The following is a 54,663-nucleotide window of genomic DNA, read 5'->3' on the forward strand; positions in this document are numbered from 1 at the left end:
ACCAGTACGGCGCCGATGTCCTCGTCGCGCATCATCCGGGCCACCGCCTGCACCGAGGCCTGCGGTTCAACGGTCATCAGGTCGGTCGTCATGACGTCGCGGACATGCTGAGTCATGGGAACGTGCCTCCGCGAAGTCGGGGCGGTGCCGTTCACCGCCGTGCAGCGACCGAGTACCCGCGGACGGCCCCGCCTCCCACGATCGTGCCGGCCCTCATCAGCCACCGCGGACGCGCCGCGTGCCCCGGCCTGTCAGGCTGCGTGCGGGCCGGTGCGGACAAAGAGGCAGAACGGGTGCCCCGCCGGGTCGCACAGGACGCGTACGTCGGCCTGGGGCTGGAAGTCCGCCAGGGTCGCCCCCAGCGCGACGGCGTGATCGACAGCGGACGCCAGGTCGGTCACCTCGAGGTCCAGATGCATCATCATCTGCTGGTCGGAGCGGGTGGCAGGCCACTGCGGTGCGGTGAAGAGCGGCTCTGTCTGAAACGACAGCCCGGCCCCGCCGTCGGGGGACGTGATCTCGACCCAGCCCTGTTCTTCCTTCCGCACCTGCCACCCGAGCAGGTCCTGGTAGAACTGCGCGAGTTCGCGAGCGTTGGGGGCATCAAGGGTGGTCGCGGCCAGCGTGAAACGCGGTTGAGGCTTCATCCGGTGCTCCTGCCCGTCTTCGCCGACGAGCTGCCGAACTGACGTGGGTTCGGTCCGGCGAAGGCACCCATCAGCGGTTCATGGCCCAGCGGATGGTCCGGGTCAGAACCTGGCCGGTGGGGCGTACGGCAAGGTCCTCCACGACCGGGACCCGGGGCAGCCACAACATGCCGCGGGCCCAGGGCGGAAGCAGGGCGACGGCGTTCGCGGCAAGTCCGCCGTAGAAGGGGCGTACGGCGAGGGGCAGCGGGGGCTGGAAGAGCAGGAAGCGAGCGGTTGCGCGCGCCTCGGGGCCGGCCCGAAGTTCGGGCCGGTAGGCGGACAGCCGCTCGGCGAGTTCGCGGCGGTCGCGCGGCGGCTCGATGACCCCCAGTGCCTCGGCGACTCGCGCGGTGTCGGCCACGTAGGCGTCGTAGGCGGCGGCGTCCAGCCGGTGTGCTCCGTAGCGTTCGTGGGCGCGCAGGAAGCTGTCCGCCTCGGCGGCATGCACCCAGCCGAGCAGATGCGGATCAGCCGCGTGGTACGGCACGCCCTCGGCCGTCGTCCCGCGGATGCGTTCGTGGATGCCGCGGACGTGGTCGACGGCCCGCTGGGCATCCTCGGCGGTGCCGTAGGTCGTCACCGCCAGGAAGGCGCTGGTGCGCTGCAGTCGGCCCCACGGGTCGCCGCGATATCCGGAGTGCCCCGCCACTGCCGCCATGGCGAGCGGATGCAGGGACTGCAGCAGCAGTGCGCTCAGTCCGCCGATGAACATCGAGGCGTCGCCGTGGACCGTGCGGATCGGGCGATCCGGGCCGAACCAGCGCGGGCCGGGGGTGTCGTGGATACGGGCACGCGTCGCCGGGCCGTCGGGGCCCGCGACCCGGCGGAACAGGGCCTGGCCCAGTTGGTCACGGACTGAGGTCAGCACGGTCGGCCTCCCCTCTTCTGCTACCCAGTGTCCGCGATGCCGACCCGAACCGGTCATGGCCGTGGGCGTCACCTGCCGGTGGGCACGTACCGGGGTTCACGGTCCGATGCCGGCCACACGTAGGGCAGATCGTCGGGGACGCCCGGAAACAGGCCGCCGTACACGTCGCGGTCCTTGCGGACCAGCGCCGAACGGTGACTCTCGTGGAACGCCTCCTCTCCGAGCCAGGGCGGCAGCTCACCGGCAGCCGCCAACTCCCCCTGGTCGCGCACTGCGGCGCCCGGCCGGTGCGCGGCCAGTCCGGCGACCAGGGAGGCTGCGCAGCTGTCCTGATGTCCCTGCTCCCGCCAGACCCGGCAGATCTCCAGGCCGTACCGGACGAGGGCTTCCTCGTACCCGGTCCACATCCGTACAGCCGGGTGCCGGCGCCACCCGTAGCCGGGGACGGTCAGACCGCGCAGGACCTGAAGTGCCTCGACCCGCTGCTTGCCCAGCCGACGCCGGTCCAGGAGCTGGGCGGTCTGCCGGAAGTCCGGGTGGGGCAGAAACGTCTGCATCAGTCACCGGTCCGCTTCCCGCGCAGTGCGGACGGCTTGCGCACCGCAGACCTGCCGGACCGGGCGCTGCGCACCTCGTTCTTGGTCATCGCAGTTCCTCGTGCAGCGGGGGTCGTCAGCGTACGGTTCCGGTGCGGTCGCGTCGGCTCAGGAGGCGTTGGGCGCGCGCGAGGCCGGGTGGCCGGTGGCGGTGCAGGGCGGCACGGGCGGCGTTGGCTCCTGGAGCGCCGTGCACACCGCCGCCCGGGTGGGCACCGGCGGAGGCCAGGAAGAGGCCTGGGACGGGGGTCTCGGGGCGTCCGGTGCCGGGCACGGGGCGGAAGACGAGCTGCTGGTGGATCGCGGTCGTGCCGCCGTTGATGGCTCCGCCGCACAGATTGGCGTCGAGTGCCTCCAGGGTCGGGGGTGCCAGGATGCGGCGGGCGCGGATCAGCGAGCGGAAGCCGGGCGCGAAGCGTTCCACCTGGCGTTCGACCCGGTCGGCCATGAGTTCCTGGTCCTTGGTGTCCCAGCGGCCGGTGATGCCCTCGTCGGCGGCGTCGGCGGCGATCTCGCGGGACACGTGGGTGTAGGCCCAGGCCGATTCGGTGCCCAGCGGGGAGCGGGTGGCGTCGGCGGTGGTCATCTGGCCGAACAGCACGAAGGGACGGTCCGGGACTTGCCGCATCGCGATCTGCGCGGTGAAGCGGGTGAGTTCGTCCAAGCCGTCGGCGAGGTGGACGGTGCCTGCCCGGGACGCCTGCTCCGCCTCCCAGGGCACCGGGCCGTCGAGCGCCCAGTCCACCTTGAAGGTGGCGAAGTCCCACTGGAAGCGACGCAGGTCGTCCAGGAGCTGCTCGGGCACATGCTCGGGTTCGAGGAGATCGCCGTACAGGGCGGGAACCGACACGTCGGCCAGTACCGCCCGGCGTGCCTGTACCGCGTCGCCGACCGCCGTACGCACGCCGACGGCCCGCCCGCCGCGCACGACGATCCGCTCGACCCGCTGCCCGCAGCGCACCCGCCCGCCCCGGGCCTTCAGGCGCATGGTCAGAGCCTGGGTCAGGGCGCCCGAGCCGCCGGCGGGGGTGGGGAAGCCGTACGTCTGTCCGAGCATGGCCATCAGCCAGCCGAAGCCGCCGCTGCCGGCCGACTCCGGGGCGAGGTCGGCATGCAGGGCGTTGCCGGCCAGCAGCAGCCGGCCTCCCTGACCGTCGAACTCCTCCTCCCCCAGGCGGCGCACCGGCAGTACCAGGGAGCGTGCCATGCGCAGCCCGCCCGCGGCCCGCAGCCGCAGCGCCAGCCGCGCCGCGGAGCGGACGGGCGGGAACGGGGTGAACAGGGAGTTCAGCAGCTCGGGGTTCAGACGCTGCCACACGCCGTGCAGCCGCTCCCACGCGGCTCCGTCGCCCGGTGCGAAGGCCTCGAGGGACGCGGCAGTGGTGTGGACGTCCCGGTCCAGTACGGCGCAGCTGCCGTCGGTGAGGGGATGTGCCAGCACACTGGGCGCGTGGCTCCACCGCAGCCCGTAGTCCTGCAGACGCAGGGCGGTCAGGACCGGCGAGGCGGCTGCCAGCGGGTAGAAGGAGCTGAAGATGTCGTTGACGAAGTCGGGGTCCACGCCGCGGTCGTGACGGACGGCGCCGCCCGGCTCCGGCTGCTCCTCCAGCACCTCGACGCTCCACCCGGCGTCCGCCAGCACGTTGGCGGCCACCAAACCGTTGGGTCCGGCGCCGATCACCACGGCGTCAGGCACGGCCGGCTCCGTCCGTGTCCGGCACCGCCGCCGCGGCCGGCGCCCTCTGCGGGGCGCGGCGGGCGTCTTGCGCCTCGCTCTCGCAGAGCCGGGCGAGGCGGGCGAGCATGGCCCGGTGGCGCAGTTGGATCAGCGCCTCGAAGCCCAGGTTGTGCAGTCGACCGCCCGCTCCCTGGAGGGGGTGCTCGTCCACCAGCACCAGGCACTTTTCGCCCCACGGCCGCAGCTCGATCGCGATACGTGCCGTGCCCAGCACACCGGCGTAAGCCTCCAGCTCCATGGCCACGCCTTGCTCGCAGCGGCGGACAATCGTCTCGTTGAACAGCCGGGCGGGGCCGAGCCGCACCTCGTAGCGGATCGCCGCGTCGGTGTCGGGCCACCGCCCGCGAAGCGGCTCGGACCGCGAGGTCCCCACCACCCACTCCGCATACCGGCTGCCGTCGGCGAGTACGGCCCATACGGCACTCGGCCCGGCGTGGATCAGACGATGGCGAACGGCCATGGAGACCTCCAGGGTGCCTCGACCGGATTGCCCGTCGGCCACGCCCGAGTGCCCGCGCATCACGGGTCGAACCGGTTCCATCGACCTCAATCAGGAGCAGTCGCCCTGCCGGGGCCGGCAGCGGGTTCTCGGCCGGCTCGCGCGCCGCCTGGACCAGGTTGGAGGCCATCGCCCGGCCGGTCGAGGCCGACCAGTCGCCCACTTCCCCCTTCCCCCGGGGCCCACTGCCACGCCGAACAGGCCGCGCATCCGTTCACTCCCCCGTACCAACCCCCAGTCATCCTCCGCCCGCGGTCGGCACGGTCAGGCAGCTCAGGGACTGCATGGCCTCGCGCTCGATGCACGAGAGATCGTGCAGGACGGTCCCTGCGTGGGCGAGGCACTGTGCGTCGCCGGACTCACCGGCCTTCGCAATCAGCGCCGCGGCCTCCGTCCACAGCGTGGCCGCCTCGGTGTACAGCCTGAGTCCGGCGCGCAGGTGACCGCTGTCGAGCAGGTCGGTGCATTCGGCGAGGAAGTCGCGGTAGAGGTTGCGGAAGAGTGCGCCGCCGGTGCCGGCCCGCTCCATCAAGAGGGCCGCTTGTGCCAGGTCCCGTCGCGGGGCGTCGGTGCGGTGGAGCCATGTGCGTACGAGCTTGCCGGCCTTCTCGATGCCACGGTGGCCCAGGTTGGCGATGGGCGGGTGGAGGAAGGCGTCGGCGCAGGCCGTGATGGCCGCTGTGATCCGGACCTGAGGAGAGGGCAGGTCCCTCGGGGCGGTGAGGGTGAAAGACCGGTGCTTGGCGGTCATCGGGCCGCGCGCGGCTCTTGCCTGCGCGAGGCTGGTCAGGCTCGTGGTCACCGCTCCGCCTTGCTGGTCGGTGTCCACCAGGTAGGCGTCGTGGTCGTCGTAGCCGTACATGGCGACGACATGCCCGCCGAAGTGCACCTTCGACCCGAAGTAGTCCAGATGGCAGCTGTCGAGCTGCAGTCCGACGGGGTGGCCGGCGTCAAGGGGGGCTGCCACGTTCTCCCATGCCCTGCGGGGGGAGGTGGTCTCCCGTACCACGAGCTCCAGACCGAGTCTCGCGGCGAGGTTCCTGGTGAGGTCGAAGGGCTTTACCCGTCCGCCCAGGAAAGGGAAGGTCATCTTCTTGCTGTCCCAGTAGACGAAGGACAGACCCGAGCCGAGGCCGAAGAGCATGGGCTCGGACAGAACGAGCCCTTGGTGGCGCAGCAGCACTCCCAGAGCTGTCGTCTCGCAGTGCTGCATACCGCGAGCATCGATGTCCAGCATTGTCATACCGCGCTCTCCTGGATCGGGATGACCAGACGGGTCAGCAGCTCTTCCGGCGGCGCCTCGGCCGGCCCGACGAGGTAGGCCTCGCGTACGGGTGCCTGCGGGCGCAGCCCGCGCTCGTGGATGGCGGCGAAGAGCGCGTTGTAGGCCAAGGGCAGCTGCGCGTACGGTCCGACGTGCACGGTCTCGGCCACGGGTCCGCCGGACAACACCTCGAAGTCCGCAACGACTGCCGTCACTTCCCCCGGCGGCATCTGCACTCCCACGGCGATCTCCATGGGCTCTTGCAGATCCAGCGGGTACAGGGCCCACAGCGGCGGCTCCCAGGCGATCCCGGCCCGGCCGATCCCGGGCAGCAGCCGAGCCACACACTCAGCGACCTTGTCCCCTATCTGCGCCGGGGTGCAGACCGCTCGCACGACTGCCAGGCGCCGCTCCGGTTCCTGCCTCATCGTCACCTCGTAGCCGGGCAGGCCCCGTTCCGCCAGCCGCTCCAGCATCTTCAGCCGTGCCTGGTCCTTGCTGATCCGTTCGGCCAGCCGGTCCCGTTCGGCGCGCAGGATCTGTGCCCTGGGCTCGGGTTCGGCGGCCAGGGCCCTGGCGATCACGGCCAGCGGGACATCCATGTCACGGAGCAGGGCGACGGTCAGGGCATCGCGTGCCTGTTCGGGCGCGTAATAGCGATAGCCGGAGCCGGCGTCCACGTGGACCGGGGCCAACAGCCCCGTCTCGTCGTAGTGGCGCAGCTGCTTGACACTGAGCCGGCACAGGCGGGCGAAGCGCCCGATGGTGAGAAGTTCGTCCCGCACGCCATCATGGTGGACCCTCCCACGGTGGGAGAGTCCACCCCTTCGGGCTACGGCCCGGGGCAGGGCGCCTTGGGGGGGCCGCCTTTCTCTGCGCGCGGTTGTCAGCCGGAGGCCTGATCGCTGTCCTTCATCGCGCCCCAGCCGTGCCAGCGGTCGATCTCGATCCAGGCGCTCACACGGGGCCGGACGCGGTCGGGATAGGGCTTGCCGATGTAGTGCGTGGCGATGCGGTCGATGTCCTTCAGGCCCTCGTCGTCGTGCGTCTCGACCACGCGGCCGATCAGGGTGACGTGCGTGTACCAGTCGTCGCCGTCGAGAACGGTGAGAGTCACGCGCGGGTCGCGGCGCAGGTGCCTCAGGCGGACACGGCCCGCGTCGAGGCTGATCAGGACGCGGCCGTCATCCCACACGTACCACGTGGGAGTGGACACCGGTGTGCCGTCCGAACGCAGGGTCGCCATCACGCACGGGTTGGCTCGGCGCAGCAACTCCACGGCCTCCGAGGGCAGCGGCGGCTTGGACATCTGGTGCTCCTTGGGTCGTTCGGGAGGGACCATCTCTTTGATCAATCGGGTGCCCTTTCCCGGCGATGCTCACGCCGGACCGGGGCCATCTGCAGCGAAGGCGCTGTGCCAGCGACCTTCGATGCGCATCGGTGCCCATCGGCGTGTGGAAGCGGGCCGGACCACTGCCGGACCCGCTCCTCCCGTGCCGGCGGTGGACGATTGAGGCAAGGCAGAAGGGGGCTCTGCTGTCGGGAGACGCCTGTGGTGGACACGGATGTACTGATCGTGGGTGCGGGACCGGTCGGTTTGACCGCGGCCGCGGAGCTGCGGCGGCAGGGTGTCGCCTGCCGGCTCATCGACAGGCTTCCGGCCCGGTTGCCGTACGCCAAGGCGGTGGGCGTCCAGCCTCGGACGCTGGAGATCTGGGACCGGATGGGCATGGTGCGCGCCGCTCTGGAAGTCGCCGTGCCGCTGCGGGGACAGCTGATGTACGCCGACGGGGTCGAGCAGGACCGCATCGAGCTGAGGCTGCCGCCCGAGGTCCCGTACGTCTTCGCGTCCCTGCCCCAGTACGAGACGGAGCGGATCCTCGAGGACATCTCGCCCGGTTCGCCTGTGCACGAGTGGACGTTCACCGAGGACGGCGACTGCGTCGTGGTCCGCACCCGCGAGTCCTGGGCCGGCGCTCCGATCGACGCCGACCGGGACAACCTCGCCGCGGCGCTGGACGACTCGCTCAGCGCCTGGCTCGACGCGCTGAAGAAGGCGGCGGAGGCGGCGACGCGGTAGGTCCTGCCGGACACCGGTTCCTGGGGCCTTACGCCGAGTGCTGGTACGCCGAGTACGTGAGATAGCCGTTGTCGCCGCCCTGGAAGTACGTCGCGTCGTCGTCGGGCGCGATCGGGAGACCGGTGCGCAGACGCTCCACCAGGTCGGGGTTGGCGATGAAGGCGCGGCCGAAACTGATGAGGTCTGCGCCCAGGCCCAGCCAGTGGTCGGCGTCGGCACGGCCGGTCTGCTTCCGGCCCATCGGCAGAACCGGATTCATGACGAGAGGGCCGGACCAGGTCCGGCGCAGACCGAGGAGCGTCTCCTCGTCAGTGGTGGCCTCGAGGTGGACGTAGGCCAGGCCGAGCCGGGACAGCTCGGTCAGGAGTGCGGTGTAGAGCTCGTGGACGTCGGTCTCCTCGATGCCCCAGAAGGCGCCTCCGGGGGAGAGTCGGATCCCGGTGCGGTCGGCGCCGATGGCGTCGGCGGTCGCGGCGGCCGTCTCGACGGCGAACCGGATCCGGTTGCTCACCGAGCCTCCGTATCCGTCCGTGCGCAGGTTGGCGTTGGAGGAGAGGAACTGCGAGATCAGATAGCCGTTGGCGCCGTGGAGTTCCACACCGTCGAAACCGGCGTCGACGGCACGGCGTGCGGCGTCCGCGTACGACTGGACATGCTCGGGCACCTCGGCCGTGTCCAGCGCGCGCGGAGTCGGAGCGGGCAGCGGTCCGTTGGGGGTGAACACCTCGCCGACGGCCGCGACGGCCGAAGGGCCGACTGGCTGCGTGCCGGTGGTGTCAGGGTGCGAGACACGTCCGCCGTGCATGATCTGGGCGAAGATCCTGCCGCCGTTGGTGTGCACCGCGTCGGTCACCGGGCGCCACGCGGCCACCTGCTCGTCGGTGTGCAGCCCCGGAGTGCCGGGGTTGGACTGCCCGATCAGGCTCGGCTGCACCCCCTCGGTGACGATCAGGCCGGCCGTGGCCCGCTGGGCGTAATAGCGCGCCATCGACGGCGTCGCCAGACCGCCGGCGGCGGCTCGGACGCGTGTCATCGGCGCCATCACCACGCGGTTGGGCAACGCCAGGGTGCCGAGCCGGTACCCGGAGAAGAGGGTCGTCACGTCAGTCTCCTTCGTGATCCGTCGTGCCCGGATCGGGGCACGTCGGCTACGCTAAAACCTGACACTGACGTCAGAGGCAAGGGTTGTGCTCCGGATCACAACCGGGAGGGGCGGCATGCGTATCGGTGAGCTCGCGGCACGGGCCGGAGTCAGCGTCAGGTCCCTGCGCTACTACGAGGAACAGGGCCTGCTCTCCAGCACCCGCAGCGCCAGTGGGCAGCGGCACTACACGGAGAGCCACGTCGAGCGGGTCACGTTCGTCCAGCGGATGTACGCCGCGGGCCTGTCCAGCCGGACCATCTCCGAACTGCTGCCCTGCGTCGACTCGCCCAGCGAGGAAACGTCAGACGCCGCGCTGGAACGGATGGCCGAGGAGCGCGACCGGCTCTCGGAACACATCGAGGACCTCATCCGCACCCGGGAAGCCCTCGACACGTTGATGGCCACGAACCGGGCCCACCGAAGGCGTCTGAAGTCGGCCGCGACAGGCTGAGCCCGGACTGGGAAGCCGCACTGAGTGTCGCGATCGAGCGGTGCAGACGGTCCCTAAGCGTCCAGGTCGGCGTACTGCGAGTGGTGGTCCGAGTTCGCGCCGGGATGCACACGGTGCTCGAGCGGGACGATGCCTCGCAGGAAGATGTAGTCGAACTTGCTGTGCCAGTCCGTGGTCGTCTCGCAGGTGCCGACGAGCGAGGCGGAGGGATGACACTGGGGGTCCGCGTCCGCGGCCAGGGCCCACATCCGGGCGAGTTCGGAAGCGTCCGGCACAGCGTTGAAGTCGCCGAGAACGATGGCGCGGTCGTGTCGCGCGACCTCCGCGGCCAGCACGCCGACCTGGGCCGCCCGGACCTCCTCCTGACGTCGATGGGCGAGGTGGGTGTTGAAGACCCGGGTAGGTTCGCCGCCCACCATGGTGGTGACCGCCATGTAGCCACGGTCCTCGGATCCTCCGTCGGGGTACTCCACGTTGACGCGGTCCGTCATCGGCGCCGCTGAGAGGACCGCCTGGCCGTAGGCCCCCGGACTCCACGGCACTCCCCCGCAACGGCCCCAACTCCGAAGAACCGTCCCGTACTCGACGTGGTAGACCAGCCCGTGAAGGCTCTCCAGATACTCCCGGATTCTCTCGACGTCCCGCACGCACGCTTCTTGCATGCCGATGACCTGGGGCGCGTACGCGGCGATCTCCGCAGCCCGGTCGACGTTGCTCACCTCGCAGGGGTTGCAGATGTTCCACGTCATGACCCGGTTCGGTGCGACGTCCTTGACGGCTTCGACGGGCAGCGACCTGGCGAAGAGGCCGCCGCTCGGTGCACTGGGGCCGACGAGCACCATGCAGGCGACGATCACGGCGCCCGCGAACAACCGCGTGCCCCTTCCGAACACCATCGCCTCCTCGATCCGGATGCCCACGGCATCTGATGTCTCCAACACGAGGTTATGGGACTGGGTTGGCAGCAGCACCTGCTTCCGCCTCTTCGCCTGGCGCTCGCGATGCCGAGCTTGAATCCGCCTTCACCGAGCCGACGTTGGCCGTACCTCAACCACCCGCCAATGCTTGATCCTGCTCGGAACTGCTCTCTATCGAGCACGTATTGACATGAACCGTCGAAGCCCGCAGAGTCATGCCCCGACAGTCCCCACAGTGCCCCGGCAGTGATGCAAGCCACCCCAGCGAGGAGTGTTGCCGTCATGTCCGAAACACCCGCTGTCTCACGCCGACTGCTCCTGGGCGGAGCCGTCGCCACCGGCGCGGCCGCGGTCGGGATGGCCGCCGCGGCTCCGGCCACGGCCGCCGCGACCGAGCAGGCGCCCCGCCGCCGTCCCGGACAGAAGTCGATGATCGGCGTGCCGTTCGAGGCCCACAGAACAGTCCGCGTCGGTGTCATCGGACTCGGCAACCGTGGCAGTGGCATGGTCGAGGGCTGGGCGGCCGTGCCCGGCTGCACCGTGACCGCCGTCTGCGACATCCGCGCCGACCGCGCGCGACGCGTCGCCGACCGACTCGTGAGCAAAGGCGAGCCCCGCCCCGCCGAGTACGGCGGATCAGCAGACTCCTACGCCCGGATGCTCCGGCGCGACGACATCGACCTGGTGTACGTCGCCACGCCGTGGGAGTTCCACTACGAGCACGGCAGAGCCGCCCTGCTGAGCGGCAGGCACGCCGTGGTGGAACTCCCCGTCGCGACCGAACTGCGCCAGCTGTGGGACCTGGTCGACACCTCCGAGCGGACCCGCAGGCACCTGCTCCTCGCCGAGAACTGCAGCTACGGCCGCAACGAACTGGCCATGCTGAGGATGGCGCACGCCGGCCTGTTCGGGGACATCACCAACGGCCACGGCGGCTACCTCCACGACCTGCGTGAACTGCTGTTCTCCGACACCTACTACACCGACTCCTGGCGGCGCCTGTGGCACACCCGCAGCACCGCGTCCCTCTACCCCATGCACGGGCTGGCCCCGATCGCGGCCGCGATGGACATCAACCGCGGCGACCGGATGACCACCCTCGCCGCCACCGCGACCGCCCCGAAGGGACTGGCCGACTACCGCGAACGCTTCGTCCCGCGCGACCACCCGTCCTGGAAAGAGACGTACATCAACGGTGACCTGGTCACCTGCCTCATCGAGACCGACAAGGGCAGGATCATCCGGGCCGAGCACGAGGTGAGTTCACCCCGGCCGTACAGCAGGATCAACAGCCTCGCCGGGAGCCGGGGGATCGTCGAGGACTACACCGGGCCCGCCCCGACCGGCGCGCGCGTCTATCTCGAACCGGACCACGGCGGCCACACCTGGCGCGACTTCGCCGACTACCGCAAGGAGTACGACCACTGGCTGTGGCAGAAGGTCGGTGACGACGCCGCGAACAACGGCGGCCACGGCGGCATGGACTACGTCCTGCAGTGGCGCACCGTCCAGTTGATGCGTGCGGGGCTGGTGCCCGACATCGACGTGTACGACTCGGCCGCCTGGTGCTCGACGGTCCCCCTGAGCGCGGCGTCCTTGGCGAGGAACGGCCGCCCTGTCGAGATCCCGGACTTCACCCGTGGCGCCTGGGCCGGCAAACGCCCCGGACTCGACTCCAGCCCCACGGACATGCCACCCGTCGGCTGACCCCACGCCGCGCCGCGCCGGACCCCCTTCGGTCGGCCCGGCCGGCGCGGCATGAGATCCCCTGGCCACGACGCCCTCGGCCGCAGTCAGGTCAGGACCGTCGATCAGACCGAGCCGTCAGACCCGGCTTCGCCGGACAGCGCCTGCTCGGCCCAGATCGTCTTCCCCCGCGTGCTGAAGCGGGTCCCCCATGCCTGGGCCAACTGCGCGATGATGAACAGGCCTCGCCCGCCCTCGTCGACCGTGCCGGCGTGGCGCAGGTGTGGGGCGGCCGAGCCGGCGTCACGCATCTCGCAGGTCAGGGTGCGGTCATGGATGAGTCGCAGTTCGATCGGTGGTCTGCCGTACCGGATCGCGTTGGTCACGAGTTCGCTGACGATGAGCTGGATGTGGTAGGCGGTCTCTTCATCGACGTGCCACGCGGCGAGTTGTCGGCGGGTACGCCGTCGGGCGTCGGCCACGGCCGTCGGCTCGGGGGCGAGTGACCATGCGGCGCACCGGTCGGCGGGGAACGTCCGGGTGCGCGCGACGATCACCGCGGCGTCGCTTACGCCCAGATCTGCCGGTAGAGCGTAGACGAGGGCATCTCCGAGTTCCTGGAGCGGGCGGTCGGCGTACTGGGACACCTCGGCCAACGGGCCCGGGAATTCGGCCAGATACGAAGTGAGGAGCGGGTCGCTGGCGAACACCAGGACGCTGCCGGCCGGTACGTCGATCTCGACGGCAGCGAAGGGCGCGCCCTCCGTACTCCCCAGCCTGGGCCCCGCCGGGGCGCCGGAGAGGGACACCGTCCCGTCCGGACGTACCACCAAGGGGGCCAGCCGGCCGGCCGCCGCCATCGTGCACGTGCCGGTCAAAGGGTCGTGGACCGCGTACACGCAGTCGGCGGTGAGCGCTTCATGGCGCAGCGGATCGCCGAGCGGGAGGTGAGCCTGTTCAGCGGCAAGGCGCCCCGCCGTGTCGTGCAAGCGGGCGAGGAGTTCGTCGGGCGTGAGGTCGAACACCGACAAGGAGCGCACGGCGGTGCGGAGCTGTCCCATGATCGCGGCTGCGTGCACACCGCGTCCCGACACCTCGCCGACCACGATCGCTGTGCGGGCGCTGGACAGGGTGGTGGTGTCGTACCAGGCACCGGGATAGGCACCCGTGACGGAGAGGTAGGCGGTCTCCAGCCATGCGTGGGCTTCGGGCCGGCGGGGCAGTAGTTGGCGCTGCACCGTGGCGGCGATCGTGTGTTCACGTGTGTAGCGCCGGGCGTTGTCGATGCACAGTGCAGTGTGCGTGGCCAACTCGACGGCGAACGCGCGGTCGTCCTCGTCGAATGCCGGCGAGTGGCCCGTGCGGTACAGGCTCACGATCCCGAGGGCGGCGTCGCGCAGCGTCAGGGGAACCACGAGGAGGGAGTGGGCGCCGGATGACCGGATCGCCTCCGCGAGTGCGGGATCGGCGTCCAGCCACGAAGTGTCCTGTTGCAGCTGGACCGCCCTCGGGCTCAGGTCGGTCAGGGCCTGGGTGAAGGGTGTCGGACCGGCGAGGCGGCGGACGTCGCCCACCGAACGGGCATGCGGTGGGCGGGTACCGGCGCCGTGAAATGCAGTGCGTATGACGAGCGTGCCGTTGGGCGGCGGGGCGAGAGGGGGATCATCGCCGCGCAGGACGGCGTCCACCACGTCCACGACGGCGACGTCGGCGAACGCGGGGACCACGGCCGCGGCGAGTTCCTCGCCGATCAAGGCCGGCTCCATCGTGCGTCCCACCCGCTCCCGCACCACGTCGAGCATCCTGGTGCGGGCCAGGCCCCTCTCCCGTTCGGTGACGTCGACCGCGGTGACCGCCACCCCGAGCACCGACCGCTGCGAGCCTTCCAGGCGCAACGCGCTGACCTCGAAGTTCCGCGCCTGCGTATCCCCCTCGACATGCGCCCGGACGATGCGTTGCCGCACAGGAACCCCGGTGTCGAGTACTTCTCTCAGCAGCGCCTCCACATCGTCATCCACGAGGCTGTAGACCTCACGGACCGGGCGCCCCCGGAGGTCGTCCATGGACAGGTTCCGCATGCCGGGAGTGGCGGTGTTGACGCGCAGCACCCGCAGGTCCGTGTCAAAGAGATGCAGCCCTACCGGGGACTGCGTGAACAGCGCCTCCAGCATCAGGGCGGCTGCCTCGTCGACGCGCCCGCCGGGATCCCTGTGCGCCACGGGACCCACCTCCGAGGTACTGCGATCACTCGGGGGTACGGCTGCCCCATGTCCCAGCGTGCTCCACGGTCGGCAGGACCGCACCCGCAGACGGCCCGCCGGAAGCCGGTCGGTTCTCGACCAGCTCTTCTCGTCGGTGCCTGAGCGGTCGGCGCCGCAGGTTCCCGCTCGCCTCGGGCGACACTCTCCCTCGCCGACGTCATGCGCTCTGCCGACCCACCGATCTTGGACCGCGCGACCGACGAGGTCGCGGAGCTTCAGTGGTCCGGGTCGGACAGCTTCGAGCCAGTGGTCGTCCGGGACAGGGACGTGGTGCGTCCCTAAGGCCTTTCTGCCTCAGGCTTCCATCCCCACGCGGTGAGCATGCCGGCCGACAGCGCGGCGCACTCCTGTGAGCCCAGGTACCTGATCGCCGTATCGATACCCGCGTCGTCGACCAGGCCGGTGGCGAGCATCGCCGCCCTGCTCCGCTCCCAAGTGTCCGCCCAGAAACGGCTGATGGGACTGCACGGCAGCAGCGGCGGCACATGGATCTCGGCGGCGGCAGGCACGAGCCCGGCCCCGCGCAACAGCTGTGGATACGACGGCACCCAGGAGACATCGGTCCCGATGGTGGCTTGCAGCCCCTGCCACATCGCCCGCATCACCGCGGTGTACGGCGTGCCGGGCGTCCGGTCACTCGTCAGGTCGACCGCGTCGCTGAGCACCAGCACACCGCCGGGCGCGACCAGTTCGGCGAGCGTGGTGATCAGCCGGTCGTGCTCGGCGAGGTGCATCAGCACGAACCGCGCGTGGACGAGCCGGAACGTGCCGCGGACGAAGTCCGGGGCCGTGAGGTCGGCCTCCAGCACATCCAGCCCGGGGGTGGGCCGCTCGGTGAGGAAACGTACGTCACGGTCCACGGCCAGCACGCTGTCCACCCCGGCCTCGCCCAACAGCCGACGGGAGACCGTGCCCGTTCCGGCACCGACGTCCAGGCAGCGCCAGCCGGGGCCGACGCCCAGCGCTCGCAGCCGCCCCATGGTGATGTCGTCGTAGGCGAGCGCACCGAAGTCGATACGCTCGCCCTCCCCCGCCTGTTCCGGACGGAAGACGTCCTCGCCGTAACGGCCACCGCGCGACGCGCCCCCTCCCGGAGCGGCCGTCACGCCGCCGCCCGCGCGTCACCGAGCGTACGACCGGGCTCGCAGGGCTCCGTGCCCCGCGCCCGAGCGGCGAGAACGGTGTCGTCCAACGGCTTCATGACCGACCTCTTCGCGCAGTCGAGCGATACCCGGGCGGTCCGTTCCGTGGCCGCCCGTCCCACCGATCCTCCACCTCACGCCGCCTGCGCAGCCAAGGCGCGCCGGGCCCCGAGCCGAACGGCCCAAGAAGGCCGCTGCTCGAAAACGGCCTCGGCGCGCGTACTCGGCGCGGTTGCTGCCGCGCGGCGAGTCAAGGCATCTGGCGCCCCGACCGCGTCGTCCACGCGAGCAGCACCGCCGCTCCCGCCGCCGCGCCCGCGGCCCCCAGCACTCCGGCGACCTTCCTGCCCTCGAAGGACAGGAAACTGCGGGAGGAACGCCAGGACAGCGCGGACCAGGTCGACTGGGCCGACAGCACCGACCCGGTGCTCAGCCAGGACCCGAAGGACAGCAGCGACAGGCTTGAACCGATCGAGCCGACCGACAGAGCGCTGCCGATCGAGCCGATGGAGAGAGCCGACCCGACGGAGCCGATGGACAGCACCGATCCAACCGAACCGATCGACAGTACGGAGTCCTGCGACCACAGGGACAGAACTGCATTGGTGGCGCCGGCGCAGGCGCCCGGACGGGCCGGGGCCTGGGCCTGGTACGGCTTGCGCATGGCAGCATCCTGCCCGCGAACCCCGGACCGTGCCAACCGGACCGAACCAGCCTCACCCTCGCGTCCTCCGGTTAGGCCGACGGTACGGAGAGGGCGCCCAGAGCAGACGTGCCCCCGTCACTCTCGCGATGGCCCGCAGGTGCGGTCCCGTGTTTCCGACGAACCAGACCGAACGATCGGCATGCGGCCACACATAGGCCGGCACGCCGTCATCGAGGAGGGAGGTCAGCCGCGGCTCCTCGAGTGCCTCGGCTGCGAACTCGTAGAGCGCGGGAAGACGCGGGGCGATCAGGCCGTAGTCGAGCATGCGGGCGAGGGCGTGCTCGGCGAGGACGACTTCGTGGAGGGAGCCGGCCACCGGGTGCTCCCTCGGGAACGACCGGCCGAGGTCGAGGAACATCTTGACGCTGCGGTGGCGCGGGTCCACCAGCCGGGGGCCGAGGAATGCCAGCCGCCACCCCAGTGCGAGGCGTGGATTCGCCAGCATGGCATGGGTATAAAGAACTCGAATCAGCGCGACATTCATCATGAATCGCTCTACCTTGAGTTCCTCGGACGCCAGGCCTTCATACTTCAGATATCCCGCGACAATGCTGGCGTTGTGCGCCCGGTACCACCGGGTCGGCGACGGTTCGGCAATGAAATCCATCCAGTACCGAACACTGCGACTGCCGGGATTTCCTGAATTACCAGCGGCCAAGAGACGTGCCTCGACCTTGTCCCGCAGCAGCATTTCATTGACTTTGCGCCACCAGGGGCTGCCGGCCGCAGCCGCGGTCTCGGGCTCCAGCACTCCGCGAGCGGCCGACCAGCGCATGAAGCTCAACTCGGCGTGTCCGTATTGGGAGAAGCCGCCCGGCGCCGCGTCATAGAACTCTCGCGCCAGCGCGAGACGTTCAGCCGTGTCGCTCTGTGCAAGTGCCACCCGCTGCCGTGCGCGAGCGGCGGCGTCAGCCACGGTGCCACATTTGGATCTGCATCATGCAGAAACCCCATGAATTCGAGTGGACCGATCGTGCATTGTGCTCCCGATAACCGCACTCTAAGTCTCGTCCACCGCGTCCGTCCCGTCCGGGACGTGTGTCTCCTCGATCGGCGGCATGAACGCCCGCAGCCACCGCTCCGTCTGGGCGACGTGCGCCTGCGCAGCTCCTGCCGCGGCGACGGGGTCGCGGTCGGCGATGGCGGTCGCCAGGACGCGGTGGTCGTCGTCGCTCTTCCTGCGCAGTTCAGGGCCCTCGGGCAGGGTGAAGACCTGGTACTTGCGGGAGCGGGCACGGAAGACCGCCAGGAGGGTGGCCAGGGTGGGGTTGCCGCCGACGCGGGCGATCTCGGCGTGGAAGCGGTGATCGAGTTCGGAGGCCTTGGTGGGGTCGCTCGTGGCCTCCATGTCCTCGATGAGCGAGAAAAGCGTGCGCACCGCCTCCGGTGTGCACCGGGCGGCCGCCTGGGCGGCGACGTGGGCCTCGAGGACGCGCCGGATCTCGTAGACCTCCAACAGGCCCGACAGCGGGAGGAGTTCGAGGGTCAGGGAGAGGCTGCCGATCACGTCCTCGGGCCTCAGCTGTGAGACGTACGTGCCCGAGCCGTGCCGCGGTTCGATGACGCCGAGAGCGGCGAGCATCCGTACGGCCTCGCGCAGCGATCCCCGTGAGACGCCCAGTTCCTCGCAGAGGTCGCCCTCGGGCGGAATGCGCTCGCCCGGACCGAGGCGTCCCGACGCGATCATGTGCCGTAGGCCGTGGAACGCCTTCTCGACTGCGGACATCCGTCCCTCTTCCTCCCCTGACGGGCCCGCGATCATGTCGCGACCCCCTCGGAGCACTGTAGCGAGGTGTGGCGAGTCATCAGATGTGTCGGATGCATGCCGCCCGGAAGTCATCTGATGACTTTCACTGTACGACCCTTGTTTCCGCCGGAGAAGGTGTGCAGGATGCCGAGTCATCAGATGTGTCCGGCGGAGCCCGGCCTTCCGTCAGCCCGCCCCTGCCCAGATCTGGAGTCCTGTGAGCGAGACCGAGGTGACCACCGCGCCGCGCCCTCTGCTGCTGGCGGACGGCCGGCCCGCCGACCGGGCGTGGTCGCTGGATCCTGCCCTCAAGCACCTGAACCACGGCTCCTTCGGGGCGGTTCCACTAGTGGCGCAGGAGCGGCAGGAACTGCTGCGCGTGGAGATGGAACGCTCACCCGTGGTGTGGTTCCCGGCACTGCCCCAGCGGCTCGCCGCCACACGTGTCGAGCTCGCCGACTTCCTGCGCGTCAGCCCCGGGGACCTCGCCCTGGTGCCCAACGCCAGCGCCGGCGCGAGCGTCGTCTATGCCGCTCTCGCCCTTCGCCGGGGCGGGGAGATCGTCGTCACCGACCATGGCTACGGCGCTGTGACCATGGGTGCCGAGCGGCTCGCACGTCGGTGGGGCGGCCGGGTCCGTACCGCCCGGGTGCCGCTGGACGCGGACGCGGATCAGGCCTACGAGGCCGTGATCGACGAACTCGGCGAGGCCACCGAACTCGTCGTCGTCGACCAGATCACCTCGGCGACCGCGCGGCGGCTGCCCGTGGAACGCATCGGGGCGGAGGCGCGGCGGCGCGGCATCCCCGTCCTCGTGGACGGCGCGCACGCGCCCGGGCTCCTCGCCGCCCCGCTCGCCGACGCGACCTACGACTTCTGGACCGGCAACCTGCACAAGTGGGGCTGCGCCCCGCGGGGCACCGCGGCGCTGGTCGCCCACGGCCCACTGCGCGAGCGGCTCCACCCCCTCATCGACTCGTGGGCCGCGGCCGATCCCTTCCCCGACCGGTTCGACCAGCAGGGCACCATCGACGCCACCGCCTACTTGGCGGCGCCGACGTCCCTCGCTTTCATCGAGCACACCTGGGGCTGGACCGCCGCCCGCCGCTACATGGACGACCTGGCCGAATACGGCGCCCGTGTCATCGGCGCCTCATGTGCCGAACTGACCGACGCGGACACCGCGGTCGACGTCGGCATGCCCGTGCCCGGGATGCGCCTGGTGCGCCTCCCGGACGGACTCGCCGCCGACCGCATCGAGGCCGACGCACTGCGCGACCGGGTGGCCCTCGAACTGGGCGTGGAGGCGGCGTTCACCAGCTTCGACGGCGTCGGCTACATGCGCCTGTCCGCCCACGTCTACAACACCACCGCCGACTACGAGTACTTCGCCGAGGAATGCGTCCCCGTCCTCGGCAGGTGGGCACGAGAAAACTGAAGGAAGAGGTCAGCACAATGAGAAGAAGGACAGCAGCTCTCGCGCTCGGCACCGCCGCCGCGATGGTCCTGACCGGCTGTTCCACCATGAGCCCCGAGGCGAGCGGAACAGTCACCCTCAACATGGTCGAGAGCCTGACGAACCCGACCCGCACCGACCTGCTCAAGGACCTCATAGCCGACTTCGAGCAGCGGAACCCCAAGATCAAGGTCAACCTGGTCTCCCCGCCCACCGAGCAGGCCGACCAGAAGCTCCAGCAGATGCTCCAGTCCGGCAGCGGCGTGGACGTCCTGGAGGTCCGGGACATCACCGTCGGGCCCTGGTCGAACAACGGCTGGCTCCACGACATGAAGAAGGACCTCGACGGCTGGAAGGGCTGGGAGGCGATGACGGAGAACGCCGTCAACGCCTCGCAGGACGCCAAGGGCAGGACGTACTTCGTCCCGTACGGCTTCTACGGCCTGAGCCTCTTCTACCGCACCGACCTGATCAAGGAGGCGGGCTTCAGCAAGCCGCCGGCCACCTGGGCGGACCTCGTGGAGCAGGCCTCCGCCATCCACGACCCGGCCAAGCGCCGCTACGGCTACGCCTTCCGCGGCGGCGCCAACTCCAACAGCAACGCGACCGCCGCCATCGAGGCCTACCTCGCCGACCAGGTCGACCCGGCCAACGGCTTCAAGCTCAGGAGCGGCCGTACGATCTTCTCCGCCCCCGAGGCGGAGGACGCCATGGAGAACTATCTCGAGCTCTTCAAGCAGGCGTCCCCCAAGTCGTCCGTCTCCTGGGGCTACCCGGAGATGGTCGAGGCCTTCTCCAACGGTTCCACGGCGTTCCTGCTCCAGGACCCCGAGGTGATCGCCACCGTCTCGGAGTCCAAGTCGATCTCCAAGGGCCAGTGGGGCACCGCGCCGCTGGTGGCCGGGCCGGGCGGCAAGACCGTGCAGCCGCTGGCCACCGCCGGGTGGGGTGTCGCCAAGGGCAGCGGGCACAAGGCCGAGGCGGTCAAGCTGGTCGAGTTCCTCTCGCAGGGCGAGGCGTCGACGACGTTCACCAAGAAAAACAGTTTGGTGCCCATCCTCAAGTCCGCGACCAGCGACCCCTTCTACAAGACCGGTCCGTGGTCGAGCTACGTCACCATGACCGAGCAGCCTGACAAGTATCTGGTCGTCACCCAGCCCCGCGGCGTCACCTGGTGGGCCGAATGGCAGCAGAAGGCGGACGCCGACGTGCAGAAGCTGATCCTGGGCAAGACGACGCCCAAGAAGCTGCTCGCCGGCTGGGACGCGTACTGGACCGAGAAGTGGCAGCAGGAGCAGTAGGCATGTCCGTCACGTCCACGAGTACGGCGAAGACGACGGGGCCGGGCAGAGGGGAGGCCTCCCGCAAGCGGGGTCTCCCTCAACGGGGCGGCCGGAGGCGGGAGTTCACCACCCGGCGTGGCCTGCAGATCGCCGCCTTCATGGCGCCGGCCGCGGTCTTCGTTGCGGTCTTCACCTACTACCCCATGGTCGCGGGCGGTCAGATGGCCTTCCGCAACTGGAAGTTGACCGACCTCACGGACACCTCATGGGTCGGACTGAAGAACTTCCGCGATGTCTTCGCCGACCCCGCCTGGGGCACCGTACTGAGCAACACCGGTGTCTGGGTGGTCGGCTCGATCGTCCCCCAGCTGGTGATCGGCTTCGCCCTCGCCCTGTGGCTGCGCCGGCGCTTCCGTTTCCGCGGCCTCTACCAGGCGTTGATCTTCTTCCCGTGGGCGATCTCCGGGTTCCTCATCGGCATCCTGTTCCGCTGGATGTTCAACAGCGAGTTCGGCGTCGTCAACGACCTGCTGCAGAAAGCCGGTCTGATCGACGAGCCGATCGCCTGGCTGGCGGATCCGAAGACGGCGATGGTGGCCGTGCTCATCGCCAACATCTGGTACGGCGTCACCTTCTTCGCGATCATGATCCTGGCCGCCCTCCAGTCGATTCCCGACGAGCTCTACGAGGCGGCGGCACTGGACGGCGCGAGCAAGTCACGCACCCTCTTCCAGATCACCATCCCGTACATCCGCACCACGCTGGCCCTGACCGTGCTGCTGCGGGTGATCTGGATCTTCAACTTCCCCGACCTGATCTTCGGCATGACCGGCGGCGGGCCGAACAACGAGACGCACATCGTGACCACCTGGATGATCAAGATCACTCAGCAGGGCGACTACGGCAGGGCCTCCGCGCTCGGCCTCCTCGTGGTGGCCGCGCTGCTGGTGTTCGCGGTGTTCTTCCTCATGGCCACGCGCGAGAAGAAGGGGGTGCGGTCGTGATCGGCAAGGAGTCCGCAGCCGGCCGGATCGTCAAGTTCACCTTCCTCGGCGTGTGGCTGCTCTTCACCGTCTTCCCGCTCTACTGGATCACCGTCACCTCGCTCAAGGCACCCGGCGACATCTTCCACTTCCCGCTCGCCTACTGGCCCGAGCGCTTCTCCCTGGAGAACTACAGCGGCCTGTTCGGCACGGCGGACTTCGGGACGTACCTCACCAACAGCCTCATCGTCTCCACCGTGGCCGGCGCGACGGCCACGGCGATCTCGATGCTCTCTGCGTATGTCCTGGCCCGCTTCGAGTTCCGCACCAAGTCCGCGCTGCTGATGGCCGCGCTGGTGACCCAGATGATCCCGTCGTTCATCGCACTGGGGCCGCTCTACCTGCTGATGACCGACCTGAAGCTGGTCGACAACCGGTTCGGCCTGATCCTCGTCTACATCGCTGTGTGCATCCCCTTCTGCACGGTGATGCTCCGCGGCTTCTTCGAGAACATCCCGGACGCGCTGGAGGAGGCCGCCATGATCGACGGCCTGTCCCGGTTCTCGGCACTGTTCCGCGTCCTGTTGCCGGTGATGCGGCCGGGCATCGTCGCCGCTTTCATCTTCAACTTCGTCAACTGCTGGAACGAGCTGTTCCTGTCCGTGACGCTGATGAACAGCGACAGCAACAAAACCGTGCCCACGGCCCTGAACGGCTTCATCTCCAGCTTCAACATCGACTGGGGCTCGATGTCCGCGGCAGCCGTGCTCACGATCCTGCCCACCATGCTCCTCTTCGCCTTCGCCAGCAGGCACATCGTCCAAGGCCTCACGTCGGGGGCGGTGAAGGGCTGAGAGGGAGGCGGCCGGCTGACGGGGCGAGTCGCGGGAATGGTTGCGGACTCGCCCTACGTTGCCACGAGCATGACGACGAACGCGCCGCAGCAGCCCGAGGTGCTGCGCTACACAGCCTTCTCGAGCACCGCCGACGGTGGAAACCCCGCCGGCGTCGTTCTGGACGCCAGTGCCCTGGACGACAACGACATGCTCGCCATCGCAGCCGACCTCGGATACTCGGAGTCCGCGTTCCTGACCGCGCCCCCGGAGGGCCTCGCCGGCCAGGCCGGACGGGCGTACACCATCCGGTACTTCAGTCCCAAGGCCGAGGTGCCGTTCTGTGGGCACGCAACCGTCGCGACCGCCGTCGCACTCGCCGAACGGATCGGCTCCGGGGAGTTGGTGTTCGCGACCCGCGCGGGCACCGTGCCGGTGGAGGTCACCGAGGAGGGCGGGACGATCAGGGCCACGCTCACCAGCGTGGAGCCGCACATCGAGGAGATCGCGGACGCCGACCTCGCCGAGGCACTCGCCGCGCTCGACTGGCCGGCCGCCGATCTCGACCCGGCCTTTCCGCCCCGTGTCGCCTTCGCCGGCGCCCGCCATCTCGTTCTCGCGGCGGCGACGCGCGCCCGCCTCGCCGATCTCAGGTACGACTTCACTCGCCTCGAAGCCCTGATGCACCGCCTGGACCTGACGACGGTTCAACTGGTGTGGCGGGAGTCCCCCACCGTGTTCCACGTCCGTGACCCCTTCCCCGTCGGCGGCGTCGTCGAGGATCCGGCGACCGGCGCCGCGGCCGCCGCGTTCGGTGCGTACGCCCGCGAGCTGGGCCTGGTCGAGGAGGACGCCGTCCTCACCCTGCACCAGGGCGCGGACTTGGGCCGCCCTGGTCAGCTCACCGTGACGCTGCGCGCGGGTGACCCGCGGGTCCGAGTCGGTGGCGCGGGGACGCGCATCGACTGAAGCGCCAGTCACAGGCCCTCCCTCGCCGGGTTCATCTCCGGCGAGGGAGGGCCTTCTTGCTTCGAGGCCTAGTGGCCCCACAGGCGGACGATTGGGTTAATTCCGGAGCAGTACAAGCATTTCAGCACCTGCGTGCCTTCACCATTCGTGCACAATTTGCGCGTCGCGGCGAGTGTGAAGGTGCGGCGTCACGTGTGCACCGGCCGCGACCCTGCCGTCCGAGAGAAAGACAACGAGAGTGCGACAGATCCTCAGCAGGGCATTGGCCGTGGCCGCCACCACAAGCGCCCTGTCCCTGTGCGGCACATGGGCGTTCGCGGCCCACGATCCACAAGGCACGGAGACGGATGCGCCCGCCGCGCCGTCGAGCCGTGCGTTCCAGTGGGACTTCCCGGACGAGCCGTTCGACGTCAAGCAATTCGACGCCATGCACTCCAAGGTCGAAGACACCATGTCCCGGTTCGACAAGATGTGGGGACAGGACCAGCAAGGCACGTCCGGGCACCACACGGGCGAACCGTCCAAGCACGACCATCCGGAGTCGCACGGCCCACGAGAAACATCCGGATACGGACCCGAGGAACCGTCCGGGTACGGGCCGTCGGAACCGTCGGGGTACGGCCCCGATGAACCGACCGGGTACGGCTCGGAGGAACCGGCTGGGTACGGCCCTGACGAACCGACCGGGTACGGCAAGGACGAACCGACCGGGTACGGCCCTGACGAACCAGCCGGGTACGGCCCTGACGAACCAGCCGGATACGGGCCGGACGAACCAGCCGGATACGGCCCCGAGGAGCCGCCCACGTCTCCGCCGCCGCACACCCCCCCGCCGGCCTCGCCCTCGCCGACGCCCACCGGGCACGCACCCGAGAAGCCGACGCCCGCAGGGGAGTTGCCCGACACCGGCATCGATGAGGGTGTCCTGGCCGCCATGGCCGGCGGCGGAGCGCTGCTGGCCGCCGGAACCTTCCTGTACCGGCGAGGCCGGTCGGCGTCCCGCCGCTAGCCCCTCACAAGCCGGACGCCATCGCGGCGGCGCGGAGCCGATGTCCGCTCCGCGCCGCCGCGGGCGTGTGTGCCGGCAGCCGCCCCGCTTCCACGCACGCAACCACTCCCCCTCGTCCGGCCTGGAACTTATCGCCCCCGCAGGGAGCTCGCCGTCGCTCCGGTGCGTTCGCGGAGCAGGATGCGCAGGGTGTTGGCGTGTTCGTAGCCGACTTTGCGGGCGATCGCTTCGAGGGGGAGGTCCGTGGTCCGCAGCAGGTGTGAGGCGTGCTCGACGCGTAGGTCCTGGACGAAGCGGACGGGGGAGGTACCGAGCGTGCGACGCACGATGCGCTGGAGCGTGCGTTCGCTGACGCCGAGGGTGCGTGCCGCGTCGGCGATCGAGATCGGCTGGTCCAGGTGCAGCCTGGCCCACCGCTCGAAGGCCGCCAGCGTGGGGTCACTCTGCGCGAGGGCCGAGGTGATCGTGTACGCCGCCTGCGACGGGCGCTCGTCGACGACGAGGTAGCGCGCGACCAGGTCCGCAAGGGCCGGGCTGCTCATCCGCACGATCGCGAGCGCGAGGTCGACGTGCCCGAACGCCGCGCCGGCCGTGGTCACCCCGTCGGACATGGTGACCATGCGGGTCTCGTCGACGGTCACCGCCGGGTAGCGCTTACGGAAGTACGGCGCCAGCCACCAACTCGTCGTGGCCCGGCGCCCGTCCAGCACCCCCGACTCGGCCAGCAGGAACGTGCCTGTGCAGGCGGACGCGATGGGGATGCGACGTTCGCGTGTTTCGGCCACCAGGCGTCGTACCGGCTCGGTGGCCGAACCCGACACATGGGCGATCAGGGCGTCGGGCCGTCGTTCGGCCAGCGCGGGCACCAGCAGCAGGTCGGCCTCCTTCGCCGTGTCCATGGGGAGGGTCTCGACGACATGCCCCGCTCCGGTGCGGACCCGGCGGCGAAAGCCGATCGTGGAGACCTTCCAGGCGGGTGGCGGTTTGGGGAGTTCCTCGCGCATGGCGTTCGCCCCGTCGATCACGTCGAGCAGGGCGGAGAGTCCGGAGTCGAACACACCGTCGTATGCCAGCACTGCCACATCCATGACGGAAACGATATCGGAAGCGTCGTTTCCGACACTGGGCGAGGCGATTGCGGCGGCCTAGTTTTGTGGTGTCCGGACGACATGCGGTGCCCGGTACCAGCACCGAACGCTCACCGATGACCAGAGACAACCGCACGATCACCCATGACCACAGACAGGAATGCAGCATGACGAAGCTGGGGCTGCTGGCCCGGATCGAGGCCAGGCCGGAGTACGCCGAGAAGGTGGAAGGTCTGCTGCGCGACGCCGTCCAACTGGCGCAGCAGGAGGAGCACACCGTCACCTGGTTCGCGTTCCGGCAGGGCGCGACCACCTTCGGGGTCTTCGACACCTTCGCCGACGAGAAGGGGCGTCAAGGGCACCTACAGGGAAAGATCGCCGCCGCGCTGATGGGGGCCGCCGAAACCATGCTCAGTGAGGCACCGGACATCCGGCCGGTCGACCTCTTGGCGGTCAAGCTTCCTTGATCCCACCGCCGGCCGGTAGCGCCCTGACCTGCGCTGCCGGCCGGCGCACCGCGCACACCTGCGCATCGACCACGGCCCGACCGGGCCGACCGAGGCAGGCTCGAGAAAGAGAGACACCACATGGCACAGCCCGCCACCAAGGGCGGCAGCAGCAGCACCGGCGACGGGGTGCCGTCCGCCCGGTCCCGCTCACGGACGCACACCTGGCAACCCCCGACGAGCTACGCGGCCGCCGGCGCCCATGCGGGCGTCGAGCTGGCCCGTATGAGCCTGGACGGCCGTCTGCCCGAGGCTCCGATCTGCACCACCCTCGGATTTCGCCTGGTGGCGGTCGAGGAGGGGCAGGCCGTCTTCGAGGGCGAGCCGGGGGAACACCTCTTCAACCCCATGGGCACGGTCCACGGAGGCTATATGGCCACCCTCCTCGATTCCGCGCTCGGCACCGCCGTACTGAGCGCCCTGTCGGCCGGCCGCGCCTACACCACCGTCCAGCTCGGCGTGAACCTGGTCAGGCCGGTGCTCGACACCACTCCCACGCTGCGCTGCGAGGGCGCCGCCGTCCACGTCGGCCGCACGACCGCGACCGCACAGGCGCGGCTCGTCGGAGCAGCCGACGGCAAGCTGTATGCGCACGGGACCGCAACCTGCGCCGTCTTCCCGCTGCCCGGCGCGGACTGAGGGAGCGTATGAACGAGGTGAACCGGACGACGGTCGTCAACATGAAAGGGCATCGCGACGACCCGGACTACGCGGACGTCGTCTACGTCGGCCGCGCGATGCGCCGAGGCGGATGGGGCCTCGATGCCTCACCGCTCGCAAGTCCCTTCCGTCCCGGCCGGGACGGCACCCGGGAGGCGGTGATCGAAAAGTACCGGGCCCATCTGCTGAGCCGTCCGGACCTGCTCGAACTGCTGCCCGCCCTGCGTGGCCGCAGGCTCGGCTGCTGGTGTGTCCCACAGCCGTGCCACGCGCAGGTCATCGCCGAACTGGCCGACTCGCTCGCGCCGTAGAGCGCAGGTCCCGGACGCGGGCCGGTCCCGGGCTCGGCCCGTCCCTGGTTCAAGCGTCCGCCACGAAGCGCTCAGCAACGCCCAGGGCGGCAGCCATGATGCTCAGCTGCGGATTCACCTCCGGGCAGCTCGGCAGCACGGACCCGTCGGCGATGAGCACACCGTGCACGCCACGCAGGCGTCCCTCGGCGTCGGCGGGCGACCGCTCCGGGTCCGTCCCGGCGGCGGCCGTACCCGTGGGATGGAACGCGGACATGTGCAGGTGCCGCGCGGTCACCGTTTCGAGCAGCGCCTCCAGTTGCTCGGGGGTACGAGCGCGTGGTGCGTGCGGGACGCCGGTGAGTACCTCCTCGGCGCCGGCGGCGAACAGCAGGCGGCCCATGGCCCGTTGGGCTCGGAGCAGGCGGCGGGCGTCGCGTGGCGCCAAGTCGTAGCGCAGCAGTGTGCGGTCCCGGCCGATGACCCGGCCCGAGGGGCGGTCGGCGACCATCGCCCCGAGTGTCGCCAGTTGTTCGGTCTCCTCCACTTCGCGGCGCAGTTCGCGTCCGACGCCCGGCAGCACGAACGAACTCATGCCCGGGGGCGCCGCGGTGGCTTCTATCAGGATGCCGTCGGCGTGCAGTTCCTCCACTCCGACGCTCTGCAGGACCCCTTTCCAGCCGGTGACCGGGCGGCTGAAGCGGCCCGCGACGCTGATGGCCGGGTGCACGCTGAGGTTCCGGCCGATGCGCGGGTGACCGCCGAGGCCCGAGCGGCGCAGCAGTTGCGGGGTCTGCAGGGCGCCGGCGGCGACCACGACCAGGGAGCCGAGGATCTCCAGTTCACTGCCGTCGGGGCGGCTGACCACCACTCCGGCGGCCCGGGGACCGCCGGGCCGGTCGCGGTCGGTGAGGATCCTCAGGACGCGGGCGCCCGTCATGATCGCGGCGCCGGCCGCGCAGGCTTCGGGAAGCACGGACAGCTGGACGCTCTGCTTGGCGCCGGTGGGACAGCCGACGACACACTGGCACGAGCCGCGGCAGCCGGGGGCGTTGCGGCGCAGGGGCGCCGCGGCCCAGCCGAGCTCCTTCGCTCCGGCCAGGGCGAGCAGCCCGTTGTTGCCCAGGACGTCCAACGGCTGCCGTGCCACTCGGAGGGAGCGTTCCACCTCGTCGAGGCGTGCGTCGAAGCCCTCGGCGACGTCGAATCCGTGGTGGCTCAGCCAGCGGGTGACGACGTGGTCCGGTGTGCGGTAGCAGGTTCCGGAGTTGACGACGGTGGTGCCGCCGACCGCGCGGCCGACGGGCAGGACCAGCGGCGGGTTCCCGAGGGCGATCGTGGCGCCGCCGTCCCGGTAGAGGTCGGTGAAGCGGTCGAGCGGTGCCCTGCGCCCGAACGACGCGGTGGTGTGGTGCTCCCCCTCCTCGACCATGACGACTCGCAGCCCGGCGCGGGCCAGTGTCCGGGCGGCCATCGCGCCGCCCGCCCCTGATCCGACGACGACGGCGTCGGCGGTGGAACGCGTCGGCCACTCGCGCGAGGGGGTGCAGTCGAGCGGCGGATCGTCGGCGGCGGCCACTGGGCTTGCGGGGTCTTGGTGCGCGGTCCGTTCGGTACCGGCCGCCAGCAGCACCGGTACCTTCACCGCGTCCAGCAGGGGCAGCAGGGACCGGTGGGAGGCGAGCGACGCCATGACGTCCTCGCGTTCCGCGGGTCCGAGTGCGGGCAGCCGCCGGCCGGTGCGGGCGACGGCGTAGGCGTTGATGGCCTTGGTCGCGCCGTGTATCGCGGTGCGGGCGGGGGCGGGCATGGCTGCCAGGAGGGTCTCGAGGCGCCTTGGCACCGCACGGGTCCATTCGGCAGTGCCGTCGTCAGCGAGCAGCGACGCGGCAAGAGCCGTGAGTCCAGGGGAAGTTGACGAAGTCATCGGTCGCCTACCTCCGCGTGGGCAGTGCCGGAGAGCCGCCAGGTGGCCTCCTGCCGCCATGTGCCCCACCAGCGTTCGACGCTGACCACGGCGTCCGCGGTCTCGGTGTTGCGGCAGACCGCGGGGGATCCGTCGGGGTCGGTGTAGTCGAGGGCCAGCGTCCGCTGTGGCGGCTGGGTCACCGTCACCCGGATGCGGCGTCGGCCCGCACGGCCGGCCACGTGCCACTCGGGGAGGCCGATGTCCGCCCGGAACCGGCCGAGCCCCGCCCAGCCCACGGCGGCGCGCTCCGCACGACGAGGCCAGGTACGCCCGTTCTGCAGCAGGCGCAGGAACACCAGGGGTGGCAGCCGGTCGAGCCCGCGGCGCATGGACACCGCGGCAACGATCTCCAGGACGTCACCGCCGCCCAGGTCGGCGTGCAGCCACGCCCAGCGTCGCGCGTTGCCGTGGCCGTAGATGCGGGCGCTCGCGCCGACCGCCCGGTCCAGCCGCAGCGCGTCGGCTCCGTACCGGACGGTTCCGCTGTAGTGACAGCGGGCGGCCGGCAGCATGTGGCTGGCCGGCAGCCAGGGGCGCCGCCACGACCAGCGGGGAAAGGTGTGGACCGGACCGCTCAGGGGCGTCTCGGTGAGCGACCAGGTGAACGGCCCCGCGGAACCGGCGAGACGGCCGGGCTGGGCGCTGATCTCCTCGGTGGCGAAGCCCTGTTGCTCCGCCGACCACGGCACGGGGCCGAAACGTGCGTGCTCGGCGGGGCCGTCCTTGGGGAAGACTGCGACCCAGCCGTGCGCGTAGGCGCCGGAGCCATCGGTGGGCGCCACGACTTCGTGGTGCAGCCATACCCCGCTGCCGGTCGCCGGATCGGTCAGCGTCGTGTACCAGACTTCCGTACGCCCGGGGTTGCCGTCCCAGCGCGAGGCCAGATCCTGCCCCTGGTCGGGTGACGGTGGGGACTGCGCCGCGCGCGGGAAGCGGAAGCTGGTCAGGAAGGGCAACAGGCCGGTGGCGAGGGGGAAGCGGAGTATGCCCTCGCCCACCGGTTCGCCGTCCTCGTAGAGGGTGTACGGCAGCAGGGTCATCGAAGAGAGCGGGCGCGCGGGCGAGATGGACTTCCAGCCGTCCAGCACCAGGCGCCGGCCCTCCATGGCGAACGAGATCCGGTAGCGGATCCTGCGGCGGGCCAGGGGCGAGATCTCCAACTCACCGGCGGCTTCGGCATCGTCCGCCCGCCCGGCTATTCGCACCCTTCCCGTCAGGCGCGCCTGAGTCGTGCGGTGCGGCAGCATCAGGTCATCGGACCGGGCCACAAGGTCCAGGCGCACAGGGCGCTCACGGTCCTCGTCGCTCAGGTGCACGCGACCCAGCATCGCCTCCTGGAACACCGTTCCGCGTGAGGTCACAGCGCACCGTCCCGGCGTTCGCGCGAGCGCGCCAGCCCCTCGAGCATGATGCGTTCCGTCGCCGCCAGATAGGCGCCCGCCGCAACGCGCGCCGCCTCGGAGTCGCGGACGGCCACGGCCTCGACGACCGGTGCGAGACGGTCGTGGGCCGCCCGGGCCTCCGTGAAGGGCCCGACCAGCGCTGCGCGGACCGGCAGATAGGCGTTGAACAGGGTGTTGGTGAGCAGGACGTACACGCGGTTGCCCGTCGCGCGGGCGAGTGCCCGGTGCACCTCGGCGTCCGCCAGCTGCACGGCGTCGCCGCCGTCCGCGTCCGCGACCGCTGCCAGCAGCGCCCACAGCTCGGCGACCTGGGCCTCGGTGGCCCGGTCAGCGGCACGCTCCGCGATCAACGCCCCGATGCTGCGCCGCACTTCGAAGATCTCGCCGATCCAGTCCGGACTGTGCCGCACGAGCATCGGCAGGAGGTCCGCTCCGCCGAGACGCAGGAAATCCCGGACGCGTGTCCCCACTCCGTGCCGCGTCTCCAGCAGACCCGACTGCGCCAGCCGGCCGAACGCGTGCTTGAGCGTGGTGCGGTTGACCCCGAACTCGTCGGCAAGTTCGCGCTCGGGAGGCAGATAGCTCCCCGCCGGATGCCGCCCGGCGAGAATGTCCTCCCGCAGCCGTTTTTCAAGGACGTCGACGACGGTCTCGCGTGGCAGTGCTTCCATCCCGGCATCTCCAAGCATGCTGTGGATCAGTGACTCATCCACTGAACCACTAAGACTGACCTCGGGTCAACGGATGCTCACTGGAACGGAGTTCGAACGGGACGGGTAGCCAAGTGGCGGGCCATCGGCCGTCGACCACCACGGTGCTCCTGCTCGTGCCGGTTGAACCGGCACGAGCAGGGAGGCGGCCAGGTCGCATCACGCGACGGCGGTCCCCTCGAGCTCGATCATCAGGGTGGGGATCGCCAGCCGTGCGACCCCGAGCATGGTGGTGGTCGGTGCCACCCCGGCGACTGCCAACCGGGACGCCAGCACGCCGTAGTGCTGGAAGAGCAGATCGACGTCGGTGGTGTGGACATTGAGCCGGACGAGGTTCGCGAGGGACATGCCGGCCTCCCCGAGCACGGCCTCCAGGTTGTCGAGGCTCAGCGCCAACTGCGCCGCCATGTCACCGTCATGCTGGGGCTTGCCGTCGCCGCTCATCGCTGTCTGTCCGGAGCAGTACAAGGTCCGGGTGTGCCCAGAGACGATCTCGCCCTGGTTGTAACCCATCTCCACCGACCACGTCCACGGGTTGACCGTCGTGCGCTCCACAGCCACATCAGCTCCACTCGATTCATCGACAGTGCGTACGTCCACCGGCTCCGCAGCCGCACATCCTTGACGTCGCGTTGAAAGCCTGGCAGCCAACCACGACACCCTGTGTCATGTATTTCGATAGGCTTTCTCATATGCGCGCCGACCGGTTGGTATCGCTGGTGCTGCTGCTGCGCCAACGCGGTCGGCTGTCAGCGGCCACGCTGGCCCGCGAGCTGGAGGTGTCCACCCGCACCGTGCTGCGCGACGTGGAGGCGCTGTCCGCGGCCGGGGTCCCGGTCTACGCCGAACGCGGCCGGCACGGCGGTTTCGCGTTGTTGCCCGGATTCCAGACAGAGCTGACCGGACTGAACCACGACGAGGCGCTCGCCCTGCTGGTGGCCGGATCACGGCGCGGCGCGCAGGTGTTCGGCCTCGGCTCGGCGCTCGCTTCGGCCATACTCAAGGTGGTCGACGCGCTGCCCGAGAGCTGTCGGGACACCGCGGCCGGCGCCGCGCAGCGACTGCTCGTCGACCCGGAGACGGACCTTCTCTCGCGCCGCTCGGTCGCTGAGGAGGTGCCCGACGCCGTTGTGGCCGAGGTCCGGCGCGCAGTGTTCGCCGGACACAGGCTGCGCATCCACTACGCGGCTGTGGACCAGACCCCGAAGTGGCGCACGGTGGACCCGATCGGCCTGGTCACCGTACGCGACCAGGGCTACTTGCTGGCCACGAGGGACGGCGCGGACCGCACCTACCGGCTGTCCCGGGTGTTGGCCGCCGAGGAACTCGACGAACCCGCGCAGCGACCGGACCGAGTCGATCTGGACCGGGCCTGGCAGGAACGCAGCACGCAGTTCCGGACCGGCGGCGACCAAGTCACCGTGCTGGTACGGGTGGATCCGGCGCGGCGGGAGGAACTGGCGGGCACCGCGCTGGCCGTCCACGCCGAAGGAGCCGACGCAGACGGTTGGCTGCGGCTGGAGGTCACCTTCCAGGATTCACGACACGCCGAATGGGCGCTGTGGCAGCTCGCCACGAACGCGGAAGCCCTGGCCCCACAGTGGCTGCGCAACTCCCTGCGCAACCGCGCCTCCGCGATCGCCAGCCGCTATGGGGAGTCGGCCTGAGAGTGCCGCCTGCTGCGGGCGGCCGCCGACACCGATGTTGTTGCCGAGCGGGCGCACACGATCGCCCGCATGGCACTGCGACCTGTCACGGTGAACATGAAGGCTCTTGATCCATCGGCGGTCGGCCAGTTCTGGGCGGAGCCGCTCGGCTGAAGTGCCTACAGCCCCGGAGTGACCACCTGCACCGGGCCCGTCGGCCGCCTCGCTTGGCCAAACCCGGTCGCCGTCATCGCCTCCGGTCTCTCGGTGCGACGCCCGCCCACGTGGGCCAGGGCAAAGGTCGGGACACCGGCTCCGGAAACCGGCCGGCGCAGGCGCAGTGCCCTACGCCAATTGCCGGGCGACGGCATCCTGCGCGGCCGGCGACAGCAATGGGCCAGTCCGCTTGAGGAGGCCGTAGAGCCCGGGTCCGTGCTGCTTGGCCAGTTCCGCGTTGTGCGCCAGTACATCGAGTTCATTGGCTGCCGTGATCTCGACAAAGGCCCGCAGGTCGTCGGGCGTCGGACTGTGCTCACGGCTGGTGAAGCGGTCTCGGAAGGCGACCGCGGCGGTGCCGTCGAGACGGGGATACACGGTGGCGCGGTCGCAGCTGGCGTACAGGTACACCAACGCCTCCGCCTGTGCGCCGATCAGCGCGACGAGCGTCGCCCGGTCAGTGAGGGGAAGCAGTGTCGGTGCGAAACCGTCGGTTCCGTACGTCGCATGGCACAGACCCGCTGCCTGGACGGCGGGGTCGGCTTTCCATTCGGCCAACAGCCGTTGAACACGCTGCAAGTGCTCCAACAGCGTGCCGCCGGGATGAGGCATCTGACCGGCTCCCCGCTCCAGCAGAAACGCCTCAATAGCCGCCTGACCCTCACCGGTCAGCGGTCGTTGCCTGGCTTGTGCCATGGTTCGGATGTCCTCTCACCAGTGCGGCGGTCTCGGGCCCGTCGCGCTCATCGGTGGTTCACCGCCGGCCACCGGCCTGCGACGATCGATGCGGGTCGGTGCGTACGTGCGCACGCACCCCTTGCAGGCCGAACAGGATGAGAACCTCAACCACGCCGCCGTCGGCGCTGCCCAGCCAGTGGGGCAAGGACGTGTCGAACTCGGCTGCCTCACCGGGCGGCAGCGTCAGGTCGCGCTCGCCGGTCACGAGCCGAAGGCGTCCGTTGAGCACATAGAGCCATTTGAAGCCTTCGTGGGTCTGCGGGGTCGATTCCAGTGGTTCCGGCGACGCGGGGATGATCATCTTGAAGGCGTGCACCCTCCGCCCGGTCGCCGGGACGGGGCACGAACGTCATCCCGAACCGCCTGATCGGCTTGAGGTGGATCCGGGGGTCGCCCGTGCGCGGGGTGCCGACGAGCTCGTCCAACGGAACGTCATAGGTACGGGCGAGCGGCAGCAGCAATTCCAGGCTCGGCCGACGCAGTCCGCTCTCCAGCCGGGACAGAGTGCTCTCCGACACGCCGGTCGTCGCCGCGAGGTCGGCGAGGGTGATGCCGCAGGCACGACGCAGCGCACGAAGGCGCGGCCCCACACCGTCGAGCACGTCGTCGTCCGTCTTGCGATCCATCAGGCCATCTTGCCGTAGCCGCAAGATTCCGTGCCAGGTCGTGGGCTGCCCGGCAAGACTGAGTGCATTCGCCGCGGGTATCGGCCTGCCCCGGGAAAGGAGCCCACAGTGCCCGGCACCACGCGCCGCAACCGCCGCCGCGACACCCCGCCACCCCGCACCGGGAGCAACGAGATCGAGGTCCTGCGCGGGTTCCTCGACTACCTCCGGACCTCGATCGCAAAGGGGCGCCGCGAGGAAGCCGAGGTGTTGATCGAGAAGTACGGCATCGAGGTCGACGTCGTCGCGGAACTCGAAGAGCGCGACGCCCCCGCGAAGGAGGGGTTCGGTGCGCTGTTCCATCGCCGGCACCTGCGCAGCACGGTGTTCGCGAACGTCTTCTGGGCGGCTCTGGTGCTGCCGTACGTCGCCATCGGCACGTTCTGGACCCAGGTCCTCGAGGCCCTCAACATGGGTGACAACGCGGTCGCGGCGCTGCTCGTCCACTCCTTCACCGCTGTGGCCGGTGTGACGGCAGGCTGCCTCGTCGTCGACCGGATCGGCCGGCGCAGGCTGCTCATCCCGCCGTTCTGGATCACCGCGGGCTGTCTGGCCCTGGTCGCGTTGTGGCCGACCTCGACGCCGGTCATCGTCGGCGATTCCTGTTCTTCATCTTCCTCAACGCCGCTTCGAGCGCACTGACCGCTGTCTGTCCCCTGGAGGTCTTCCCGACCGCCCCGCGCACCACGGGCGTCGGCTTCGCCACCGCGATGAGCCGGGTCGGCGCGGCCATCGGCACCTTCCTGCTGCCGATGGGACTGGAGCGGTTCGGGGCGGAGTTCGTGCTCCTCATCGGAGCGGGTGTGCTCGCCGCCGGTGGTCTGGTCTCGCAGTTCCTCGCCCCGGAGACGACCGACCTGGACCTCGCGCGGGCGGCGCGCAAGGCACGAGGGGCATAGCCACCGCACGCCAAAGGGACGGCCCCGCAGGCGATCGCCTGCGGGGCCGTGCACTGTCGAGCCTCACGCGTAGGCGTCGAAGGGGATCCCGGAGGGCTTCGCGTAGTTGAGAGCCCACTGGAAGTCGCCGTCGTCGATCTTGATCGTGGCCGAGCCGAAGTCGGCGCTCATGAGCTTGTCGCGGTATCCGGCCGGATAGCCCTCCCAGCCCACCAAGCGCGGGAAGAACCAATTGCCGGTGGCGTTCTCCGCCGGTTCGTCGTTGGTGTTGGCGAACCGGAAGCAGTGACTGGAGACGCCGTCCTTGTGGTAGACGATCTTCGGGTGCGTGCCGTCGAAGCGGATCGCCGAACGAGCCGCCAGCTGGTAGGTGTTGTGCTGGGACACCGACACGTACTCGGCCTGGTTGTTGCTGATCCACACGATGACGTGTTCCCAGTCGTGGGTGTGCCCGAGGGCCGCCGGACCGAGGGTGATCTGGTCCTTCTCGAAGTAGCTCGCGTACATCACCGCGCACCAGCCGTTGTTGCACTTCGCGCGCGAGTAGGTGTTGGCGTTCGCCAGCTGCGCGTAGTCGTGGCAGTTGCCGTTCACGTCACCGCCGAGCTTGAGACCCGGGTTGAGGGTCCCGTCGGCGCCGATGGCGGCCGTGGCGTAGCAGCCGTCGCCGTCGTAGTCGTAGGCCGGGGAGAACGTCTGCTCCAGACCGTCGGCGTTCTGCGGCAGCAGGGTCAGGACGTTCGCGTGGGCGCTCGCCGGGAGGGCCACGACGAGCGTCATCGCGCCGAGGGCGCCGAGGGCGACCTTGGCAAGGGATCTCAGCTTGCGCATCACGGCTCCCGGCTCAGCAGTAGAGGTTGCCGCCCGGCGAGACGCCGAGGATCGAGGTGAACCGGTTGTAGGCGTCCACGCGGCTCTGGACCTGCGCGGGGTTCTTGCCGTCGCACTCCAGGGAGCCGTTGATGCTGCGGATGGTCTGACCGAAGCCGGCCTGGTTCACCATGGCGTTGTGGGGGGTCATGGTGCCGGGGCCGGACTGGGTGTTCCAGTACCACAGCCCGGTCTTCCAGGCGACGGCCGACTCGTTCTGCACCCGCCAGGGGTTGTTCAGCAGATCGATCCCGAGCGCGTCACCCGCGGCCTTGTAGTTGAAGTTCCACGACAGCTGGATCGGACCGCGGCCGTAGTAGGCCGCTTGACCTGCGGGGCAGCCGTAGGGCCGGCTCCAGTCGCAGTAGTGGGGGTAGTTGGCGGTGTTCTGCTCGACGATGTGGACCAGGCCGCCGGTCTCGTGGTTGACGTTGGCGAGGAAGGCGGCCGCCTCCTGCTTCTTCACCGTGTCGCTGCCGGTGTTGGCGAAGCCGGGGTAGGCGCTGAGGGCGGCGGTCAGCCCGCTGTACGTGTAGAACGAATTCCGGTTCGGGAACATCTGGTTGAACTGCGACTCGCTCACGACGAACCCGGAAGGGTTGCCGCCGCCTCCGCTCGCGGGCGCGTTCCACTTCTGGTTGGCGGCGCCGGTGCAGGTCCAGATCTGCAGCCGGGTGCCGTTGGCGCTGTTGTTCTCCCGCACGTCGAGACACTTGTTCGCGGCCGGATTGACGATGTCGCGGGCCGCGGTGACCACCCACTGCTGGTTGGCGCCGCCCGAGCAGTCCCACAGCTGGACCGCCGCGCCGTCGGCGGTGCTGCGGTCGACGACGTCCAGGCACTTGCCGAGCGCGCGCAGGGTTCCGTCACCCTGGTTGGACCAGATCTGGGCGCCCGTGCCGTTGCAGTCGTAGAGCTGTACGGCGGTGCCGTTGGCGTTGCTTGCGCCCGCCACGTCGACGCACTTGCCGGCCAGTCCGGTGATCGTGCCGTCGGCCGCCTGGGCGGGCGTCACGGTGAACAGCGTGGTGAGAACCGCCGAGAGAACGGCGAAGACCGCGAACCGGCCGACGGGACCGCGTCTGGTACCGGACCGTCTGTGGTGGGAGAGAGGCATGGTCGAGAACGCTCCTTTGGTGCGCTGAAGGGGCCAAGGGCCGGCGGGGGTTGGTTGGATCAGCCGGTGTAGCCGGCGAACACGCGGGTGAAGTCCCAGTCGGACTGGTTCACGCCGGAGCAGCTGTCGGCGGGGCCGCCGGTGCACGGGCGGTCGCGGTTGGCCGACCAGAAGGTCAGCCGTGCCAGGTGGTGTTGCTGGGCGTAGGCGAGCATGGTGCGGAAGTCGTTGACCGTGACGGTCTCGTTCTGGTCGGTGATGCCGTTCATGGACGAGATGCCCATGGACCGGTAGGCCTGGTCGTCGGTGTAGCCGTAGGCGCTCTTCAGCGAGTTCTTCAGGCCCTCGGCCGCCTGCACGGAGAGGTTGCCCATGTTCTGGCCGGCCCCCTCGAAGTTGAACGGCATGATGGTCCAGCCGTCCACGCTCAGCCCCGAGTTCGCCGCCCGGTTGATCAGGCTGGTGTCGGGACCGTTCTGGCCCGTGCCGATGGTGACGTAGACCTTCAGGCCGGAGTTGTTCGCCTTGACGGTCTTCAGGGCGTCGACAGTGCGCTGTTGCACGGTCGGGTTGCTGTAGGCCTCGGCCTCGATGTCGATGTCGATGGCCTTCAGGCCGTAGGCGCTGATGACCTTCTGGTAGGCGGCGGCCAGTTCGCTCGCGGTGGAGCAGGAGCTCTCCAGCTTGTTGCCGCTCCAGCCACCGAAGGACGGGATGACGTCACCGCCGTTCGCCCGCACGGTGTTGATCGTCTGTTGGTCGACTCCACCGGTCAGCGCACGGCTGCCGTCCCACTGGGGGTTGCAGTAGCCGTTGCTGAGCACGAAGGCGAGGGTGAAGTACTTGACGCCGGTGGCTTTGGTGACCGTGGTGGGGTTCGGCGGGCTCCCCCAGCCGTTGTAGAGGTAGGGCGCCACAGCCATCGGCGCGGAGGGAGTGTCGCCGTCGCCGGGGGCGGGTGCGTTCCACTTCTGGTTGGCGCCGCCGCCGCAGCTCCAGATCTGGATGCGGGTGCCGTTGGCGGGGTTGTTGTCGGTGACGTCCAGGCACTTGTCCGCCTGCGGGTTGACGATGTCACGCCCGGAGGAGACCGACCACTTCTGGTTGGCACCGCCGGTGCAGCTCCACAGCTGCACCTTGGCGCCGTCCGCGGTCGAACTGCCCGTGATGTCGAGGCACTTGCCGAGGGCACGGATGGTGCCGTCGCTGCCGACCGTCCACTGCTGGGCGGCGGTGCCGTTGCAGTCGTAGAGCTGTACGGCGGTGCCGTTGGCGGAGTTGGCTCCGGCGACGTCGAGGCACTTGCCGGCGAGGCCGGTGACGGTGCCGGTGGCGGCCTGCGCGGGCGACGCGGTGAGCAGGCCGGTGGCGAGGCAGAGCACGGTGAGTGAGCAGGCTGCGGGGAGAGGTCTGGGCATGCGTGCGGAGAGCCCTTCGTGGGGGGGGTGAACGTCCGATACGCATTCACCTCGTGAACGGTGAGTGCGTCGCACGGTGCCTGGCTGACCCGTGAACCTAAAGGTATGGACCATTTTCGTCAAGGCATGAAGTAAGCCGTGAGAGAAGCAATTTGGAGTCCCCGCTGAGCCGCCTCCGCGCCTCGCCACGGGCGGCTGACAGGATGCACGCATGGCGAACACCCAGTCGATCACCTATGAGCGGATTGCCGAAGTGCTGACCGATCTCGGCATGATCACCACGGAGCGGGCCCGCAGAGTCCTGGACCGGGCCGCCGCCTACGCGACCGAGTCGATGGCACGACGCCGTGAAATCGCCGACGCCCTCGAATCCTTCGGCGTGGCCGTGTCCATCCACTCCGACAACGTCGACTTCGCCGACGAGCACTACGAATGGCTACTCGACGAGGCCGCAGCCCTCACCGGCGGCAGCGTCACCGTCTCCAACTACCGCTTCGACAAGGACAACCCGGACGACGAGGACTGCGGCCTGGGAACGATGCACTTCGACTGCAACGGCCGGCCCCTCTCCTTCGGCATCGAGCAGGAGTCGAACGACTACCTCGACATGGGAGCGGCGCAGCAGGCCATCGAATCGCTCACCGCCCATGACGACCCTCGGGAGTTCCGCTGCGTGGTGCTGGAAGGCTCGGATCCCGGCGACGACTACATGGTCCTGGCCACAGCCGAACAGCGGGACGGCCTCCTACGACACCTGGGCATCGTGTTCGAAGCCCCCTTGCGCTGAAGCCGGCCGCCCGCGACCTCGAAGGATCACCGCATGGCACCTGGACCCGGCCACCCGGCCGATTCCGCCGAGCCCGACCCCACCCATCACCTCGTCGGCGAGGAGGCCGGTGCAGTCCGCCGCTTCTGGAGCCGGCTCGGCCTACCCGGACTGGTCGACGTCCACACGCACTTCATGCCCGAGCGCGTTCTGCGCAAGGTGTGGGATTACTTCGACGCCCTGGGGCCGCTGACGGGTGGAGTCGAATGGCCGATCTCGTACCGGAAGGAGGAGACCGAACGAACGGCCCTGCTCCGCGAGTTCGGCGTACGGTCCTTCACCGCGATGCTCTACCCGCACAAGCCCGGCATGGCCCAATGGCTGAACGGCTGGGCGGCCGACTTCGCCCGCCGCACCCCCGACTGCCTGCACACGGCGACCCTCCACCCCGAGCCGGGCGTCGAAGGCTACGTCCGCGATGCCGTCGAGGCGGGTGCACGCGTCTTCAAGGCGCACGTGCAGGTGGGGGCGTACGACCCCGCCGACGAACTGCTCGAGCCGGCATGGGGGCTGCTCGCCGAAGCCCGGATTCCGATCGTGATCCACTGCGGCTCCGGACCGGCGCCAGGGAAGCACACCGGACCCGGCCCGATCGCACGGGTACTGGCACGGCACCCCCGGCTGCGGCTGATCATCGCGCACCTCGGGATGCCCGAGTACGAGGAGTTCCTCGGCCTCGCCGAGCAGTACGAGGAGGTGCGGCTGGACACGACGATGGCGTTCACCGACTTCGCCGAAAAGCTCACGCCGTTCCCCCGCCGCGCCCTGCCCCGCCTGGCCGCCCTCGGCGACCGCATCCTGCTCGGCTCCGACTTCCCGAACATCCCCTACCCGTACCTCCACCAACTCCACGCCCTGGAGCGGCTGGGACTCGGAGACGCATGGCTGCGAGCCGTGTGCCACGACAACGCGGCCCAGGTCTTCGGACTGGAACTGCAAGCGGGGCTACGGCGTCCGAACCTCACATGAAGGAAGAGATCAAGGGCCTCACCGCTTTCCTCGTGGCCGGTCTGGGTGCCGTGGCGGCGCTGCTGGCCTGGGCGCCACTGGCACGGGTCAATGTGGAGGGCGGCTTCGAGGGGCTCCACCGGGACCTCAGTGTCCTCTACATCGACCTGCCGCTGGTCGCCGCGGGCGGTGCCCTGGTACCACTCACCTTCTGGCTGCTCACCTTGCGCCGCTTCCACCGGCCGTGGCTCGCCGCCTTGGCCGCCGTAGCCGCGGCCGCCCTGGCAATCTGGGGCCTCACGAGTTGGTGGGTCCCGTATCAGGCGCCTGAGTTCGCCCACTGACGGTGGTGAGTGCCAGGGCGTTCCCGGCATTCGGGGGTCCGCTGCGAGCTGCAACCCTCAGCCCTGCTCCGCGGTCCCGTGTCCGCCGCCCCGTGCGTCATCCGGTTCACAGCGACGCGGTCTCCGATGCGGTCGTCCACGCGAAGCCGTCCGGGTCGGTGAAGGTCCCGGCGTCGCTGCCGATCGCGAGCCGGTGTGATCCGGTGCCGTCCGGCGAGATGCCGGCGACCTTGGCCAGGCCACGGCGCTTGTAGAGCGCCAGCTTGACCGGGCCCGAGCCGGTGGCGAACTCGACGTACTTGCCGCCGAAGCTCTTCGCCACGGCGAGGCCGTGATCGACGTAGAACTGCTTGCTGGCCTTCACGTCCTCGACGCCGAGCAGGAGCACGATCTCGTCGATCTCCCGCGTGGCCGGGCCGGTGTCCTTCTTCGACGACGACGCGATCTGCCAGATCGTCCCGTCCGGAGCCTGTACGACGCCTCCATAGCCCCAGAGGGACTTGGCGGCGGGCTTCAGCGTCGTGGCACCGGCTGCCACGGCCGCGTCGACGAGGGCGTTGACGTTGGCCGGCTGGGACACCACGAGCGACAGCGTGAATCCGCGGAAGCCGGTCGTCGGTGCCTCGGATGCCCCCAGGCGTACCTGGTTGCCGAGCCCGAAGGCGGTGGAGTAGAAACTGCCGGCGGCGGCGGGGTCGGCCACCTCGAGAGTGACGAATTCGATGGAAGTCATGGGAATGACGCTAGTCACGGCTGGAGCCCTGGCGCTTCTTGAATCCTGACCAGAACGTCCTCAGCCGGGTTCATCAGTACTCGTTGCGGCGCCGCAGCCCGAAGGGCCGGCCATCGGGGTCGACGAGGAGGCGATGCAGAGGCGTGTACAGCCTCTTGGCCGTACTGGAGAAGCTCGGCCGGCGATACGTACGCAATCGCCCAGGAGGCCTGGGGCCGTGGCGGCCGTGGTCGTGCCAGGCATCCAGTGCGGCGGCGCTCGCGGCGAAGGCGTCGAAGGCCTTCAGGGGATCGCAGAGCGCGTCGGGCGCGAGGGGAACCCCCGGTGCTTCGAGATCCAGATGCTCGCGCATGAGTTCCAGACGCAGATCTCTGGCGAAGCCGCGCGCGCCGTCCCCGAGACCGCCGGGGTCGCGTGGCTCGCGCGGGTCCGGGCCCTCGTCCAGGACGGCACAGGTGAGTTCCGAGTCATGGGTCCAGGACCGGAGGTTGATGTTGTCGGAGCCGACCGAGGCCCACACGTCGTCGATCACACACACCTTGGCGTGCACGTACACCGGCGTCCCGACATGGTTCTCCAACCCGTACACCGCGACCCGCCCCCCGCCGGCCCCGCGCAGCCTGTCCAGGGCCGTGATCCGGCCGATCAGGTTCATCGGCAGGGTGAGCCGGCCGTCCTGTTCGGGGACGGTGGGGATGACCGCGATCAGGCGCAGGCCGGGGTGGGCGGTGAGTGCCTCGGCGAAGCACTCCACGACGTGCGGAGACCACAGGTACTGGTCCTCCAGGTAGATCAGGGCCCGGGCCCTGCGCAGCGCCTTGCGGTAGCCGCGCGCGATACTGCGCTCGCCGTCCGGGGCGAAGTCGTAGCCGCGCAGAAGCCGGTTGGGGTAGGTGCGCAGGGCTTGGACGATGTGCGTGCCGCAGGGCGGGGGGTCGGGGGCCTGGGCCGGCAGCCGGTCGGCGCGGGTGTCCTCGTCATGAGCGAACTCGCGCAGGCGGACGAGGGGGCTGCGGGTGAGGGGCGCGGGGTCTTCCCAGCGTTCGCGGAAGCCGGCCTCGATGTCGCCGACGGCCGGTCCGCGTATCGCGAGCTGGATGTCGTGCCACGGTGGGTGCGGTCCGTATGCGGCGGCGATGCGCAGTGACTGGGAGTCTCCGCGGTGCGCGGCATCGTCGTTGCGGTTGTGGCACAGGTCGATGCCGCCGACGTACGCCACGTCGTGCTCCGGCCGGTCTGGATGCCGGAGCACGACGAGCTTTTGGTGGTGCGAGCCGCCGGGACGGACCCGCATGTCGAGCAGGCACTCGCCGCCCCCGGCTTCGATCGCGTCGCCGAGGTGCCGGTTCTCGGCCTCGCTGAACTGGAAACGGTCCAGGTGGGAGCGCCACAGCAGCCCCTTGACGATCACTCCTCGGCGTGCCGCCTCAGCCAGGACGGAGCCGATTTCGCTGCCGGGGCCATCGAGGCGCTCGTCGGGGTCGCCGCGCCAGTCGGTGAACAGGAGCAGGTCTCCGGCGCGCTGCGCACGGATCGTGCTGAGGAGAGCCGGAAAGTACGACGCGCCGTGGATGAGCGGCCGCACCAGGTTGCCGTACGACCACGCCCGTCGATCCGACCGACGGCGGTCCAGACGTGTCGCGCTGTTGCCGCGCTCGGCCGAGGTCAGCAACCAGTCGCTCAGTTCCACAGCCCAAGCCTCCCGATGACACACACGGGTACCCCGTTCGCGCCCCCTCATCCTGGGCTCCGGGAGCCGTCAGCTCTTCGCGACGGGGTGGTACCGCAGGTTCACCTCCGCGGTTCGGTCGCTGCCGTTGAGCAGTTCCAGCCGAATGGGCACGCCCCCGGGGTTGTCGAAGAATCGGACCCCGTCGCCCAGCAGCACCGGCGCTACGTGCAGGTCGATCTCGTCGACCAGGCCTCGATCGAGGAGTTGCCTGCCGATCGTGGGCGAGAACACCTCGAGGTTCTTGCCGCCGGCGGCCTCCAGCCCGATCCGGACCGCCTCGCCCACATCGCAGTTCAGGAACGTCACGCCCTCGGCCTGCTGCGCGTCCTCAGGATGGTGCGTCAGGACGAAGAGCGGCCCCTGCCACGCGCCGCCGTAGACGGCACCGGGCTCGGGGTAGGCGTCCCAGCCGTTCCGGCCGCCCAGCACGGCGCCGGTCGTCGCGACGTACTCCTCGATGATGCCGGGCCGGGACGAGATGCCCGTCAGCCAGTCCATCGAATGCTGCGGCCCCGCCACGAACCCGTCCAGCGACATGCTGAAGTGCAGCAACACCTTCCCCGCGGCCGTCTGTGGCTCCGTGTCCGGCAGGGCCCTGGGGAACGTGCCGTCGGTGCTCTGGGGGGTCTCTGCGGTGGCCACGATCGGTTCCTCTCGTCGGCGGTCCTCGTACTTGTCGACCGGTCCCGTCGCCGAAATTCATCGCCGGAGAGCCAACGTCACGACAGATCGGCCGAAGGCACGTCCGAGAGGCCTTGGCGCAGCCGTTGCGCGTCCCGGAAGAGGCGGTTCGGGCGGCCGGCGAGCACGCCGCCCAGCAGCAGCTCGGGACTGTGGAAGGACCGCGCGGAGGCGGCCACCTCCCGTGCCGACAGGTCGATCTGGATGATGTCGGTGCGGCGGATCTCGTCGATAAAGCTTCCGCAGACGACGCGCCGCAGATTCGCCCATGCCAACGCGCTCATGCACATCGAGCAGGGCTCGCCCGTGGTGTGGAGGGCGGTGTCGGAGACAACTCCATGGAGTGATCAAACCATTACAGATGGTTTCCGATCCGGCTCGGCATCATGCCCCCGGCCCATGGCGCACCAAGCCCGAGGGGCCGGCACGACCTGGTACGCCATGAGTCAGACCAGTTCGGGTTGCGGTTCCAGCTGTCGCCCCGGTGCGACCTTCGGTTCCCAGAGTTTGGTGGTCCGCATGTAGCCGAGAATCACTGAGACCATCGCCAGAATGAGAAGTGGCCCGAACATCAACGGGTATCTGGCCATCTCCATCGGCAGATAGCGATACGACACCAACAGGGCCGCGAAGACCGTCGTGCCGTAGGCGACCAGCTGGATTCCCGACCGATCCCAGCCACGGGCGAGCGAACGCATCGCCGCCTCGATCGTGAGCGCGAACACCACACCGGCGACGATGTCCACGCCGTAGTGGTAGCCGAATCCCAGAGTCGCGCCGAGCGTGGCGATCAGCCAGAAGGTACCTGCGAATCGCAGGATCCGCGGCCCCTGACGGGAGTGAACGAAGATCACGGTGGCCCAGGCCGTGTGCAGGCTGGGCATGCAGTTGCGTGGGGTGATCTCGTCGAACGGCATCGCGTGCGGCGTACCGATCGGCGGCGCCGTCTCCGGCCAGAGGTTGGCGACCGCCCACTGCCCGCCGTCGACGCCGTAGGCGAAGATCGGTCCGACGACCGGGTAGATCATGTAGATGCCCGGCCCGAGGAGGCCGATGACAAGAAACGTGCGCACCAGATGATGGCCCGGGAAGCGGCGCTCGACGGCCACGTGGCGCAGTTGGTACAGCGCGACGACGACTGAGGCCACCGCCAACTGGACGTAGACGTAGTCGAGAACGTGGGCGCCGATCGGGCCGGTGGCCCGAACCATCCGGCCCACCAGCCACGATGGGTTGCCCAGCGCCTGATCGGCGGTTGCCATGTACTGGTCCAGCACCACCGGCCGGGTCTGCGACGTGATGTGCAGCCACGCGTCGCCGGTCTTACGGCCGGCCACCAGCAGCAGTCCCAGCCCCACGCCCTTCAGCAGCAGGGCACGTTCCCGGCCGGTGCGGTGCGTGACTGCGATGACCGTGCAGCCCAGCATCACCCACAACGCGCCGTTGCCGAAGGGATGGCCTTCGGTCACCTTTATGTCGGCGGCCCACCGCACCACGACGAATATGAGGTCGATGCCGATCGCGGTACCCACCGCGATGAACCGTTGCCGCCGGGTGAGCACCACCATCATCAACGCCATACCGGCGTACAGCAGGAATCCCGACTTGGGCGGGAATATCACCTCTCGCGCCTGCGTGGTGATCGGCCCCGGTATGCCGTAGTGGCGCGCCGCGATCTCCAGCGCGACGAGGAACCCGAGGGTCACCACACCCGCAACGGTCCACAGCATCGCCCGTGGTTGACGCCACGCCGCGACGGCGAACTTGATTCTGTTTTTTATTCGCGAGAACGCCCGCGACGACATGGATATCAATTTGTTTGGCCGGTTTTCAGATGTTAGGTCAACAGGTCACTTTGCTCTGATTGGTACGGTTTTCGGGCAACGGTCGGCGATGAGGGCGATCATCGCGAGTTCGAACATGTTAGCGGAGAAGGCCAGTAGGTTTCGGCTCGGTGAACTGACGCTCGCTCAGCGCGGCGAGAACCCGCCCGACAGCCCGCCCATCAGCCCGCCTTGGCGCTGCCGGTACCGGCCTTAGGGGGAATTCCGCGTCGGCTGCGCGGCCCGGTTGCCATCGGGTGGTACGGGCATGAGATGGCCTCGCCCCCCGATCCGCCCGCCTCACCGCTCGAGCACCCGAGCGGCGTGGAGTCGCGCGTGCCGGGGCTGCTGCGGACCGCCGCCGCGTACGCATGGCGGATCATCGCCGTCGGCATCGTCGTCCGCGTCGCCTTCTCCGTGCTCGGGCAGTTCCACCGGATCGCCGTCGCCGTCTTCCTCGGTCTCGTCATCACTGCCGTGCTCCGCCCCGTGGCCGGCCTCCTCGCCCGCTACATGCCCCGGCCGCTCGCGGTCGCGGCCGCGCTCATCGGCGGCATCGTCCTCATCCTCGGGGCGCTGGCCCTGGTGGGTGAGACGGTGGCGGACCAGCGGAGCGGGCTGGAGCGGGAGTTCGTGACGGGAATCGACCGGATCGAACGTCAGCTGGAGGAGCCTCCGTTCCGGCTCCCCCCGGATGTGTTCGATGATCTCCAGTCCCGGATCGGCAAACTCCTGTCGAGTCACCGCTCGACCCTCATCAGTACGGCACTCAGCGGCGCAAGCCGACTGCTCGAGGTGCTGACCGTGCTCGCTCTGGCCCTGTTCTGCGCGGTGTTCTTCACGCACTCCGGCGAGAAGCAGTGGCAATGGCTGTGCGACCAGCTCCCCATGGCGGCCCGTCAGCGTTTCGCCGTCGCGGGCGGGGCCGCCTGGCGGACGTTCACCGGTTACACGCACGGCATCCTGCTGGTCGCGGCAACCAACGCGGTCCTCGTGGGCATCGCGCTGCTCGCACTCGGGGTGCCCCTCGCCGTGCCGTTGGCGCTGCTGGAGTTCGCGGCCGCTTTCATCCCGCTGATCGGCTCACCGATCGCTCTCGCGGTCGCGGCCGTCGTCGCGCTGGCTTCCAAGGGAGTACTGATCGCCCTGCTCGTCGTGGCCCTGATCGTCGTCATCGGACAGATCGAGGGCCACCTCCTGCACCCCATCGTGATGAGCTGGGCCGTCCGCCTGCACCCGGTGGTGGTCGCGCTGGCGGTCGTCGGCGGAGCGGTGGCGGCGGGGGTGATCGGCGCCGTGGTAGCCGTACCGGTGGTGGCCGTGGTCTGGTCGGTGTGCCAGGCACTGCGGGGCCGCACCGACGAACCGGAAGGGATCGGGGCCAGGTCCGGCGACAGCAGCGCCTGAGCCGTGTGCGGTGACCGATCCTGGGGTGGGCGGGGTGCGCTGACGGATGTGGGGTGGGACTGGATGCCGCCGCGGGTGCCGGGAGCCGACGGCCGCTTCGGCCGGTACGGCCGGTCAGTGGCCGACGTAGGCCTTGACCAGTGCTACGGCCAGCCCGATCACCGCGTCGAGCACGCCGGCCAGGACGCCGGCCATGGTGCTGTTGCCCATCCGGACGCCGCCGTACCAGCCCCAGCCGAACAGGCCGGCCACGTTCACCCCGGCCGCGGCGAACAGGGCGGTGTCCAGGTCCATCACGTCCAAGGCCGCGGAGCCGATCAGGATGAGCGGACCGACCGCGGACAGCAGCAGCGGGCTGCTGACCCACAGCATCCGGCGCAGTTCCGCTCCGGTGGCCACCCGGCCGTGCACCGTGCGGTGCGCCTGCTCGTCGGCCACCAGCGTCGCGAGCCACAGGCCGACCGCGGCGGCCGCCACACTGGCCGCGGCACCGGCGACGGAGGGGTGCTCGGCCGCCGTCAGGCCGATCACCACGGAGATCATGGTGATGGTCGCGTACAGCCGCTCCTTGAGCCAGTTCAGCCAATCGGCCGTGGTCCGCGGGTCCTTGCCCGCCCCGGCCGCCGGGCCGCCGGCCGGAAGGGGCAGGCCCCCGGCGCCCTCGGTGTCGTCGTGGCCCATGCGGCCAGCGTAGGTGTTCGACCTGGCCTGTCTGACGCTCCGTCAGGGCGTGTCGCCCGAGGGAGGGGCGGCGGTGGCCATACGCCGGGAGCCTGCCTGCATGCTCTCGTACGGGTGAGGGGGCGGCGCGGAGCTCGGTATGTGCAACACCGGCGACGATGAAGGCGACGCCGCCGCCCATGGCCTTGGGGAAGGGTTCGTTGAACAGGATGCGGGAGTCGACGGCGGGTGAGGGCGACGCCGCTGGTGGCCCAGATGCCGTACGCGACACCGAGGCTCAGGCCCTCGCGGAGAAGGAAGGCCGCCGCCGTCGACCCGGAGCTCCTCGCGGGCGCCCTCGCCGCTGTACCGGCTCAGCGGCGCAGGACCCGGCGCTGTACGGCTTCCAGCGGGCCGTGGGAGAACCGGCGCAGCCACAGGGTCGAGGCGGCGACGAGAAGGACGCAGACCGTCGCCCACAGGCCCATTACCCACCAGGGGCCGCTGTCGGCGAAGTGGTCGGCCAGGCCGAGACCGATGCCGTAGCAGGCCAGCATGCACAGCACGTTCTGCAGGACGTAGGAGGACAGTGCCGTACGGCCGACCGCGGACAGACCGTGGGTCAGGAAGGCCGGGAACCACCCACGATCCAGGGCGACGCCGACGAGACCCATGTAGCCGACGGCGACCACCGGGGCGGCGACATAGCGGCCGAGGAAGAAGAACTCCTCACCGCCCAGCCACAGGGCCGCGTTGAACGGAATGCCCAGCCCCAGGCCCCGGACCGCCATCCGCGAGCGGAACCGCCTGCCCCGGTCGGTGGGCGTGAAGGCTCCGGCGCGGTGGAGGCGGACGCCGAGCAGGAAGAGGAAGACCAGCAGGCCGAAGGAGATGACCGGTTCCATCCGCAGGGCGATCGCGTTCTCCAGCCGGAAGGCGATCTGGTCGAACCAGCTGCCGTGGGCGTACACGTCCACGGCCACGTCGGACACCTTGTTCCCGGAGTCGTCCGAGGGCGCGGCCAGCAGAGCGACCGTGATCAGCGACATCAGGACCACGTGCACACTCACCGATGTCCACATCACCACGCGCCGTACGCGCTCGGAACGCGCCAGCAGCCTGGCGATCAGCAGGGCTGTCAGGGCGTACCCCATCAGCACGTCGAACCCGAAGACCAGTACGAAGTGCAGCGTGCCCTCGGCGAACAGGAACAGCGCGCGGGGCCGGTAGCCGCGCGGCCACGGGGTGCCTCGGCGGGCGGCGGAGTCGTACTGAATGGCCAGACCGACGCCGAACAGGATCGTCAGCAACGACAGGAACTTCCCGTCCGCGAGGAACCGGAACAGCGCCTCAGCCGGCTCGCTGAGCGGGTCCGGCATGGGCGTCCCCTGCAGGAACGCCCACTCCGAGCCAGGGGCGGCGAAGATCCACACGTTCGTCATCAACGTGCCGAGAATCGCCGCTCCACGCAGCACATCGAGCAACGGCAGCCGGGGCGGGGCCGCGGGCCGCGTGGAGGACGTCTCGTCACGGGACGCGCGAAGGCTGTAGGACATGCTCTTCAGGTTCTCGGCGCTTTACGGCCCGATCGTCGTGCGGCCGGACGAAAACGGCGTACATCCTTCGATGCAGTGCAGTCGTCGGCACTGGCACCGGTCCGTCCCGAACGAGCGCCTGCCTACGAAAGGCCTACCGGATCGTCCAGCGTTGGGAGTTCCCGCCGGTGCACGGCGCTGTGGAGACGCGGTCGTTCGCCGTCCGTGCCAGACACCTGCGGCTGACCATGTTCCGGATCAGCCGAGGTTCCGTCTCATCGATTTGCCACAGCGCCGCGTCGTCAGCGGCGGCACAGGGCTTCATGGTCAGCTGGTCGCTGCGCAGCGTGAGACACAGCCTGGTTGCCACCTGCCGCAGCGCGCTGTACTCGAAGTCGTCGTTCCAGTGCCACTTCTGGTAGTCGGTGCCGTTGCAGTTGAAGACGTACGGGCCGTAGTCGGCACGGAAGTCCAAGCAGGGCTTGTCCGTGGCCTGGTCCTGGAACCCGGTGGTGCGTGGTGTCGCGCTCGCCGGTGTACTGCTCAGCCTCACGGCGAGCGCGACGAAGGCCCCAACTGCGGCCAGCCTCTTCGGAAGCATGAGTCCCCCTCCTCCTCGAAGCCACGGCCCAATAGGCCCCAGTGGCTGGCAACGCCGCTCGACACCATCGCTCGGACATGCGCGGGCCCGGGCCCGGACCCCAATGACCCAGGCCGGGCCCGCCCAAGGTCACCTACCGTCAGCTCGACGAGTCGGCGAACATTCCAGGCTCGTACGAACCTCCCTGCGTGCGGGTGATCACGCCGAGCCGGTTGGCCGCGTTGATCATGGCGACCAGGGACACCAGCGCGGCGATCTGGTCGTCGTCGTAGTACTTGCGCACCTGCGCCCAGGTCTCGTCGGACACGCCGTGGTGGGCGTCGGCGAGTCGGGTGCCCTCCTCGGTCAGCGCCAGCGCGGCCCGTTCGGCCTCGGTGAACACGGCCGACTCGCGCCAGGCGGCGACCAGGTGAATCCGGACCGCCGTCTCACCGGCCGCTGCCGCTTCCTTGGTGTGCACGTCGACGCACCAACCGCAGCCGTTGATCTGGCTGGCGCGCAGTTCCACCAACTGCTGCAAGTCCTTGGGCAGCGACGACTCCATGATCGCCAGGCTCACGTTGTACATCCGCTTGCCGACCTTGGCGCCAACCTTGCTGGTCATCAGGTTGAAACGGGATTCCATTGGCTTCGTCCTCACTTGTGCGACGGCGGTACCGCGCGGATCGTTCGCGCGGCGTCCGGACGAACACCAGATGCCGACCCTCCGCTCCTTGTGACAGCGACGATGGTGTGACGTGCGCCACCGAGATCGGATGTCACAAAGCAGCGGGGACCGGCATCTTGTGCGTGAGGAACGCCGGACCGCGAACAGGTGGGAGTCAGCCGTGACCGAGCGCAACGCGCGACCGAAGAACACCGCTGAGCCTTTTGCTCCGGACCACGGGATGAGCTCCGCCACCGAGGCGTTCGTCGCACACCGGAATCTGCTGTTCACGGTCGCCTACGAGATGCTCGGCTCGGCCGCCGACGCGGAGGACGTCCTGCAGGAGACCTGGCTGCGATGGGCGGGCATCGATCTCGACACCGTGCGCGATCGGCGGGCGTTCCTCGTCCGGATCACCACACGACAGGCACTGATGCGGCTGCGTACGCTCCGCCGGCGCAAGGAGTCCTACGTCGGCCCGTGGCTGCCCGAACCGCTGCTGACCGCGCCCGACGTGGCCGAGGACGTCGAGCTGGCGGACAGCGTGTCGATGGCGATGCTGCTGGTGCTGGAGACGCTCGGCCCCACCGAGCGGGCGGTGTTCGTGCTGCGCGAGGTCTTCGACCTGGCATACGACGAGATCGCGGTAGCCGTCGGCAGGAGCCCGGCCGCCATCCGTCAGATCGCCCACCGCGCGCGGGCACACGTCGCAGCGCGCCGCCCGCGCGGGGCCGTGACTCCGGCCGAGGCGCAGAACGCGCTCGACGCCTTCCGCCGGGCCGTCGATTCGGGCGACCTGCAACGGCTGCTCGACGTCCTCGCGCCGGATGTCGTCCTGCTGGGGGACGGCGGCGGCGTGGTCCAGGCCGTGCGGGCGCCCGTCGTGGGCGCTGCCGAGGTGGCGCCCCTGGTCGCCGGGCTGGGCCGCTTCGGCTCCGCGGCATCGCTGCAGCCGGCGCACATCAACGGCCATCCGGCCCTGGTTCTGCGGCTGGACGGTCGGATCGACACGGTGTTGGCCATCCGCATCGACGACCGTCTCATCACCGGCCTCTACGCCGTGCGCAACCCCGTGAAGCTGTCACGCGTGGAACGGGAGACCGCGATGAGCCGTTGAACGTGAACCGCTTGCCACGGACCGCTCCCCCGTGGGGTCAACCGCTAGCGCATGCGGCGTACGGCCTGGGCCTCGGCGCGTTCCACGGCGCTGCGGCCGTGCGTGTGCACCAGGGCCAGGTGGAACAGGGCCGGCGTGACCGGGGCCCAACGACGCACGCGGTCCGGACGCAGGAGGTAGCGCATCACGTCCGCCGGGCGGAACGGCACGTACTCGATGCTCTGGTGCTCCCACCGGTCGGCAACTCCCCGTGAGATACGGGTCCGTAGGGCCTCTCCGGTCAGGCCGGTGAGATGTGCGGTGAAGTGGGCGCTCCACTGTCGCCGTTCGACGTCGAGGACGAACGCCAGCATCGTGAGCGTGTACTCGTGCCGTTCCAGGGAGAGTTCCTCGCTCATGCCGCGCCGTGCGACGTCGTACAGGTCGGGTGTGGTGCGGCCGGCCGAGTCGATGTGCCGGGAGAGCCCCTCGTTCACCGACGAACCCCACAGACCGGGACCGGAACGCACATGGTCGGAACGCCTGCTGACGACGAGCAGGTGGTCGGCTGTGACCACGGCGATGTTCACGCCGAAGCTGCACTGCAGGAACGCGGGGGCTTCCAAGGGGCGGTCGGGGTCGAGGTAGCGCCGGCGTGGGGTGGTGCCGTCGGGCAGTCTGCGGTCGAGCTGCTGTGCCGCGAGGAAGGTGAAGTAGTCGGTGGGGCGCAGCCGCAGTACGACGTCCGCGTGCTCCTCCAGTGCGGTGCGGGAGATCTCAAGACCCTCCACGGCGTATCGGGGGCCGTTCCAGATGCGCACCCGAGTTCCGGACGCCTCGGCCTGCTCCTCCACCGCTTCGATCTCCGCCCGCCACGACGCCATCTCCTCGGGCAGGACCACCTCCCCCTCCAGCACGCGCACCCGCACCGACTCCGGCGCGATGGCCTGCTCACCGTCGCCCTCGACGACCAGCGCCGACGTCTGGAGCGGCCCGACCGAGAAGGTCGACCAGGTGGACAGCGGGGTATCGCCCTCACGGAACGTCAGGCTGCGCACGGCCGTGGCCGATCGGCGTCGGATCCTGAACCAGGCGTCCTGGAGCGGTTGTTGGAACAAGATGGCCAGGACCATGCCGCAGACGGCGCCGACTATCCCATTGACAAGATCGATTCCGGACACGGGACCGCAGCGTATACCTTGCGGCAGGGGCGCGGCCTTGACGCCGATATGCACTCGGGCCTGGACGAGCGTTGCCGTCCGGGTGATCGAAAAGCATTTGCGGACCCGGACCGCCCTTGGATAGACGAGGAGGGATGGGCCGATGACCCCCATGATCACCGCGCTTGTGTCCTCCCGGAGCGTGCCTTGACCGAGGAACAGAACGACCTGGCCATGCGTCCGGTCAACGGACGCGAGGCACTCGACCTCTTCTCTCAACTGCCCTACGACCTCAACGTGGAACTGGCCGACGACCTTGCCTCCGACCGTCGACGTCCCGAGTGGATGTGGGTCGCCCAGCGCGGCGACCGCCTGCTGGCCAGGGTTGCCTGGTGGAGTCGGCCCGGCAGGGACTCACCACTGATCCTGGACGTCCTCGACATCGACGACAGCGCGCCGGGTCCCGATCGCCTGGACATCGGGGTGCGGCTTCTGCGGACGGCGATGGCGGCTGTCCTCCCGGACAGGTCGCGTCCCCCGGAGTACAGCCGTTTCATCCCGCCCGACTGGCGTGACGACGCGGCGACCAGACAGCTCGTCGAAGACCGCATGACGGTACTGGAACGGACCGGTGCCCGGCTCTTCGTCGAGCGACTCCGCCTGGAATGGAATCCGACGTCACCGGTCCCCGGGCCCAGCAAGCGTCTGCTCTTCCGGCCGGTCCAGGATGCCGGGGAGCTCGTGGCCCTGATGGCCCTGGTCCTGGAGGGCACGCTGGACGCACACAGCCGTGACGACCTGACGCGGTCGTCGGCCCAGGAGGCGGCCGCCCGGCACTACGAGGACGAACTCGCGCGCTACACGAGCCCACGAGACTGGTGGCGGATCGCCTCACTGCCCCATGGGGAACCGGTGGGGTTCGTGGTCCCGGCCCACAACGGCTACAACCCGATCATCGCCTACGTCGCCGTCCTGCCCGCGCATCGCGGCAACGGCTACATCGACGACGTCCTCGCCGAAGGAACCCGCATCCTCGCCGAGCAGGGAGTTCCCCGCATCCGGGCCTCCACGGACCTCGGCAACGTCCCCATGGCGAACGCCTTCGGGCGGGCCCAGTACGTCAACTTCGGGCGTGAGATCAACATGACCTGGAACTGATTCACGCGTACCGACCCGCCCAGCCCGGCCAACCAGCAAGGAGTACCGGACCGTTGAACGTCGAGCTCCCGCCGTTCGTGCGCGACACCGCTGCCCAGTTCGGGGCCGGTGTCCCCTACGCCCTGAAGGTTCTGGCCGGCCGACTGGCCGACGACCCGGACATGGGCCGGCCGTCGAGTCTGCCCGGCATCCTCACCGTGATGGTGGAGGGTGACCTGTACGAGGACTGCCCCGACCTGGCCGTCGGCTACATCCGCGAGCCCGACCGGATCCAGATCCGGTACGTGAACCTCGCCCCCTCCGCCGAGCCCGCAGCGCCCGCCCAGGACGAGGACCCAGGTCAGGAGCAGGTCCATCCTGTCGACCCGATGACCGAGGCCGTCACCGTCCGGCAGATCGCCGATGCCTGGCTGCGCATCATCCGCCGCCTCCAGCACGACGCCCCCGACTCCTACGCCGCGCTCCGCTCCGGTGCCGAACTCTCCGCGATCGCCGCCTTGGAGAACGAACTCGGCGTCCGCATACCCACCGAGCTGCGCACCCTGTGGCTGCTGAGCGGAGGCGACGACGGTGCCGAAGGCTGGGGCGGGGGATGTCTCCCGGGCAACGAGGCACTGATGGCCCTGGACGCCGTGGCCGACGTCTACCGGCGGAAGTTGGACGCCCAGGCCGACCTCGACAGCGACAACGCCGGACGCCCCGAGGAGGAGCGGACAACCGTGTGGAAAGCGACCTGGATTCCGGTCGTCTCGCACGGTGCGTCTGACACCACCTCCGGCGCGTACCTGGACGCTGCG

The 54,663-nt window shown here is 69.8% G+C and carries 56 protein-coding genes and 3 pseudogenes (2 of these 59 running past the window's edge); 23 read left to right on the forward strand and 36 right to left on the reverse strand.

Annotation, left to right across the window (positions count from 1 at the left end):
* From AB5J55_RS01425 to AB5J55_RS01465, 9 genes are all read right to left on the reverse strand, one after another.
* Positions 1 to 116 carry the 5' end (the start) of a CBS domain-containing protein gene (locus AB5J55_RS01425; protein ID WP_369268856.1) on the reverse strand. The gene continues 307 nt to the left of window position 1, outside the view, so the window shows 116 of its 423 coding nt (coding positions 1-116); the start codon lies at positions 114 to 116; its stop codon lies beyond the left edge, outside the window.
* Positions 117 to 251: 135 nt separating this feature from the next.
* Positions 252 to 647: a VOC family protein gene (locus AB5J55_RS01430; RefSeq protein ID WP_369268857.1), complete on the reverse strand. Its 396-nt coding sequence runs from the start codon at positions 645 to 647 to the stop codon at positions 252 to 254.
* Positions 648 to 717: 70 nt separating this feature from the next.
* Positions 718 to 1,557, reverse strand: coding sequence for an oxygenase MpaB family protein (locus AB5J55_RS01435; protein ID WP_369268858.1), 840 nt, complete (start codon positions 1,555 to 1,557; stop codon positions 718 to 720).
* A 68-nt stretch (positions 1,558 to 1,625) separates the two neighbouring features.
* Positions 1,626 to 2,114 carry an MSMEG_6728 family protein gene (locus AB5J55_RS01440; protein WP_369268859.1) on the reverse strand — a complete coding sequence of 163 codons (489 nt, stop codon included), beginning with the start codon at positions 2,112 to 2,114 and terminating at the stop codon, positions 1,626 to 1,628.
* A gap of 115 nt (positions 2,115 to 2,229) precedes the next feature.
* Positions 2,230 to 3,849 (reverse strand): phytoene desaturase family protein, encoded by a 1,620-nt coding sequence (locus AB5J55_RS01445; RefSeq protein WP_369268860.1) that lies wholly within the window; start codon positions 3,847 to 3,849, stop codon positions 2,230 to 2,232.
* Complete coding sequence (locus AB5J55_RS01450; protein WP_369268861.1) at positions 3,842 to 4,351, reverse strand: SRPBCC family protein; 510 nt, start codon at positions 4,349 to 4,351, stop codon at positions 3,842 to 3,844. The genes AB5J55_RS01445 and AB5J55_RS01450 overlap by 8 nt, the downstream gene beginning before the upstream one ends.
* Positions 4,352 to 4,628: 277 nt before the next feature.
* Positions 4,629 to 5,633: a BtrH N-terminal domain-containing protein gene (locus tag AB5J55_RS01455; RefSeq protein ID WP_369268862.1), complete on the reverse strand. Its 1,005-nt coding sequence runs from the start codon at positions 5,631 to 5,633 to the stop codon at positions 4,629 to 4,631.
* Entirely contained in the window at positions 5,630 to 6,439 is an 810-nt protein-coding gene (locus AB5J55_RS01460) for a MerR family transcriptional regulator (protein ID WP_369268863.1), read from the reverse strand. Before AB5J55_RS01460 ends, AB5J55_RS01455 begins: the two co-directional genes overlap by 4 nt.
* Before the next feature lie 101 nt (positions 6,440 to 6,540).
* The gene (locus AB5J55_RS01465) at positions 6,541 to 6,963 is read right to left on the reverse strand and encodes a PPOX class F420-dependent oxidoreductase (RefSeq protein WP_369268864.1); all 423 of its coding nucleotides are present in this window, start codon (positions 6,961 to 6,963) and stop codon (positions 6,541 to 6,543) included.
* Positions 6,964 to 7,206: 243 nt separating this feature from the next.
* Between AB5J55_RS01465 and AB5J55_RS01470 the strand changes: the two are divergent.
* Positions 7,207 to 7,542, forward strand: a pseudogene (locus AB5J55_RS01470) (FAD-dependent oxidoreductase); the annotation flags it as partial.
* A 220-nt stretch (positions 7,543 to 7,762) separates the two neighbouring features.
* Here AB5J55_RS01470 and AB5J55_RS01475 read toward each other — a convergent pair.
* Positions 7,763 to 8,836 (reverse strand): alkene reductase, encoded by a 1,074-nt coding sequence (locus AB5J55_RS01475; protein WP_369268865.1) that lies wholly within the window; start codon positions 8,834 to 8,836, stop codon positions 7,763 to 7,765.
* Between the two features lie 115 nt (positions 8,837 to 8,951).
* On the opposite strand from AB5J55_RS01475, the gene AB5J55_RS01480 reads away from it, so the two are divergent.
* Positions 8,952 to 9,329 (forward strand): MerR family transcriptional regulator, encoded by a 378-nt coding sequence (locus tag AB5J55_RS01480; protein ID WP_369268866.1) that lies wholly within the window; start codon positions 8,952 to 8,954, stop codon positions 9,327 to 9,329.
* 53 nt (positions 9,330 to 9,382) lie between these two features.
* Here the strand turns inward: AB5J55_RS01480 and AB5J55_RS01485 are convergent, their stop codons facing one another.
* Positions 9,383 to 10,225, reverse strand: a complete 843-nt coding sequence (locus tag AB5J55_RS01485) for an endonuclease/exonuclease/phosphatase family protein (RefSeq protein WP_369276051.1) — start codon at positions 10,223 to 10,225, stop codon at positions 9,383 to 9,385.
* A gap of 303 nt (positions 10,226 to 10,528) precedes the next feature.
* On the opposite strand from AB5J55_RS01485, the gene AB5J55_RS01490 reads away from it, so the two are divergent.
* Complete coding sequence (locus tag AB5J55_RS01490) at positions 10,529 to 11,953, forward strand: Gfo/Idh/MocA family protein (protein ID WP_369268867.1); 1,425 nt, start codon at positions 10,529 to 10,531, stop codon at positions 11,951 to 11,953.
* Between the two features lie 104 nt (positions 11,954 to 12,057).
* Here AB5J55_RS01490 and AB5J55_RS01495 read toward each other — a convergent pair whose 3' ends face one another.
* From AB5J55_RS01495 to AB5J55_RS01515, 5 genes are all read right to left on the reverse strand, one after another.
* Positions 12,058 to 14,151, reverse strand: a complete 2,094-nt coding sequence (locus AB5J55_RS01495) for a SpoIIE family protein phosphatase (RefSeq protein WP_369268868.1) — start codon at positions 14,149 to 14,151, stop codon at positions 12,058 to 12,060.
* A gap of 320 nt (positions 14,152 to 14,471) precedes the next feature.
* Entirely contained in the window at positions 14,472 to 15,299 is an 828-nt protein-coding gene (locus AB5J55_RS01500; protein WP_369268869.1) for a trans-aconitate 2-methyltransferase, read from the reverse strand.
* 286 nt (positions 15,300 to 15,585) lie between these two features.
* Complete coding sequence (locus AB5J55_RS01505) at positions 15,586 to 15,999, reverse strand: hypothetical protein (RefSeq protein ID WP_369268870.1); 414 nt, start codon at positions 15,997 to 15,999, stop codon at positions 15,586 to 15,588.
* A 52-nt stretch (positions 16,000 to 16,051) separates the two neighbouring features.
* Positions 16,052 to 16,957: a hypothetical protein gene (locus tag AB5J55_RS01510; protein ID WP_369268871.1), complete on the reverse strand. Its 906-nt coding sequence runs from the start codon at positions 16,955 to 16,957 to the stop codon at positions 16,052 to 16,054.
* An 84-nt stretch (positions 16,958 to 17,041) separates the two neighbouring features.
* The gene (locus tag AB5J55_RS01515; protein WP_369268872.1) at positions 17,042 to 17,767 is read right to left on the reverse strand and encodes a FadR/GntR family transcriptional regulator; all 726 of its coding nucleotides are present in this window, start codon (positions 17,765 to 17,767) and stop codon (positions 17,042 to 17,044) included.
* A 238-nt stretch (positions 17,768 to 18,005) separates the two neighbouring features.
* Between AB5J55_RS01515 and AB5J55_RS01520 the strand changes: the two genes are divergently transcribed.
* From AB5J55_RS01520 to AB5J55_RS01545, 6 genes are all read left to right on the forward strand, one after another.
* A complete protein-coding gene (locus AB5J55_RS01520) occupies positions 18,006 to 19,226 on the forward strand; it encodes an aminotransferase class V-fold PLP-dependent enzyme (protein WP_369268873.1) in 1,221 nt (406 codons plus the stop codon).
* Positions 19,227 to 19,243: 17 nt separating this feature from the next.
* A complete protein-coding gene (locus AB5J55_RS01525) occupies positions 19,244 to 20,545 on the forward strand; it encodes a sugar ABC transporter substrate-binding protein (RefSeq protein ID WP_369268874.1) in 1,302 nt (433 codons plus the stop codon).
* A gap of 2 nt (positions 20,546 to 20,547) precedes the next feature.
* On the forward strand, positions 20,548 to 21,531 hold the full coding sequence (locus AB5J55_RS01530) for a carbohydrate ABC transporter permease (protein ID WP_369268875.1): 984 nt from the start codon (positions 20,548 to 20,550) through the stop codon (positions 21,529 to 21,531).
* Positions 21,528 to 22,364 (forward strand): carbohydrate ABC transporter permease, encoded by an 837-nt coding sequence (locus AB5J55_RS01535; protein WP_369268876.1) that lies wholly within the window; start codon positions 21,528 to 21,530, stop codon positions 22,362 to 22,364. Before AB5J55_RS01530 ends, AB5J55_RS01535 begins: the two co-directional genes overlap by 4 nt.
* Positions 22,365 to 22,433: 69 nt before the next feature.
* Positions 22,434 to 23,312, forward strand: a complete 879-nt coding sequence (locus AB5J55_RS01540) for a PhzF family phenazine biosynthesis protein (RefSeq protein ID WP_369268877.1) — start codon at positions 22,434 to 22,436, stop codon at positions 23,310 to 23,312.
* Between the two features lie 268 nt (positions 23,313 to 23,580).
* Positions 23,581 to 24,321, forward strand: coding sequence for an LPXTG cell wall anchor domain-containing protein (locus AB5J55_RS01545; RefSeq protein WP_369268878.1), 741 nt, complete (start codon positions 23,581 to 23,583; stop codon positions 24,319 to 24,321).
* A 128-nt stretch (positions 24,322 to 24,449) separates the two neighbouring features.
* On the opposite strand, the gene AB5J55_RS01550 is transcribed toward AB5J55_RS01545, so the two are convergent.
* Positions 24,450 to 25,409 carry a GlxA family transcriptional regulator gene (locus tag AB5J55_RS01550; protein ID WP_369268879.1) on the reverse strand — a complete coding sequence of 320 codons (960 nt, stop codon included), beginning with the start codon at positions 25,407 to 25,409 and terminating at the stop codon, positions 24,450 to 24,452.
* A gap of 167 nt (positions 25,410 to 25,576) precedes the next feature.
* On the opposite strand from AB5J55_RS01550, the gene AB5J55_RS01555 reads away from it, so the two are divergent.
* The 3 genes from AB5J55_RS01555 (at position 25,577) to AB5J55_RS01565 (ending at position 26,886) form a co-directional block, all read left to right on the forward strand.
* Positions 25,577 to 25,876, forward strand: a complete 300-nt coding sequence (locus AB5J55_RS01555; RefSeq protein ID WP_369268880.1) for a putative quinol monooxygenase — start codon at positions 25,577 to 25,579, stop codon at positions 25,874 to 25,876.
* A gap of 120 nt (positions 25,877 to 25,996) precedes the next feature.
* A complete protein-coding gene (locus AB5J55_RS01560; RefSeq protein WP_369268881.1) occupies positions 25,997 to 26,554 on the forward strand; it encodes a PaaI family thioesterase in 558 nt (185 codons plus the stop codon).
* A gap of 17 nt (positions 26,555 to 26,571) precedes the next feature.
* Positions 26,572 to 26,886: a DUF4326 domain-containing protein gene (locus AB5J55_RS01565; RefSeq protein WP_369276052.1), complete on the forward strand. Its 315-nt coding sequence runs from the start codon at positions 26,572 to 26,574 to the stop codon at positions 26,884 to 26,886.
* Between the two features lie 49 nt (positions 26,887 to 26,935).
* Here the strand turns inward: AB5J55_RS01565 and AB5J55_RS01570 are convergent, their stop codons facing one another.
* The 4 genes from AB5J55_RS01570 to AB5J55_RS01585 form a co-directional block, all read right to left on the reverse strand.
* Positions 26,936 to 28,675: a GMC family oxidoreductase N-terminal domain-containing protein gene (locus AB5J55_RS01570; protein ID WP_369268882.1), complete on the reverse strand. Its 1,740-nt coding sequence runs from the start codon at positions 28,673 to 28,675 to the stop codon at positions 26,936 to 26,938.
* Between the two features lie 113 nt (positions 28,676 to 28,788).
* A complete protein-coding gene (locus AB5J55_RS01575) occupies positions 28,789 to 30,195 on the reverse strand; it encodes a hypothetical protein (protein WP_369268883.1) in 1,407 nt (468 codons plus the stop codon).
* Complete coding sequence (locus AB5J55_RS01580; protein ID WP_369268884.1) at positions 30,192 to 30,908, reverse strand: FadR/GntR family transcriptional regulator; 717 nt, start codon at positions 30,906 to 30,908, stop codon at positions 30,192 to 30,194. Before AB5J55_RS01580 ends, AB5J55_RS01575 begins: the two co-directional genes overlap by 4 nt.
* Before the next feature lie 198 nt (positions 30,909 to 31,106).
* Entirely contained in the window at positions 31,107 to 31,502 is a 396-nt protein-coding gene (locus AB5J55_RS01585) for a RidA family protein (protein ID WP_369276053.1), read from the reverse strand.
* A 137-nt stretch (positions 31,503 to 31,639) separates the two neighbouring features.
* On the opposite strand from AB5J55_RS01585, the gene AB5J55_RS01590 reads away from it, so the two are divergent.
* Together AB5J55_RS01590 and AB5J55_RS01595 are read left to right on the forward strand one after the other, a co-directional pair.
* Positions 31,640 to 32,614, forward strand: a complete 975-nt coding sequence (locus tag AB5J55_RS01590) for a helix-turn-helix transcriptional regulator (protein WP_369268885.1) — start codon at positions 31,640 to 31,642, stop codon at positions 32,612 to 32,614.
* A 69-nt stretch (positions 32,615 to 32,683) separates the two neighbouring features.
* Positions 32,684 to 32,842, forward strand: a pseudogene (locus AB5J55_RS01595) (VOC family protein); the annotation flags it as partial.
* A 96-nt stretch (positions 32,843 to 32,938) separates the two neighbouring features.
* Here the strand turns inward: AB5J55_RS01595 and AB5J55_RS01600 are convergent.
* The gene (locus AB5J55_RS01600) at positions 32,939 to 33,505 is read right to left on the reverse strand and encodes a DUF6817 domain-containing protein (protein ID WP_369268886.1); all 567 of its coding nucleotides are present in this window, start codon (positions 33,503 to 33,505) and stop codon (positions 32,939 to 32,941) included.
* Between the two features lie 58 nt (positions 33,506 to 33,563).
* A pseudogene (locus AB5J55_RS01605) lies at positions 33,564 to 34,173 on the reverse strand (helix-turn-helix domain-containing protein).
* A 108-nt stretch (positions 34,174 to 34,281) separates the two neighbouring features.
* Here AB5J55_RS01605 and AB5J55_RS01610 point away from each other — a divergent pair.
* Together AB5J55_RS01610 and AB5J55_RS01615 are read left to right on the forward strand one after the other, a co-directional pair.
* Positions 34,282 to 34,854 carry an MFS transporter gene (locus AB5J55_RS01610; RefSeq protein ID WP_369268887.1) on the forward strand — a complete coding sequence of 191 codons (573 nt, stop codon included), beginning with the start codon at positions 34,282 to 34,284 and terminating at the stop codon, positions 34,852 to 34,854.
* Positions 34,779 to 35,111, forward strand: coding sequence for an MFS transporter (locus AB5J55_RS01615; RefSeq protein ID WP_369268888.1), 333 nt, complete (start codon positions 34,779 to 34,781; stop codon positions 35,109 to 35,111). The genes AB5J55_RS01610 and AB5J55_RS01615 overlap by 76 nt, the downstream gene beginning before the upstream one ends.
* Positions 35,112 to 35,174: 63 nt before the next feature.
* On the opposite strand, the gene AB5J55_RS01620 is transcribed toward AB5J55_RS01615, so the two are convergent.
* The 3 genes from AB5J55_RS01620 to AB5J55_RS01630 are packed head-to-tail and all read right to left on the reverse strand — an operon-like array spanning position 35,175 to position 38,516.
* On the reverse strand, positions 35,175 to 35,942 hold the full coding sequence (locus AB5J55_RS01620; RefSeq protein ID WP_369268889.1) for an NPP1 family protein: 768 nt from the start codon (positions 35,940 to 35,942) through the stop codon (positions 35,175 to 35,177).
* Between the two features lie 13 nt (positions 35,943 to 35,955).
* On the reverse strand, positions 35,956 to 37,098 hold the full coding sequence (locus AB5J55_RS01625) for a glycoside hydrolase family 19 protein (RefSeq protein WP_369268890.1): 1,143 nt from the start codon (positions 37,096 to 37,098) through the stop codon (positions 35,956 to 35,958).
* Between the two features lie 59 nt (positions 37,099 to 37,157).
* Positions 37,158 to 38,516 (reverse strand): lectin, encoded by a 1,359-nt coding sequence (locus AB5J55_RS01630; RefSeq protein WP_369268891.1) that lies wholly within the window; start codon positions 38,514 to 38,516, stop codon positions 37,158 to 37,160.
* Positions 38,517 to 38,727: 211 nt separating this feature from the next.
* Here AB5J55_RS01630 and AB5J55_RS01635 point away from each other — a divergent pair, with 211 nt between their 5' ends.
* Genes AB5J55_RS01635 through AB5J55_RS01645 form a run of 3 tightly spaced genes read left to right on the forward strand, consistent with a single transcriptional unit; the run spans position 38,728 to position 40,634 of the window.
* Positions 38,728 to 39,303: a hypothetical protein gene (locus tag AB5J55_RS01635; RefSeq protein ID WP_369268892.1), complete on the forward strand. Its 576-nt coding sequence runs from the start codon at positions 38,728 to 38,730 to the stop codon at positions 39,301 to 39,303.
* A 33-nt stretch (positions 39,304 to 39,336) separates the two neighbouring features.
* A complete protein-coding gene (locus AB5J55_RS01640; RefSeq protein ID WP_369268893.1) occupies positions 39,337 to 40,311 on the forward strand; it encodes an amidohydrolase family protein in 975 nt (324 codons plus the stop codon).
* Positions 40,308 to 40,634 carry a hypothetical protein gene (locus tag AB5J55_RS01645; RefSeq protein WP_369268894.1) on the forward strand — a complete coding sequence of 109 codons (327 nt, stop codon included), beginning with the start codon at positions 40,308 to 40,310 and terminating at the stop codon, positions 40,632 to 40,634. Before AB5J55_RS01640 ends, AB5J55_RS01645 begins: the two co-directional genes overlap by 4 nt.
* A 106-nt stretch (positions 40,635 to 40,740) precedes the next feature.
* Here the strand turns inward: AB5J55_RS01645 and AB5J55_RS01650 are convergent, their stop codons facing one another.
* From AB5J55_RS01650 to AB5J55_RS01670, 5 genes are all read right to left on the reverse strand, one after another.
* Positions 40,741 to 41,367 carry a glyoxalase gene (locus tag AB5J55_RS01650; RefSeq protein ID WP_369268895.1) on the reverse strand — a complete coding sequence of 209 codons (627 nt, stop codon included), beginning with the start codon at positions 41,365 to 41,367 and terminating at the stop codon, positions 40,741 to 40,743.
* A 73-nt stretch (positions 41,368 to 41,440) separates the two neighbouring features.
* A complete protein-coding gene (locus tag AB5J55_RS01655) occupies positions 41,441 to 43,057 on the reverse strand; it encodes a phospholipase D family protein (protein ID WP_369268896.1) in 1,617 nt (538 codons plus the stop codon).
* Positions 43,058 to 43,126: 69 nt separating this feature from the next.
* Complete coding sequence (locus AB5J55_RS01660) at positions 43,127 to 43,741, reverse strand: dihydrofolate reductase family protein (protein WP_369268897.1); 615 nt, start codon at positions 43,739 to 43,741, stop codon at positions 43,127 to 43,129.
* Between the two features lie 77 nt (positions 43,742 to 43,818).
* Positions 43,819 to 44,064, reverse strand: coding sequence for a hypothetical protein (locus AB5J55_RS01665; RefSeq protein WP_369268898.1), 246 nt, complete (start codon positions 44,062 to 44,064; stop codon positions 43,819 to 43,821).
* 162 nt (positions 44,065 to 44,226) lie between these two features.
* Positions 44,227 to 45,510, reverse strand: a complete 1,284-nt coding sequence (locus tag AB5J55_RS01670; protein ID WP_369276054.1) for a phosphatase PAP2 family protein — start codon at positions 45,508 to 45,510, stop codon at positions 44,227 to 44,229.
* Between the two features lie 366 nt (positions 45,511 to 45,876).
* Between AB5J55_RS01670 and AB5J55_RS01675 the strand changes: the two genes are divergently transcribed.
* On the forward strand, positions 45,877 to 47,010 hold the full coding sequence (locus tag AB5J55_RS01675) for an AI-2E family transporter (protein ID WP_369268899.1): 1,134 nt from the start codon (positions 45,877 to 45,879) through the stop codon (positions 47,008 to 47,010).
* A 114-nt stretch (positions 47,011 to 47,124) separates the two neighbouring features.
* On the opposite strand, the gene AB5J55_RS01680 is transcribed toward AB5J55_RS01675, so the two are convergent.
* From AB5J55_RS01680 to AB5J55_RS01695, 4 genes are all read right to left on the reverse strand, one after another.
* Complete coding sequence (locus AB5J55_RS01680) at positions 47,125 to 47,691, reverse strand: hypothetical protein (RefSeq protein ID WP_369268900.1); 567 nt, start codon at positions 47,689 to 47,691, stop codon at positions 47,125 to 47,127.
* A gap of 353 nt (positions 47,692 to 48,044) precedes the next feature.
* Positions 48,045 to 49,226: a DUF418 domain-containing protein gene (locus tag AB5J55_RS01685; RefSeq protein WP_369268901.1), complete on the reverse strand. Its 1,182-nt coding sequence runs from the start codon at positions 49,224 to 49,226 to the stop codon at positions 48,045 to 48,047.
* Positions 49,227 to 49,359: 133 nt separating this feature from the next.
* On the reverse strand, positions 49,360 to 49,806 hold the full coding sequence (locus tag AB5J55_RS01690) for a ricin-type beta-trefoil lectin domain protein (protein ID WP_369268902.1): 447 nt from the start codon (positions 49,804 to 49,806) through the stop codon (positions 49,360 to 49,362).
* Positions 49,807 to 49,945: 139 nt separating this feature from the next.
* Positions 49,946 to 50,431 carry a carboxymuconolactone decarboxylase family protein gene (locus AB5J55_RS01695; protein WP_369268903.1) on the reverse strand — a complete coding sequence of 162 codons (486 nt, stop codon included), beginning with the start codon at positions 50,429 to 50,431 and terminating at the stop codon, positions 49,946 to 49,948.
* 262 nt (positions 50,432 to 50,693) lie between these two features.
* On the opposite strand from AB5J55_RS01695, the gene AB5J55_RS01700 reads away from it, so the two are divergent.
* Positions 50,694 to 51,569, forward strand: a complete 876-nt coding sequence (locus AB5J55_RS01700) for an RNA polymerase sigma-70 factor (protein ID WP_369276055.1) — start codon at positions 50,694 to 50,696, stop codon at positions 51,567 to 51,569.
* A gap of 44 nt (positions 51,570 to 51,613) precedes the next feature.
* Here the strand turns inward: AB5J55_RS01700 and AB5J55_RS01705 are convergent, their stop codons facing one another.
* Positions 51,614 to 52,681, reverse strand: a complete 1,068-nt coding sequence (locus AB5J55_RS01705; protein WP_369268904.1) for a hypothetical protein — start codon at positions 52,679 to 52,681, stop codon at positions 51,614 to 51,616.
* Positions 52,682 to 52,942: 261 nt separating this feature from the next.
* Here AB5J55_RS01705 and AB5J55_RS01710 point away from each other — a divergent pair, with 261 nt between their 5' ends.
* Together AB5J55_RS01710 and AB5J55_RS01715 are read left to right on the forward strand one after the other, a co-directional pair.
* Positions 52,943 to 53,866: a GNAT family N-acetyltransferase gene (locus tag AB5J55_RS01710; protein ID WP_369276056.1), complete on the forward strand. Its 924-nt coding sequence runs from the start codon at positions 52,943 to 52,945 to the stop codon at positions 53,864 to 53,866.
* 53 nt (positions 53,867 to 53,919) lie between these two features.
* On the forward strand, positions 53,920 to 54,663 hold the 5' portion of the coding sequence (locus AB5J55_RS01715; RefSeq protein WP_369268905.1) for an SMI1/KNR4 family protein. 210 nt of this gene lie beyond the right edge of the window; 744 of the gene's 954 nt are visible here — the first part of the coding sequence; the start codon lies at positions 53,920 to 53,922; the stop codon falls past the right edge of the window.

The sequence above is a fragment of the Streptomyces sp. R11 genome (assembly GCF_041051905.1).
Lineage (GTDB): Bacteria > Actinomycetota > Actinomycetes > Streptomycetales > Streptomycetaceae > Streptomyces.

What these genes read in the sequence shown, in the direction of transcription:
- AB5J55_RS01430 (WP_369268857.1), bottom strand. Translation starts at nt 647, where the DNA reads ATGAAGCCTCAACCGCGTTTCACGCTGGCCGCGACCACCCTTGATGCC.
- AB5J55_RS01440 (WP_369268859.1), bottom strand. Translation starts at nt 2,114, where the DNA reads ATGCAGACGTTTCTGCCCCACCCGGACTTCCGGCAGACCGCCCAGCTC.
- AB5J55_RS01450 (WP_369268861.1), bottom strand. Translation starts at nt 4,351, where the DNA reads ATGGCCGTTCGCCATCGTCTGATCCACGCCGGGCCGAGTGCCGTATGG.
- AB5J55_RS01455 (WP_369268862.1), bottom strand. Translation starts at nt 5,633, where the DNA reads ATGACAATGCTGGACATCGATGCTCGCGGTATGCAGCACTGCGAGACG.
- AB5J55_RS01465 (WP_369268864.1), bottom strand. Translation starts at nt 6,963, where the DNA reads ATGTCCAAGCCGCCGCTGCCCTCGGAGGCCGTGGAGTTGCTGCGCCGA.
- AB5J55_RS01480 (WP_369268866.1), top strand. Translation starts at nt 8,952, where the DNA reads ATGCGTATCGGTGAGCTCGCGGCACGGGCCGGAGTCAGCGTCAGGTCC.
- AB5J55_RS01485 (WP_369276051.1), bottom strand. Translation starts at nt 10,225, where the DNA reads ATGGTGTTCGGAAGGGGCACGCGGTTGTTCGCGGGCGCCGTGATCGTC.
- AB5J55_RS01490 (WP_369268867.1), top strand. Translation starts at nt 10,529, where the DNA reads ATGTCCGAAACACCCGCTGTCTCACGCCGACTGCTCCTGGGCGGAGCC.
- AB5J55_RS01505 (WP_369268870.1), bottom strand. Translation starts at nt 15,999, where the DNA reads ATGCGCAAGCCGTACCAGGCCCAGGCCCCGGCCCGTCCGGGCGCCTGC.
- AB5J55_RS01515 (WP_369268872.1), bottom strand. Translation starts at nt 17,767, where the DNA reads ATGTCCGCAGTCGAGAAGGCGTTCCACGGCCTACGGCACATGATCGCG.
- AB5J55_RS01525 (WP_369268874.1), top strand. Translation starts at nt 19,244, where the DNA reads ATGAGAAGAAGGACAGCAGCTCTCGCGCTCGGCACCGCCGCCGCGATG.
- AB5J55_RS01530 (WP_369268875.1), top strand. Translation starts at nt 20,548, where the DNA reads ATGTCCGTCACGTCCACGAGTACGGCGAAGACGACGGGGCCGGGCAGA.
- AB5J55_RS01540 (WP_369268877.1), top strand. Translation starts at nt 22,434, where the DNA reads ATGACGACGAACGCGCCGCAGCAGCCCGAGGTGCTGCGCTACACAGCC.
- AB5J55_RS01550 (WP_369268879.1), bottom strand. Translation starts at nt 25,409, where the DNA reads ATGGATGTGGCAGTGCTGGCATACGACGGTGTGTTCGACTCCGGACTC.
- AB5J55_RS01555 (WP_369268880.1), top strand. Translation starts at nt 25,577, where the DNA reads ATGACGAAGCTGGGGCTGCTGGCCCGGATCGAGGCCAGGCCGGAGTAC.
- AB5J55_RS01560 (WP_369268881.1), top strand. Translation starts at nt 25,997, where the DNA reads ATGGCACAGCCCGCCACCAAGGGCGGCAGCAGCAGCACCGGCGACGGG.
- AB5J55_RS01570 (WP_369268882.1), bottom strand. Translation starts at nt 28,675, where the DNA reads ATGCCCGCCCCCGCCCGCACCGCGATACACGGCGCGACCAAGGCCATC.
- AB5J55_RS01580 (WP_369268884.1), bottom strand. Translation starts at nt 30,908, where the DNA reads ATGGAAGCACTGCCACGCGAGACCGTCGTCGACGTCCTTGAAAAACGG.
- AB5J55_RS01590 (WP_369268885.1), top strand. Translation starts at nt 31,640, where the DNA reads ATGCGCGCCGACCGGTTGGTATCGCTGGTGCTGCTGCTGCGCCAACGC.
- AB5J55_RS01600 (WP_369268886.1), bottom strand. Translation starts at nt 33,505, where the DNA reads ATGGCACAAGCCAGGCAACGACCGCTGACCGGTGAGGGTCAGGCGGCT.
- AB5J55_RS01620 (WP_369268889.1), bottom strand. Translation starts at nt 35,942, where the DNA reads ATGCGCAAGCTGAGATCCCTTGCCAAGGTCGCCCTCGGCGCCCTCGGC.
- AB5J55_RS01625 (WP_369268890.1), bottom strand. Translation starts at nt 37,098, where the DNA reads ATGCCTCTCTCCCACCACAGACGGTCCGGTACCAGACGCGGTCCCGTC.
- AB5J55_RS01630 (WP_369268891.1), bottom strand. Translation starts at nt 38,516, where the DNA reads ATGCCCAGACCTCTCCCCGCAGCCTGCTCACTCACCGTGCTCTGCCTC.
- AB5J55_RS01635 (WP_369268892.1), top strand. Translation starts at nt 38,728, where the DNA reads ATGGCGAACACCCAGTCGATCACCTATGAGCGGATTGCCGAAGTGCTG.
- AB5J55_RS01640 (WP_369268893.1), top strand. Translation starts at nt 39,337, where the DNA reads ATGGCACCTGGACCCGGCCACCCGGCCGATTCCGCCGAGCCCGACCCC.
- AB5J55_RS01645 (WP_369268894.1), top strand. Translation starts at nt 40,308, where the DNA reads ATGAAGGAAGAGATCAAGGGCCTCACCGCTTTCCTCGTGGCCGGTCTG.
- AB5J55_RS01650 (WP_369268895.1), bottom strand. Translation starts at nt 41,367, where the DNA reads ATGACTTCCATCGAATTCGTCACTCTCGAGGTGGCCGACCCCGCCGCC.
- AB5J55_RS01665 (WP_369268898.1), bottom strand. Translation starts at nt 44,064, where the DNA reads ATGAGCGCGTTGGCATGGGCGAATCTGCGGCGCGTCGTCTGCGGAAGC.
- AB5J55_RS01670 (WP_369276054.1), bottom strand. Translation starts at nt 45,510, where the DNA reads ATGCTGTGGACCGTTGCGGGTGTGGTGACCCTCGGGTTCCTCGTCGCG.
- AB5J55_RS01675 (WP_369268899.1), top strand. Translation starts at nt 45,877, where the DNA reads ATGGCCTCGCCCCCCGATCCGCCCGCCTCACCGCTCGAGCACCCGAGC.
- AB5J55_RS01680 (WP_369268900.1), bottom strand. Translation starts at nt 47,691, where the DNA reads ATGGGCCACGACGACACCGAGGGCGCCGGGGGCCTGCCCCTTCCGGCC.
- AB5J55_RS01685 (WP_369268901.1), bottom strand. Translation starts at nt 49,226, where the DNA reads ATGTCCTACAGCCTTCGCGCGTCCCGTGACGAGACGTCCTCCACGCGG.
- AB5J55_RS01690 (WP_369268902.1), bottom strand. Translation starts at nt 49,806, where the DNA reads ATGCTTCCGAAGAGGCTGGCCGCAGTTGGGGCCTTCGTCGCGCTCGCC.
- AB5J55_RS01695 (WP_369268903.1), bottom strand. Translation starts at nt 50,431, where the DNA reads ATGGAATCCCGTTTCAACCTGATGACCAGCAAGGTTGGCGCCAAGGTC.
- AB5J55_RS01700 (WP_369276055.1), top strand. Translation starts at nt 50,694, where the DNA reads ATGAGCTCCGCCACCGAGGCGTTCGTCGCACACCGGAATCTGCTGTTC.
- AB5J55_RS01705 (WP_369268904.1), bottom strand. Translation starts at nt 52,681, where the DNA reads ATGGTCCTGGCCATCTTGTTCCAACAACCGCTCCAGGACGCCTGGTTC.
- AB5J55_RS01710 (WP_369276056.1), top strand. Translation starts at nt 52,943, where the DNA reads ATGCGTCCGGTCAACGGACGCGAGGCACTCGACCTCTTCTCTCAACTG.